The organism is Vibrio sp. E150_018 (genome assembly GCF_053544035.1).
This window is the reverse complement of sequence record NZ_JBHGNY010000017.1, coordinates 1-55698: the sequence shown is the minus strand read 5'-3', so window position 1 is coordinate 55698 and position 55698 is coordinate 1. Positions and strand designations below refer to the sequence as shown.

General features: G+C 38.5%; 48 protein-coding genes and 2 tRNA genes. 24 read left to right on the top strand and 26 right to left on the bottom strand.

The window, feature by feature from the left end; all coding sequences use genetic code 11:
- Positions 1–112: 112 nt before the first annotated feature.
- On the top strand, positions 113–283 hold the full coding sequence (locus tag ACE3G9_RS14275; RefSeq protein ID WP_449219501.1) for a hypothetical protein: 171 nt from the start codon (positions 113–115) through the stop codon (positions 281–283).
- 42 nt (positions 284–325) lie between these two features.
- Complete coding sequence (locus tag ACE3G9_RS14270) at positions 326–607, top strand: DUF134 domain-containing protein (RefSeq protein ID WP_417878656.1); 282 nt, start codon at positions 326–328, stop codon at positions 605–607.
- Positions 608–614: 7 nt separating this feature from the next.
- Here the strand turns inward: ACE3G9_RS14270 and nqrM are convergent, their stop codons facing one another.
- The 4 genes from nqrM to gap form a co-directional block, all read right to left on the bottom strand.
- Positions 615–821: a (Na+)-NQR maturation NqrM gene (gene nqrM, locus ACE3G9_RS14265; RefSeq protein ID WP_417878657.1), complete on the bottom strand. Its 207-nt coding sequence runs from the start codon at positions 819–821 to the stop codon at positions 615–617.
- Positions 822–823: 2 nt separating this feature from the next.
- Complete coding sequence (locus ACE3G9_RS14260) at positions 824–1339, bottom strand: NifB/NifX family molybdenum-iron cluster-binding protein (protein WP_449219500.1); 516 nt, start codon at positions 1337–1339, stop codon at positions 824–826.
- A 301-nt stretch (positions 1340–1640) separates the two neighbouring features.
- Positions 1641–2525 (bottom strand): D-hexose-6-phosphate mutarotase, encoded by an 885-nt coding sequence (locus ACE3G9_RS14255; protein ID WP_449219499.1) that lies wholly within the window; start codon positions 2523–2525, stop codon positions 1641–1643.
- 215 nt (positions 2526–2740) lie between these two features.
- Complete coding sequence (gap, locus tag ACE3G9_RS14250; protein WP_089122609.1) at positions 2741–3736, bottom strand: type I glyceraldehyde-3-phosphate dehydrogenase; 996 nt, start codon at positions 3734–3736, stop codon at positions 2741–2743.
- Positions 3737–4274: 538 nt separating this feature from the next.
- Between gap and msrB the strand changes: the two genes are divergently transcribed.
- Complete coding sequence (gene msrB, locus ACE3G9_RS14245; RefSeq protein ID WP_449219498.1) at positions 4275–4658, top strand: peptide-methionine (R)-S-oxide reductase MsrB; 384 nt, start codon at positions 4275–4277, stop codon at positions 4656–4658.
- A gap of 74 nt (positions 4659–4732) precedes the next feature.
- Positions 4733–5014, top strand: coding sequence for a YeaC family protein (locus tag ACE3G9_RS14240; protein ID WP_449219497.1), 282 nt, complete (start codon positions 4733–4735; stop codon positions 5012–5014).
- A 132-nt stretch (positions 5015–5146) separates the two neighbouring features.
- Here ACE3G9_RS14240 and ansA read toward each other — a convergent pair whose 3' ends face one another.
- On the bottom strand, positions 5147–6160 hold the full coding sequence (gene ansA / locus ACE3G9_RS14235) for an asparaginase (protein ID WP_449219496.1): 1014 nt from the start codon (positions 6158–6160) through the stop codon (positions 5147–5149).
- Positions 6161–6302: 142 nt separating this feature from the next.
- Positions 6303–7193 carry a LysR family transcriptional regulator gene (locus ACE3G9_RS14230; protein WP_449219495.1) on the bottom strand — a complete coding sequence of 297 codons (891 nt, stop codon included), beginning with the start codon at positions 7191–7193 and terminating at the stop codon, positions 6303–6305.
- A gap of 658 nt (positions 7194–7851) precedes the next feature.
- Between ACE3G9_RS14230 and ACE3G9_RS14225 the strand changes: the two genes are divergently transcribed.
- From ACE3G9_RS14225 to ACE3G9_RS14185, 9 genes are all read left to right on the top strand, one after another.
- On the top strand, positions 7852–8442 hold the full coding sequence (locus ACE3G9_RS14225) for a hypothetical protein (protein WP_449219494.1): 591 nt from the start codon (positions 7852–7854) through the stop codon (positions 8440–8442).
- A 70-nt stretch (positions 8443–8512) separates the two neighbouring features.
- A complete protein-coding gene (locus ACE3G9_RS14220; RefSeq protein ID WP_449219493.1) occupies positions 8513–8977 on the top strand; it encodes a hypothetical protein in 465 nt (154 codons plus the stop codon).
- Entirely contained in the window at positions 8974–11718 is a 2745-nt protein-coding gene (locus tag ACE3G9_RS14215; RefSeq protein ID WP_449219492.1) for a TcfC E-set like domain-containing protein, read from the top strand. The genes ACE3G9_RS14220 and ACE3G9_RS14215 overlap by 4 nt, the downstream gene beginning before the upstream one ends.
- On the top strand, positions 11715–12461 hold the full coding sequence (locus tag ACE3G9_RS14210) for a hypothetical protein (protein WP_449219491.1): 747 nt from the start codon (positions 11715–11717) through the stop codon (positions 12459–12461). The genes ACE3G9_RS14215 and ACE3G9_RS14210 overlap by 4 nt, the downstream gene beginning before the upstream one ends.
- Positions 12461–13516: a hypothetical protein gene (locus ACE3G9_RS14205; RefSeq protein WP_449219490.1), complete on the top strand. Its 1056-nt coding sequence runs from the start codon at positions 12461–12463 to the stop codon at positions 13514–13516. Before ACE3G9_RS14210 ends, ACE3G9_RS14205 begins: the two co-directional genes overlap by 1 nt.
- 24 nt (positions 13517–13540) lie before the next feature.
- Complete coding sequence (locus ACE3G9_RS14200) at positions 13541–16096, top strand: Ig-like domain-containing protein (RefSeq protein ID WP_449219489.1); 2556 nt, start codon at positions 13541–13543, stop codon at positions 16094–16096.
- Positions 16097–16161: 65 nt separating this feature from the next.
- A complete protein-coding gene (locus ACE3G9_RS14195; RefSeq protein ID WP_449219488.1) occupies positions 16162–17079 on the top strand; it encodes an OmpA family protein in 918 nt (305 codons plus the stop codon).
- Between the two features lie 208 nt (positions 17080–17287).
- Positions 17288–18013, top strand: a complete 726-nt coding sequence (locus ACE3G9_RS14190; protein ID WP_449219487.1) for an EAL domain-containing protein — start codon at positions 17288–17290, stop codon at positions 18011–18013.
- An 83-nt stretch (positions 18014–18096) separates the two neighbouring features.
- Complete coding sequence (locus ACE3G9_RS14185; protein WP_449219504.1) at positions 18097–19278, top strand: mechanosensitive ion channel family protein; 1182 nt, start codon at positions 18097–18099, stop codon at positions 19276–19278.
- Positions 19279–19351: 73 nt separating this feature from the next.
- Here ACE3G9_RS14185 and sppA read toward each other — a convergent pair whose 3' ends face one another.
- Complete coding sequence (sppA, locus tag ACE3G9_RS14180; RefSeq protein ID WP_449219486.1) at positions 19352–21211, bottom strand: signal peptide peptidase SppA; 1860 nt, start codon at positions 21209–21211, stop codon at positions 19352–19354.
- Between the two features lie 288 nt (positions 21212–21499).
- Between sppA and ACE3G9_RS14175 the strand changes: the two genes are divergently transcribed.
- From ACE3G9_RS14175 to ACE3G9_RS14155, 5 genes are all read left to right on the top strand, one after another.
- Entirely contained in the window at positions 21500–23503 is a 2004-nt protein-coding gene (locus tag ACE3G9_RS14175) for an FAD-dependent oxidoreductase (RefSeq protein WP_449219485.1), read from the top strand.
- Positions 23504–23738: 235 nt separating this feature from the next.
- Entirely contained in the window at positions 23739–24287 is a 549-nt protein-coding gene (locus ACE3G9_RS14170) for an NAD(P)H nitroreductase (protein ID WP_417878665.1), read from the top strand.
- A 100-nt stretch (positions 24288–24387) separates the two neighbouring features.
- On the top strand, positions 24388–26355 hold the full coding sequence (locus ACE3G9_RS14165) for a DNA topoisomerase III (protein ID WP_449219503.1): 1968 nt from the start codon (positions 24388–24390) through the stop codon (positions 26353–26355).
- 70 nt (positions 26356–26425) lie between these two features.
- Positions 26426–27406 carry a glycosyl transferase family protein gene (locus ACE3G9_RS14160; protein ID WP_449219484.1) on the top strand — a complete coding sequence of 327 codons (981 nt, stop codon included), beginning with the start codon at positions 26426–26428 and terminating at the stop codon, positions 27404–27406.
- A 107-nt stretch (positions 27407–27513) separates the two neighbouring features.
- The gene (locus tag ACE3G9_RS14155; protein WP_449219483.1) at positions 27514–28965 is read left to right on the top strand and encodes an MDR family MFS transporter; all 1452 of its coding nucleotides are present in this window, start codon (positions 27514–27516) and stop codon (positions 28963–28965) included.
- 140 nt (positions 28966–29105) lie between these two features.
- On the opposite strand, the gene ACE3G9_RS14150 is transcribed toward ACE3G9_RS14155, so the two are convergent.
- The 3 genes from ACE3G9_RS14150 to ACE3G9_RS14140 all read right to left on the bottom strand — a co-directional run bounded on the left by ACE3G9_RS14150 (position 29106) and on the right by ACE3G9_RS14140 (position 31416).
- Positions 29106–29196, bottom strand: a tRNA-Ser gene (locus ACE3G9_RS14150).
- Between the two features lie 146 nt (positions 29197–29342).
- Positions 29343–31160, bottom strand: coding sequence for a DUF3413 domain-containing protein (locus ACE3G9_RS14145; RefSeq protein ID WP_449219482.1), 1818 nt, complete (start codon positions 31158–31160; stop codon positions 29343–29345).
- Between the two features lie 40 nt (positions 31161–31200).
- Entirely contained in the window at positions 31201–31416 is a 216-nt protein-coding gene (locus ACE3G9_RS14140; RefSeq protein WP_027697369.1) for a YejL family protein, read from the bottom strand.
- A 171-nt stretch (positions 31417–31587) separates the two neighbouring features.
- Between ACE3G9_RS14140 and yejK the strand changes: the two genes are divergently transcribed.
- Positions 31588–32589 (top strand): nucleoid-associated protein YejK, encoded by a 1002-nt coding sequence (gene yejK, locus ACE3G9_RS14135; RefSeq protein WP_449219481.1) that lies wholly within the window; start codon positions 31588–31590, stop codon positions 32587–32589.
- A gap of 166 nt (positions 32590–32755) precedes the next feature.
- The gene (gene asd, locus ACE3G9_RS14130) at positions 32756–33871 is read left to right on the top strand and encodes an aspartate-semialdehyde dehydrogenase (protein WP_449219480.1); all 1116 of its coding nucleotides are present in this window, start codon (positions 32756–32758) and stop codon (positions 33869–33871) included.
- Positions 33872–34000: 129 nt separating this feature from the next.
- Here asd and ACE3G9_RS14125 read toward each other — a convergent pair whose 3' ends face one another.
- Positions 34001–34858: an ion transporter gene (locus tag ACE3G9_RS14125; RefSeq protein WP_449219479.1), complete on the bottom strand. Its 858-nt coding sequence runs from the start codon at positions 34856–34858 to the stop codon at positions 34001–34003.
- A gap of 19 nt (positions 34859–34877) precedes the next feature.
- Positions 34878–35519 (bottom strand): YchE family NAAT transporter, encoded by a 642-nt coding sequence (locus ACE3G9_RS14120; protein WP_449219478.1) that lies wholly within the window; start codon positions 35517–35519, stop codon positions 34878–34880.
- 521 nt (positions 35520–36040) lie between these two features.
- Here ACE3G9_RS14120 and adhE point away from each other — a divergent pair.
- Positions 36041–38710 carry a bifunctional acetaldehyde-CoA/alcohol dehydrogenase gene (gene adhE / locus ACE3G9_RS14115; protein ID WP_417878673.1) on the top strand — a complete coding sequence of 890 codons (2670 nt, stop codon included), beginning with the start codon at positions 36041–36043 and terminating at the stop codon, positions 38708–38710.
- Positions 38711–38812: 102 nt separating this feature from the next.
- Here the strand turns inward: adhE and ACE3G9_RS14110 are convergent, their stop codons facing one another.
- Entirely contained in the window at positions 38813–39481 is a 669-nt protein-coding gene (locus ACE3G9_RS14110; protein WP_417878674.1) for an SDR family oxidoreductase, read from the bottom strand.
- 326 nt (positions 39482–39807) lie between these two features.
- Positions 39808–40392: a superoxide dismutase [Fe] gene (gene sodB / locus ACE3G9_RS14105; protein ID WP_417878675.1), complete on the bottom strand. Its 585-nt coding sequence runs from the start codon at positions 40390–40392 to the stop codon at positions 39808–39810.
- 418 nt (positions 40393–40810) lie between these two features.
- Here sodB and ACE3G9_RS14100 point away from each other — a divergent pair, with 418 nt between their 5' ends.
- Together ACE3G9_RS14100 and ACE3G9_RS14095 are read left to right on the top strand one after the other, a co-directional pair.
- Positions 40811–41146: a Grx4 family monothiol glutaredoxin gene (locus ACE3G9_RS14100; RefSeq protein WP_417878676.1), complete on the top strand. Its 336-nt coding sequence runs from the start codon at positions 40811–40813 to the stop codon at positions 41144–41146.
- A 72-nt stretch (positions 41147–41218) separates the two neighbouring features.
- Entirely contained in the window at positions 41219–41884 is a 666-nt protein-coding gene (locus ACE3G9_RS14095; protein WP_449219502.1) for a DsbA family protein, read from the top strand.
- 243 nt (positions 41885–42127) lie between these two features.
- On the opposite strand, the gene ACE3G9_RS14090 is transcribed toward ACE3G9_RS14095, so the two are convergent.
- The 11 genes from ACE3G9_RS14090 to ACE3G9_RS14040 form a co-directional block, all read right to left on the bottom strand.
- On the bottom strand, positions 42128–43447 hold the full coding sequence (locus tag ACE3G9_RS14090) for a Na+/H+ antiporter family protein (protein WP_449219477.1): 1320 nt from the start codon (positions 43445–43447) through the stop codon (positions 42128–42130).
- 49 nt (positions 43448–43496) lie between these two features.
- A complete protein-coding gene (gene rnt / locus ACE3G9_RS14085; RefSeq protein ID WP_449219476.1) occupies positions 43497–44156 on the bottom strand; it encodes a ribonuclease T in 660 nt (219 codons plus the stop codon).
- A 227-nt stretch (positions 44157–44383) separates the two neighbouring features.
- A complete protein-coding gene (gene gloA, locus ACE3G9_RS14080; RefSeq protein WP_089139073.1) occupies positions 44384–44800 on the bottom strand; it encodes a lactoylglutathione lyase in 417 nt (138 codons plus the stop codon).
- A gap of 42 nt (positions 44801–44842) precedes the next feature.
- Entirely contained in the window at positions 44843–45484 is a 642-nt protein-coding gene (gene nth, locus ACE3G9_RS14075; RefSeq protein ID WP_449219475.1) for an endonuclease III, read from the bottom strand.
- 40 nt (positions 45485–45524) lie between these two features.
- The gene (locus ACE3G9_RS14070; protein ID WP_449219474.1) at positions 45525–46274 is read right to left on the bottom strand and encodes an electron transport complex subunit E; all 750 of its coding nucleotides are present in this window, start codon (positions 46272–46274) and stop codon (positions 45525–45527) included.
- Position 46275: 1 nt separating this feature from the next.
- The gene (rsxG, locus tag ACE3G9_RS14065) at positions 46276–46902 is read right to left on the bottom strand and encodes an electron transport complex subunit RsxG (protein ID WP_449219473.1); all 627 of its coding nucleotides are present in this window, start codon (positions 46900–46902) and stop codon (positions 46276–46278) included.
- A 7-nt stretch (positions 46903–46909) separates the two neighbouring features.
- Entirely contained in the window at positions 46910–47962 is a 1053-nt protein-coding gene (gene rsxD / locus ACE3G9_RS14060) for an electron transport complex subunit RsxD (RefSeq protein WP_449219472.1), read from the bottom strand.
- Positions 47962–50367 (bottom strand): electron transport complex subunit RsxC, encoded by a 2406-nt coding sequence (rsxC, locus tag ACE3G9_RS14055; protein WP_449219471.1) that lies wholly within the window; start codon positions 50365–50367, stop codon positions 47962–47964. Before rsxC ends, rsxD begins: the two co-directional genes overlap by 1 nt.
- A 10-nt stretch (positions 50368–50377) precedes the next feature.
- Complete coding sequence (gene rsxB, locus ACE3G9_RS14050; protein ID WP_449219470.1) at positions 50378–50977, bottom strand: electron transport complex subunit RsxB; 600 nt, start codon at positions 50975–50977, stop codon at positions 50378–50380.
- A gap of 3 nt (positions 50978–50980) precedes the next feature.
- Positions 50981–51559 (bottom strand): electron transport complex subunit RsxA, encoded by a 579-nt coding sequence (rsxA, locus tag ACE3G9_RS14045; protein ID WP_027697352.1) that lies wholly within the window; start codon positions 51557–51559, stop codon positions 50981–50983.
- 163 nt (positions 51560–51722) lie between these two features.
- Positions 51723–51798 (bottom strand) — tRNA-Asn (locus ACE3G9_RS14040).
- A 626-nt stretch (positions 51799–52424) separates the two neighbouring features.
- On the opposite strand from ACE3G9_RS14040, the gene uvrB reads away from it, so the two are divergent.
- Complete coding sequence (gene uvrB / locus ACE3G9_RS14035) at positions 52425–54455, top strand: excinuclease ABC subunit UvrB (protein ID WP_449219469.1); 2031 nt, start codon at positions 52425–52427, stop codon at positions 54453–54455.
- 163 nt (positions 54456–54618) lie between these two features.
- Here uvrB and yvcK read toward each other — a convergent pair whose 3' ends face one another.
- Positions 54619–55509: a uridine diphosphate-N-acetylglucosamine-binding protein YvcK gene (gene yvcK / locus ACE3G9_RS14030; RefSeq protein ID WP_449219468.1), complete on the bottom strand. Its 891-nt coding sequence runs from the start codon at positions 55507–55509 to the stop codon at positions 54619–54621.
- Positions 55510–55698: the final 189 nt, after the last annotated feature.

Below are 55698 nucleotides of genomic sequence, written 5' to 3'. Positions count from 1 at the left end.
AGTGGTATCGTTATTCATGCTAGCCTCCTAATTTAGTTCTTTAGTAAACTAATTATGGCTCTGGCTTCGCTAACCCACGAAACTGGAGGCTAGCACCTTCGTGGGAGTCATTATGTCTATAGCCTTGTACTTTTTCTGTGGGTACAATTTTGCCTATCACGCCTCCATCAGCCATAAGAGCAAATTCGAGGGTATGGTCATTATTGAAGAAAGGCTTGGAACAAACGGCACATTGTTGATGATTGTTTGGGATAGTGATGGACATAAATTACTACTCGTGTAAAAAAGGCGACAAGCCCAGGCCATAATTAAGGAGGAAACAAAAATGGCTAGACCAAAAAAAGAGCGAAACATTTGCCAAAGGGCACCATATGAGTGTTTTAAACCTAATGGTGTGCCAATTTCTCAACTCGATAAAGTTGAACTGTTAGATGAGGAATTCGAGGCGTTGCGTTTAGCTGACCTCGAAGATCTCAGTCAAGCTGCAGCAGCAGCTAGTATGGGTGTGTCTAGGCAGACGTTTGGTAATATCGTGAAATGTGCTAGAGCCAAAGTTGCGCAAAGCTTAGTACATGGTCAAGCACTCATGTTGAATCGGGAATCATAGACATAGCCTAAAAAGTAGAGTTTTTCGGTTCTTGAATTTGGTAAAGTACACGAGCATGATCATCACATATGTCTATGCAGTTACACTCTCTTTCTATATCGATCCTAGTAAGTCCACCACAACTGCCTTGTATGGTTTGACGATTTAGCATTACACCTACTGCCATTAGAGCTGTAACAGCCAAAAATATGGTAAAGCTGATTAAGTAGGTCATTGTTACTTCTCTGGCTGGTCCGTTGATTTGAATACTTTCGTTAAGTGTTTGAGCGCTTGTGGTGAAAGCTTATTATTCAAATCGCATTGTCCAGGAACTTTGTCTCCACTAAATACTTCTCGAAGATCAATTGTAGATGCGTGTGTCGAACTTTCTCTCGAGCAATTCGCTTTATTTTTCCTATGCGATTGGCGAGCAAATGCCATTTCAGTCACTGGCGTTAAGCGGCTAACGTCAAAGTCATCCAAACAGAATCCACGTGGTGCGCTCAAGACCTTTACATTGAGCTTAAACAGTGCACTTAGCATATTTGAGCCAATTGAACGAACAACAACGGCATCTACTCGATTATCTTCTATCACTTTACGCCATAAGTGTTTATGACCACAACACGGCGATGATTTAGGTAATTCAAAGATTCGTTTGGAATTAGTTTGGCTATTCCACAACATAATCCGAGGGGCCTTTGAAAAGTGATTAAAAAGAGAGGTTTCGCTGCATGGGATGGCAAATAACATAGTATTCTCTTTTACCTGACCATTTACACTAATATATAAATGATATTGGCATATGACAATAACCTTTTATGAAAAATAAGGATCCATAACCGAACTACTGTAGGAGCAACTTCATCAAGATGCGCCAAACTTGCACTGCCAAACGACATCAACGAGATATGCTCAATTAGTAAAAAATTACGCCAGTATGATATTGCTGGCGTTTATTATGATGTGGCTACCGATGTATTGTTGAGTAAAATAGATACAGCAAAAATCAACAGATTCTGGTTCTATTCATTTTAAGTTTTCAATTGCTAAATTAGTTCTTTAAGCCAATTTGAGTACTTAACTGATAGCTTTCACCTGGTTGTAGTGTGTAGCCATCTTCAAGTGTTTCAGCATATAAAGTTGACTCTACGCACACCATATTGGTATAAGCATCATCTTTCATATCTGCCATGCTTTGTGCAAGTTCCCACGGGTTCCAGATGACAGCAGCATTATCACCTTGGTTTTCTACACGGATAGTACGTTGATTTTGAGGATCTGAAATACACACTTGCTTGGTTGGATGGGTGTAAACACGGTCGACACCTGAAGAGATAGTAAGTATATCTCCACCTAAGCAAACTTTTCCATCTTGTAATTTATCGATGTAATGCTCACCCATACCAATGATTTGAGTGTCTAAAATATTGGCAATGTTGAAATAGCTGTGCAGCGCACCAGAAAATGTCCATGCATGATCATCGGTATTTTTAATATCCAGAGTGACTTTAAGTTGCTCTGATACTTCTACATTAAGAAAGGCGGTAAATTGATGAGGCCAAATCGCCAATGTTTCTTTAGAAGGGCAAAGACCGAGTTTTAATATTACGCCTTGTTCATTTTCACGATGATCAACCAGTTCCCATTCTGATGTGCGACAAAAACCATGTGCAGGTTTAGCAATGCGAGCAAACCATGGCCAACAAACAGGAATGCCGCCACGTAGAGGAGTTTTTCCATCAAAAACTGCATCTTCACTAGTCCAAATTAACTCTTCTGAATTCAGCGGTTTAAATGAAATAATATGACCACCAAATAAAGAAATTGCCGCTTCTGCTTTGGCATGTTGAATTCGGATGATTTTTGCTTGGTCTTTTTGGACTACAGTGACACAGTCAGAGAGAGTACTGATGATAGGTAAATGGGTTAGGTTCATGGAGTGGGTTCCTAGTTTCTGGTCCCTAGTCTCTAGGAAAAGAAGATTTCCTGAAGAAGGGAGTCATCAAAATCATAACTATAGTCAGTAAAACAAATAGCTTCAGTTAAAACCCAGGGACTAGGGACTAGCCACCCAGGAACTATCAACAAAAAAGGCGACACAATGGTCGCCTTTTATTTAGCTTATCTTCAAATGAAGATCTTGCTTAATGCTTACTTAGAGATGTGAGCGATTAAATCAAGAACTTTGTTTGAGTAGCCGATTTCGTTGTCGTACCAAGATACAACTTTAACGAATTTGTCGTTAAGTGCGATACCAGCAGCTGCATCGAATACAGAGGTGTTAGTTTCGCCGATGAAATCTTGAGAAACAACAGCATCTTCAGTGTAGCCAAGAACGCCAGCTAGTTCACCTTCAGAAGCGCGCTTCATTTCAGCACAGATTTCTTCGTAAGTTGCTGCGTTTGCTAGGTTAACAGTTAGGTCAACTACAGAAACGTTAGCTGTTGGTACACGGAAAGCCATACCAGTTAGTTTGCCTTGTACTTCAGGAAGTACAACACCTACTGCTTTAGCTGCACCAGTTGAAGATGGGATAATGTTTTGAGAAGCACCACGACCACCACGCCAGTCTTTCGCAGAAGGACCATCTACAGTTTTTTGAGTTGCTGTAGTTGCGTGAACAGTAGTCATAAGACCAGACTCAATGCCCCACTTGTCGTTAAGAACTTTAGCGATAGGCGCTAGGCAGTTAGTAGTACAAGATGCGTTAGAAACGATATCTTGACCAGCGTAAGTGTCGAAGTTTACGCCGTTAACGAACATTGGAGTTGCGTCTTTAGAAGGACCTGTAAGAACAACTTTCTTAGCACCAGCTGTGATGTGCTTACGTGCAGTCTCGTCAGTTAAGAAAAGACCAGTTGCTTCAGCTACAACGTCAACGTTGATTTCGTTCCACTTAAGATCTTCTGGGTTACGTTCAGCTGTAACACGTACAGTTTTACCGTTAACGATAAGGTTACCGTCTTTTACTTCAACAGTACCGTTGAAACGACCATGAGTTGAATCATACTTAAGCATGTATGCCATGTACTCTACGTCGATAAGGTCGTTGATACCAACAACTTCGATGTTGTCACGTTCAACAGAAGCACGGAAAACAAAACGTCCAATACGGCCAAAACCGTTAATACCTACTTTGATAGTCATTGTAGTTGCTCCACAACTTAATTTTAGATTAAAGATAACTGGTAGTAAAATTACAGAAACTAATCACATACTGCAAGGCATAATCGGTATTTACTTGTTTAAAATCAAAAAAAATAGTTACTTTCTTTCTGAATTATCCTAAGTCGATTAATTCATGCCCAGCATGTATGTTTCTGATTTCATTATACCAAACCCAATAAGTAAGAGATTAAATTAGCGTAGAGAAAAGCTTGATAACAAGGCATAAAATTTCTGTTAGCAGGTTACTACATACAAATTTTATAGCACAGTTAGCGAGCTTTTTAACAAGCTAAGATGATTAATTACTTGTTGGAATTGGTATGACTACCAATTTGGAAACATTGAGACTATGAACCATAGTTTCCTGTGATTCAAGTCACTATTTTAAACTGTGGGGAAGTATGTGCCACATCATGGGTCATTGGCAAGTTTTTGTTCAAAACAATCAATGGTAAAGTAGGGTAATAATTTTGCTTTAATAATGGTTGACTTTGCAGTGCATAATAATGAGGTCGTTGTGAAAAAGACGGATAAAGAATGGGAAACATCTCTAACAGAAGAACAATATAGAATCTGTCGTCTTGGGGGAACGGAAGCACCATACTCAGGTACATTGCTTCATAATAAAGAAACGGGTATTTATCAATGTACTTGTTGCCGAGCTGATTTATTTGCCTCAGATGATAAATTCGACTCTGGTTGTGGCTGGCCAAGTTTTGATAAACCGATCTCAAAAAACGTAATTAAATATTTAGAAGATCATAGTCATGGAATGATGCGAACTGAAATCCGTTGTGCGCAATGTGATAGTCATTTAGGACATGTATTTTTAGATGGTCCTCAAGAAACAACTGGTCAGCGTTTTTGTGTGAATTCGGTGTCGTTAGTTTTTAATCGTTAACACACATTTTTGCATTATTTAGCCTAAGCTGAGGCTATTTAATGTTGTCGCTATAATTCGAAAGGGATAAGAATATGAATGTAGAACAATTACTGAATGCGATGACACCGGAAGTGTTCGAGCGTTTAAACTATGCCATTGAAACGGGCCGTTGGTTAGATGGCTCGCCAATCACCAAAGAGCAACGCGATTCATGCATGCAAGCGGTGATGCTGTATCAGTCAAAGCATAACCATGATTCTCAGCATATGTCGGTTGCCGCGGGTGGAGATGTGACTTTCAAATCGAAAGCTGAACTTAAAAAGCAATTTTCAGAAGCGGAAGAGGATATTTTGCGAGTGAAGGTGGAGAATTAGAATATCATCCTAGTTCCTAGTTCCTAGTTCCTAGTTCCTAGTTCCTAGTTTCTAGGGAAAGCGCCACTTAATAATAGTGGTGCTTTTCTAGAGCGAAGCGTAACTAGGGACTCAAAACTAGTGACCTTTTATTTATAAACTCATCTCACCGCGCAATACTTGCTTCATCTGAGATTTAATTTCTTCGTAGCTTAGCTCTTTACTCAGTAGGTAGTGTAGTTTCGCTAGGGTTGCTTCATGCGTCATATCATAACCACTAATTACACCTGCTTCTGCTAAAGAGACACCGGTCGCGTAACCATCCATATTTACTTTACCAGTTAAACACTGAGTTAGGTTAACTACAATCACGCCACGCTCTGACGCTTCTTTTAAATGGCCAAGCATTTCTTTGTTTTGCGGGGCGTTACCCACACCGAAGGTCAGCAAGATCATTGCATTGACGGGTTGACGCAATGTGTTACGAATCACTTCATGCGAGATCCCAGGGTACATGGTAATCACGCCAATCGGTTGTGGTGTGATGGTATGAACTCGAAATTCACCTTTTGGTTTTTTATCAATTAAGTCTGGATTGCTGACTTGAATGTTGATCCCTGCTTCAAGTAGATGAGGCATATTAGGTGATGTGAAAGCATTGAAGCCATCAGCACGCGATTTAGTACTACGGTTACCGCGCATCAATTGGTTATTAAAAAATAAAGTCACTTCATTGATTGGGTAGTTTGCCGCAATGTGCAGGGCATTTAATAAGTTGGCCTGACCGTCTGAACGCAGCTCTGCTAATGGAATTTGAGAACCGGTGACAATGACTGGCTTGCCAAGGTTTTCAAACATGAAAGATAAAGCAGAAGCCGTGTAGGCCATGGTATCGGTGCCGTGCAGAATCACGAAACCGTCATACTTATCATAGTTGGCTTTAATGTCATTAGCGATATGCTGCCAGTCATTTGGCGTCATATCAGAAGAATCCATTAGTGGAGAATATTCATGTACCGTAAAAAGTGGCATCTCTTCGCGGTGGAACTCAGGCATTGCTTGCAACTGTTGAGTCATAAAACCATCGGCAGGAATGTAGCCATGAGAAGAACGTTTCATGCCGATCGTGCCGCCAGTGTAGGCGATGTAGATATGTTTTCTAGTCATAATTTAAATAGTCGATTGTAGGGAACAGAGGGTGGATTATAGCGATTTTTGACAATAAAAGTGTAGTATGAATAAAGAAAACCCCCTACTTGTTTGACAAAGTTAGGGGGTGTATCTAAAATTTTTCTATATGATAGTTAATTCATTTAATAATAGACATTTTATTTGCTTCTTCAATAAGCCAGGTTTTGAACAATATTTGACCGCTACTTTCAGTTTTTCTTTTTAATTTTGTTAACCAATAACCCCCTCTTTTTAAGTAAATGTTAAATGGTTGAAATAAAACACAATTATCTAAGTGTTCTTGAAACATAATAGGTGGAGCTAATGCTATACCGTAACCTTTTATGGCTGCCTCTATCATTGTTATAGAAGAATCAAAAGTTATGGTCTCTAATTCTGGGGCTTGGACTGATATATTTGCTTCTTTAAACCAAGCTGGCCATTCATCTATATTGTAAGATCGTAATAATTTTAATTTTAATAGATCTTGAGTGCTAGTAATATTATTCATATAACTTTGATTGCATAATACAGAAAAAGGAGCTTCAATGATTTTAAAGGAATCCATATTTGGCCAGTTCCCTTGGCCAAACTTAATTATATAATCTAAATTTTGAAAGCTAGGTTCAATAGTATTGTTATTTGTCGATATTTTTAACTTAATAAAAGGATGATTAATATTAAAATCGTCAATACGAGGCAATAACCAATTTAATGCAAAAGTACCAACGACACCAATTGATACTGTTTCTTTAAAGCTACCATGCTCTAAATGTTGTAATGCGTGAGCTATATTATTAAATGCATCCTTTAATACTGGATATAAAACTTTACCGTCTTCTGATAAAGTTAAACCTCTTGATTGACGTATAAATAAGCTTACATTTAGTTGAGCCTCAAGGTTTCTAACTAATTGGCTTACCGCTGCTTGTGTTACACATAACTCTGTAGCAGCTCCAGTAAAACTTAAATATTTAGCTGACACTAAAAATGCTCTAAGTGCATTAAGAGGTAAATGAGTGATTTTCATTGTTTCCCGTATGTAAATTTGATGTTACGTTGGTTAAAGATCTCGCGGATAATAATGTAATTAAAAAAAAATAAAACAAAAAAAATAAAAAAAAATATTTATTGTCTATTTCCCTTTGCTTTTCTCAATAGATCATAATTTAACCTTTTGATATTAAAGCCATGTTCTACTTTACTAGTAAGATTTTGATGAAATGAGTTATGCATATTTTCATTATAATTTATATTTTTTTATTAAATCTAAATTAGTACAAGAGAAAGTCAATATCTCAGGGTGATAGTTTTTCTATTGCCAGGATTAAGGTTTTGTTGATTGTCGTTTTTTGATATTTTTGTAATTATCGCTTAGCAAGAAACGTATGCTTACTTTCTGTATTTGGTTTAAGTGTAAGTCTTGAATTTAATCATTTTCTATTGATAAAAATAGAAAGTTTTTAAGTATGCATTTTTGTATCACTTTATGCTCCTTGTTTGAGTTGTGTATTAAATGAGGTTGCAAGATTTAGTCTTAGCTTGATGTCATTTCAGAGCTGAAGATGACAAGATTATTATTGATAACTGTTCCGATTACTTGGATTTTGTATCAAATGATAGTGTTGAGAGAAGAAGTGGTTAATCAATTTTTGTAAGTAAAAATAATGTAATTATATGGAGTTCAAATGAAAAAAACAGTTCTAACTTTAACGACTATTGCATCATTAGCATTTAGTAATTTGGCATTAAGTGCGACGGGTACGGGTGATATGGGTACAGCAAGTTTTCAGTGGTCAGGCACAGTGCCAGCTCCATCAACTAGTGAAGCTGGTTATTGGCTGGTTAGTTTTGACGGACAATCTTTGTTGTCGAACGTAAATACAAGCAATGGTGTTATGTCTTTAGAGAATAAGGCTGGTCTAATAAATTTAGTTGATTCATCAGTCTTTAATTTTAAAGTAGTGAAAGATAAAGAGTTATCTGATGGTTCTTTTGATCCATCAATTGATAACGAAGGGGTTGAATATAATGTCTCCCTTGCAAATCTAAAATCAGGTACAGGTGGTCTCGTGAGTGATGGTGACCAGAATGGGTATTTTACAGTTACAGCCAATGGTGATGTTATTTCTAATACAACAAGTAAAAAATACTCAAGTGGTATGCCAGCATCAATTAAGCTTGGAAAAGCTAGTGATAAAGTAAGTCTTGAAGGTGCTGATTCTAACCAAACTTGGCAAGTCATGGCACAAGTTGCGGTGTCTACTCAGTCATTATAAATACTTATAACATATATTGTTGATTTAATAAAAGTAAGGGGCTGGGAGCCCCTTACTTTAGGGCGCTTTAATGATTAAACTTATCTATTTTCAAGTTGCATTAATGTTTGCGTATGCTTCAGATGCTTTTGCTGTTCATAGTCATACTTTTTTTCCAAAGGTTACAATAGAAAGTAATATAACAGACTCAATTGAAATTAGAGTTAGAAATTCTCTATTTGTGACGAATTACTCTTCTAAAGAACGATCATTTGATCCTTTAAAGATTCCATTTGAAGTGATTTCTTTGAATGACCAGCCAATAGAATATAGGTTAAGTCTAGCCGAGTCTTCACACCAATGTGAAGTTTATGGTGCGTTTGATGTGGAAGTGAAGCTCAATAGTAATTCTTGGAGCAAAGAAGGAACTGTATTCAAAGGTATTTCGGATGAGCATTTTATGACAGTCAATTATCCTGAAATACCACAGGAACGATTTGTGTCTCAACAATGTTTTGGAACATTGAGGGTACAAGTTGAGGCGATGAGTTTATGAAAATAAAAATAATTACAATATTGACGCTATCAATTGTTGGGTGTAATCCTTCAGCATTTGCTAGTTATTTTCCTATGGAATTTGTTGACTTTTTTGAACAGCATGAAGATCGCATAGAAGTAGTTATAGAGGGCTCTCAACAAAGTAGCTATATTGTTGCTAACGTAAGTTATGATTTTTTTCAGTTAACAAATAATAAAGAATCTAATAAGGTGATTTTTGATTTTTTGGTGGGTGAAAAATTAAAAGAAAAATATATAGAAAATATTATTGATAAGCTAAATAAAGGTGTTAAAGCTAACCCAAATTGTCAAAGTGTACTTTCTTCTTGTATACCTGAAGATATTCCAGGGGAAGTAGAATTTGTTTTTGATTATGATACAAAATTATTACGTATATTTGTTTCAACAGATATGTTTATACCATTCACTGGAGAGGTGGAGTATTATAATCCAGTTAATTCTAGAGTATCATTAATTAACTGGTCTAATTTATATACATATGTTAACCAAAATAATCAAAGTTTAAATTGGAATAATGAAAGTTTGTTAGGCTTACCTAATGGGTATGTTTCGTTTGATTCGAAATTACAAAGTATGGATAGTAAAAGTAGTTTTGATATAGATAGATTGCTTTATAATTATGAATCAGAGGGTAGTCGAACTGTTTTAGGGTATAAAAATGATAGAAATATAAACCTAAATAGCACTGATTTTCTTATTAGTGGAGCAAACTACTCAGGGGTTTCTGCAATCATTGGTAGTAGTTATAATTTAATAAAGAATGAGTATTCCTCATTACAAAGATTATATTTCTTTTCTCCACAAGGAGGACAGTTAGAAGTATATAATAATGATCGACTTATTGTTACAAAAGTAGTGGATTCTGGTGAGAACTCTATAGGATACGATGAATTACCAATAGGAACATATACGGTTACGTTACGTTTGAAACAAGGATCAAATATTATTCTTGAAGAGAAACGTTCTGTAGTAAATAATTCATCATTCGCACTTCCACTCAGCGGTTGGGATTATCGATTAGAAGTTGGACAATTAGAAAATAAAAATAGAAATATTTATGGGTATTATAAATATAATGATTATTCGAATGATAGGAATTACATTAGCACACTAGTGACCCATAGAGCTACAGAATCTTGGTTAATTGGTTCTGGTTTTACTACTAATGGTGATAATATTGAGACTATATTAGGATCTCGTTTATCTTTTGATGAAAATATTAACATCCAGTACTCTTTAGGGCTTTTTAGTAATGGAGATGAGTATCAATTTGCACAATTAAATATAACTCCTATGTCATTTAATTTTAGAGAAATGAAGCATGATGATTTAAATAATATAGATGTTCTATCTCATAATTTATATGGTCTCAATAATTTTAAAGAATATGGTGCTGGCTTATCAGGTCGTTTTTTTAATGGACATGCTTATATTAATTATTTTAGATATGAGTATGAAGGAAATAATTTTAAATCCTTAAATGATAACGTTTCTATTACTTGGTCTCGTCCATTGTTTGGTGGGGATATTAGTGTGTCCGCATCTTATAATAAAAATCAATTTGATCAAGAGTCATATAATACTGGTATTTCTTGGAATTTCCATTGGGGAGATAATGTTTCGAGTCGTATTGGGATGAGTATTATGGATAACAAAAAAACCTATTCTTACACTGATGTTAGTTATTTGACTAATAATGATGGGTGGAGTAGCACATCACAAATAGGCATTAAGCGCTATGGTGAAAGTAATACTACGACCGAAGCAGCTTTGTCCTTACAAGGTAATACTGATATTGCAAAATATGATACTTATAGTTATATAAATTCAGAAGGGGAACGTTCAATTTCTGCAAATATCTCAGGCACACAAATGTTTTCATCTGATGGTGTTAGTGGAACCTTTCAAAAAGGACAAGCTTTTATAGAGCTGACCCCAAAGCTTATGAGCACAGAATCTTCAGAAATAGAATCTGTAGATTATATTGCGCTTAAGAACGGAAAATATTGGTATAGCGATGCCGTTGATATTAATGAGAAAAAAATGGTAAGTATTCCAGCATATTCTCTTATTAATTTTAAATTAGACGATGAGTCTATTAATGTTAATGCTCTTGATAATGATGAATACTTTGTTATGCCTGGAAATTATTATCATCTTAACAGTGAAATTATACCGCTTAAAAGTCAAATTTTTATTTTAAATGACATTAATGGTGATCCTATAAATACTGCACGATGTATAGGTAATGGGTGCAGGAATATCGAGGTTTTATCTACAGATGGGGTTTTTCGTATTAATTACTATCAAGATAAAGCTTTTAAGATAATTTCAGATAAAAGGGAATGTGTATATGATTCAGATTTAATCGGAAGCCGATATATATATGCATATTGCTTACCTGGTCTAAATAATGATGGCTTGTTAATTTATAAGCATGAAAGCTTAGATGTGAAAAAAATCGATCATAATAATGACTTGTTAATTTATATTGGTAAGTATGAAGTTACTACAGAAGCAGAAAAAATAATTGAAAAATTAAACCAAGCTGGCCTAGACTCTAAATCTATAAATATTGGGAAGGTTAGTTATGTTTATGTCCCATACAAAACCACTTATTCTATAGAACAACGTTCTCTATTAGATAATCTAGACGCCTATGTTATTACAGATGAAGTTGATATAGATAAAATATTTGCAGTGAGATTAATTAAATGAATAATAAAATTAAAATAATCATTTTTGGGTTGTGTTTTACATCTTTTAATTCACATTCTATTGGTATTGATTCAATGATAAAGTTTTCTGAAGAAAATAAGTCAGAATTCATTATAACTAGTGCTGAAGATTATCGTCAATTTATTCAAGTAGGTGTATCTGAAATAAACGTAGTAGATGGTGAAATAAAAAAAACAGAATATGTTAGGAGTAATATTGACAAATGGAGTTTACTGGTTCGTCCTGCAAGAACAATTATTGAGCCAAAACTTAATAAAACATTTAAAGTTGAGTATGATCTAAAAAACTTTGGTATGCCGATGACTGATAAGGTTTATCAATTATCTTTCATTCCAACTCCTTATTTTAGTGAAGGGGAACCGATTACACACTCGGTAAAGGTTGCGATGGGTTTTGCTCCAATTCTTATAGTTCCAGCAAAGGAAGATAAGCCATTAAGCTATAAAATTAAATATGAAAAAAACAATGTTTATATTGAAAATAATGGTAGAACTTATATAAGGGCGGTTTTAGATTCGTGTCCAAAAAATACTATTTCTGAAAATAAAGAACGATGTTCTAAGGTTTCATATATACTCTCTGGTCGCAAATTAAATATAGAACTTCATGATCAAATGGTAAATGCTAAAAAGATGAATATTGAGCTAAGTACTCATCATTTAGACTTTAAAGAAACATTAGACATGGTACAAAGTGAAGTTGTATCAAATAAGGGTATTTGATGAAGAACGCACAAATTTATAATGTTTTTACATGTTTTTTTATACTATTTAGTATATCTTATCATTCATACTTATATTCATCTGAAATAAATATTGATATTAAAGGTGATAGAATTGATAATTCAAGCCTTGAGAATAAGGCCAATGGGCAAGTACCATTGTATTGGGATATCCCAATAAATTTACCTTCAGCTGAATACGTTATCCCTGGTGGTATAGTAAATAATGATATAGTCGAATTATCCCTAACTAATAAATCGACAAGAGTCATTGTTCCTATATCAATCCAGGGGATGATGTATCGATTGGCAAACTATGTTGATTCCTCTGATGAATCCACTGGGACAGCAATAACTTCAGTGTATGGGAAAGATATTTTAGTTACTGGAAAGGGTAATGGTTCTCATGTTTTTAGATTAAATAAATTATCAAATCCAATTACACACTATAAAGTATACTTTTCTAAAATAGATGGGAAAGTATGGTATGATTCTTTTAATAAATCACATGCGAAGTCTGGGGTTTATAATGGAAATATAAATGTTACAGCTACTTATGATTATATAATTAATGGGGTGAGAGTACGTCAATTGTTACCTATTAATATTAATTTCACGGTAGATTACACTCCTCAATATATAAACTTAGTTGACGTTAACGGTCAAGATTCGATGGATATTAAGTATCACTTTCCTTTGAAAGTTAGCGGGGAAACAACATATATGATAACAGCAACAGGTTTTTTCCCAAATGGTCTATGGTTAGGTTTGTTACCTCCAAATAATGAATACTTTAGTTTGATTTCTAATAAAGGTGATAAAAAGGAAATTAAATATGATGCAACTTGTACGTCTGGATGTGTAGGTAATAATAAAATAATAGTTGATGGAGAGCCAATAATAAATACAACAACAAAACGTATTGTAATAGATTCTGAAAATCAAATAAGGGCAATGGCTAAAATAAAAGTAAGTTTTGAACCAGTTTCAGAAGAATATTTTAAAGGTTCAACTTATACTGGGCAATTCACATTATTATTTGAAGCACGAATTTGATGTTTATTAAATGAGAGACTTATAATGTTTAAGAAAAAAAGTATATTTAGATTATCTCCTATAATACTAATATTATCATTAATTGGGTGTGGAAAAGAAGGGGCAGAAAAAGAATCATCATCAACTATCGAAGAGTCTGCAGCACTTTTAGCTATGGATGGTTTTAGTGTTGTGGAACCACAAACGAAAACATATTTAGATCTAACCCCATTTCTTAGAGGAAATGATATTAAAATATCTTCTGTTTATCCTGATGTTGATAACTTAGATTGTGGTACTCCTAGTTTACAAGGTTTAGGTGTAACAGTAGATATACCTAACGGAGAGTTTTGTAAGTATTCATACCATGCACATCAAACTGGAAGTGCATCAGTGAAAGCTTCATTAAATGTATTAGCGACTAAAGCTGAAAAGCCTATGTTAGCACCAATCTCTTATGCAATGACATTGAGTGATGGCAACGATGAAAAATTAAACCTTCCAGTTTTGTTTGGGGAACAGTGGAAAAATAGTTATTATCTCAATGCTGATTCCGTGCAAGTTCAGGGTATGGGAGAAAATTTAGGAAAAGTCACAATTAATGATAATAATATAATATTTACTCCTCCTGAACTTTCTGGATGGAATCGAATTATATTTACAGTTCATGATGATGATAAACCAGATGAAGCAGTAATGGGATTGATTTATGTTACTATTTCTGAAGCAATAAATCACCCACCTAAAATAAGTGAAATTAATTATGATTTTCAACAAGAGGGTATTGATGCGATCATAGGTGAAAAGTTAGAAATTAATTTATCAAAATTAAAGAAACTTACAATTACAGATCCTGAAAATCAAGAGTGGCAATTAGTGTCTGTTCAAAGTTTCACTGCAACAGTTTTATCTAAACATCCTGAATCTACATCTAATAAAACATTTACTTTTTTAACGTCTAGTGTTGATGATCATTATGTTAGCTATATTATTGCCGATCACTATGGTGGTTATACATCAGGGTTGATGAAAATAAAAGCTTCAGCTAAAGGTGGAGATGCTGATTGGGAAGATATTTTTATTAATAAAGATATGTATATTGCACCATACACGTATTTAAAGGCAACCTCTAAAGGTTTTAATGTGGATGCAATATGGGACTCTGGGGTGAAAAATACTATTTCAGGTTACACTAAGGAATCGGCTGATTTATTTTGTCAAACATTAGGTGTTATACCTTCAAATGAAGATATCCAAGCGTTATTTTTATCTGGAAATTCTAAATTAGATAAATGGCCAAAAGATAAAGACTACTTAATAAAAAATTATGGAAGTTTTAAGTCTTTTAACCTTAACAATGGTGATTTGTCTGATTATGACGCCTCAAAAAAATACTATTCGACATGTCTAGTAAACAGAAATCTATCATTAAATATGTTAAAATATGTCATAGTAGCTAATGGTCAAGAACAAAAACTTGCAGAAGTAAATATACCAAACATTAATGATAGTTTTAATATTTTACACTTAGATGGTTCATTACGGGCTGAGGATGTAAATCTTGCTCAGAAAAATTTAGTAGGTACAAAAATAGATATTACAACAACTAGTTTTAAATCTGGTACATATAGATTTAGAATAGAAGATGCTAATGATAAGGAAAATATTTTAACTAGTTCGATTATTGATTATATAGGTAATGCATCAACTGGTCAGCTCTCTGAAGAATCCAGTTTAGTAATAAATAGAAATTATGCATTGGCAAATGGCAAGGATTTTAATCAGTTAACAGCGACACTTTTAGATTATAACCTAAATCCTGTACCAAATGCTTTACTCGAAGTATCAACAAATATAAATACTGATGATATTACTTTGGATTTATCATCTAAGAATAGTGTGACTGATCACAATGGTCAATTAATTATCTATTTAAAAAATAAGAATAAAGAAATAAACAAATTGTCTGTAGCAGTTGAATATAAGGGTAATGAATCAGGTACTTTACAGGTAGTTAAGAAAGATGTTCATTTTGTAGCACAGAATGGGTACCCATGTTCTGATGGCACAGGAAACTGCATACCTCTTAGGTACAGTACAGTGAAAGAGGGTGCGATTTATGCTGCACCACCTCATATAGAATGGGTTGAGAAACAAGGTTATAGTGAAATTCTTGAGTCTGCAGGTTATACTCAGTATAGAAAAGGATATTTCCGACAATTTAAGGGTAAAGCAACTTGTGAGTTTTACAATCTTGAAAAAATAGCTGGAAGAACTGATTGGGTACCAATAATGACGAATAAAACGCTACGTGATTATTTTATTTCTGACTTAAACGAATGGAAAAAATTTGATAATGATTTATGGGGTAAATACAATTATTCTGAACCTTCACTAACTCTAAGGCAGCACGATAGATGGCCAAGTCTTATAGATCATGGAATTTATTATCCTAGTATAGGCGGAACAAAAACCTCCAATGGTATAAATATCGATGCAATAGTTTATTCCTTGTTAAATCTACAAGGTGAGTTTAAGTATTCAACTAATAAACATTCAGTTTATGCTATGATTGGCGATACATGTATTTCTATTAAATAATTGAAATAATAAACGTATATTATTTCTCTTAAAAGGATATAAATTATTTTTGGGTGTAAGGCTAAATGAAACTAATTAAATTGATATATTCTATTATTTTCCTGTTTCCCTTTTGTGTGGAAGCATATGCTAATGGATTTATCGATGAAAAAATATGGGTTGGCACCAGTTTAGGTACTGGTTCAACAAATTTTCATGATGAAAGAGATAATTTTAGCCTGAGTGGAAAATTTGATTTCGGTTATGATATAAATCGGAACTTTGGTGCTTATACAAGTTATGACTTTATACAAGGTTATGATCATAACACTTTACATCTTGCTACTATTGGCGTACGTGGTAACTATCCAATCAGCAGTGATTTGAAAGTTGTTGGGAAATTTGGTGCTACATCTGCATTTGGCTACAATAAAAGCTCTGCATTCTTTTCTTCATACGGGACAAGTTTAGAATATGAAATATCGAGTTCCATATCGGCGAGAATTGGGTTTGATTTTTATGATATACCTTCATACCTAGAACATCCGATGGATACTTACCAGTTTACATGGGGGCTAAGTTATTATTTTGGTAAGCAAGAAAAACAAATATATACGCCAACAGAAATAATTAAAGAGGTACCAATAGAAGTTACTAAAATTGAAGAAAAGAAACAATTTTATGTTATCAGTGGTGTAATGTTCAAAGTAGGTTCGATTAAACCTGATTCTATATTATTATTAGATGACGTTGTGTTAACTTTAAAAGAATATGAATATTTAAATGTTCATATAATCGGTCACACTGATTCTACAGGTAGCGAGACTATCAATAAACAAATTTCTAAAGAACGTGCTAGATATATTTATGATAATTTAATAAAACAAGGTATTTCTCATAATAGAATTACTTTTGAAGGAAAAGGATCAAGTGAACCAGTTGCAATAAATAATAATGAAGAAGGTCGTTATAAGAATCGTAGAGTAGAGTTATATATTAACTAGAATAAAGTTAGACTTCACTATCCAGTGAAGTCTAACTTTTACTAAAAATAATATGGATATGATATATTTTTCAATATAGATAGTTTTTAACTTCTATCTAATTTTTTATGCATATAATTTTATATTTCTTTAAATAAATTTAATTAAAAAGAAGAGGTTTCGTATTGTTTACCCGCTTTAAATTTATAGGTTTATGCTAATGATAAATATGAGTGAGATGTTGGAAAATGGTGAGCTATATCCTTATTCCCAAACAATTGTTAATAAAAGTGGAGTGGTTGTTGGTTGTGAGATTTTAATGCGTTGGCATCATAATGAAAAAATCATTTATCCTGATGAGTTTATTTCTTTAGCTGAAAGCTCAAAATTGATTTTTCCGATGACTATTGAAATAATACGGAAAGTATATGATATTTGTCGTTTAAACCCATTTAAATTTCCTAATGGGTATAAGATTAGTATTAATATTTGCGCAACACATTTATTACCGCCTTACGCTACGGAGTTGTTAAAAATATGCTCTGAATTTTCAAGAAATGAAGAAACTAAGCATATACAACTTATCTTGGAAATTACTGAAACAGAATCTATAAATAAAACCTCAATGGTTCATGATCTTCTTAGTGATTTGCATGATTTAAATATTAAAGTTTTTCTAGATGATTTTGGGACAAAATATTCTAATTTAGAAAATATTCTTTATTTTAATGTAGATGGAATTAAAATAGATAAAATGTTTACTGACTCCATTTTTGCTAGTAAAAATGGCTTTTTTATTATCGATTCGATAATTTCATTAGCTAAAAGGTTGAATATTATTGTTGTTGTTGAAGGTGTGGAAAATAAAGAGCAGGCTGATTTCTTAATAAATAATGATGTGGATTACCTACAAGGATATTTTTATGGTAAACCGATTCTTTTTGGTGATTTTTAATTTTAAAGGATGTTTTTGTGTTTGATTATATTAATGACTGGTTTGTTAATAAAGGTTTTTATGAATTAAAATCTCTAGGTTTTATTGAAATATCTATTGTTATTGCAATCTGTTCTATAATGATTCATCTTTTTTTTCATCGTGGTATTTTAAGTTGGTTGAAGTTATTGTCTATAAGATCTGAATCTACTTGGATTTGTTCTTTTTTAAATGGAAAGTTATTTGGCCGTATAGTGTTTCTTATTCAAGGTGTTGTTATTGGTATTCAGTTTGATTTATGGTTAACACATCATGGTGCTTTATATGAGGTTTTATTATCTATAGTTAGATTATGGGTTGTCTTATTTTCTATGCTATCTATGTTTTCATTTTTAGATATTGTAGATAAGTTAATTGTAAATACTCAAGTTGGAAAAAACATACCAACCAGAGGTATAATACAAAGTATTAAAATTATAGTTTTTATTGTTTCAGCATTGTTTTTTTCTTCTATTGTATTTGGTAAGTCGCCACTTATTTTACTAAGTGGTTTAGGAGCTATGACAGCAGTATTGATGTTAGTATTTAAAGACCCTATTTTAGGTTTGGTTGCTGGGGTGCAATTATCTGCAAATAAAATGCTAAATGTAGGAGATTGGCTTGAAATGCCAAAGTATGGTGCAGATGGGGATGTTATTGATATTAGCTTAACTACGGTAAAGGTTCAGAATTGGGATAAAACTATTACCACGATTCCAACTTATGCATTGATTTCTGATTCATTTAAAAACTGGAAAGGAATGACTGATGCCGGAGGCAGAAGAATTAAACGTAGCTTTTATATCGATTCTACAAGTGTACATTTTATCAATGATTCAGAAATTAATGAATTTAAACAGATAAAATTATTGGAAAACTATCTACAATTTAAAATAGAAGAGATATCAAATTATAATAATAGCTCTGATTTTAATAATGTAAATATTCTAAATTTTAGAAACCTAACTAATATTGGTTGTTTTCGAGTATATTTGGAACGTTATCTTTCTGAACATAAAGAAATTAGACAAGATATGACATTGATGGTACGTCAATTACCGCCTACACATTATGGTATATCCATTGAAATTTATTGTTTTACCAATACTACAGCATGGTTAGAATACGAACGCATACAATCAGATATTTTTGATCATATATATGCTATTTTACCATCATTTTATTTAAGTATTTCTCAAGCACCTATTGGCAAAGATTTTCATTCTTGTATTTCTAATAGTAAATGATTAGCTCGTGAAAGTTAGAAATCATGTTCAACAATGTTTTTATTTTGAGCATGATTTCTATTTTATCTAAATATTATAACGAGTTACAATTAAGACAAAAAGCATAATAACCTTTAGGATCGTTTAAGCTATTTAGCAGATCAGCACTTTGCGCCATTTGCGCTGCCGCTGGTTTGAGTGAATCTGGCAGCCATTTGTTTAATGGGGTACCGATTGATGCATCCACTGAGCTAAACAGATCTTGCAATATTTGCTGTGTTGGCGTTAGTGGCTTATCTACCCACTTTAATTCATAGCTATCAATTTTCGCCAGTTTTGCCGCTTCATTGATCGCATCATCGAAATCACCAAGTTGGTCCACTAAACCATTTTTCATTGCATCTTGACCTGTCCATACTCGACCTTGAGCAATTTTATCGACATCGGCAATTTTAATACCGCGGTTCTTACCGACGAGTGAAATAAAGCGATGATAACCATGCTCAATTCCCATTTGCATGGCTTCAGAAGCGCCTTTCGATAGACCATTGGTTAGGCCAACACCAGAGAATGGACTCGTGCCGATACCATCTGTATTAACGCCAAGTTTACTTAAGCCTTTTTCAAAGGTAGTGATAATGCCAAAAATACCAATGGAACCGGTAAGGGTAGTCGGCTGGGCAATGATTTTATCTGCGCTCATTGAGATCCAGTAACCGCCAGAAGCGGCAAGACTGGACATAGAAACCACCACTGGTTTACCCGCTTGCTTTAACGCTTCTATTTCATTACGAATAATCTCAGAGGCAAAGGCACTACCACCTGGGCTGTCTACACGTAATACAACCGCTTTAATATTATCGTCTAGGCGAGCTTGTCGTAATAGGTGCGCCATGGAATCTCCACCAACACTGCCTTCAGGTTGGTCGCCATCTAGAATGGTGCCACTTGCGACCACGACTGCAACTTTATCTGCAGTTGTGACGATAGGCTGTGTAACTTTCTCTTTATAGCGATAATAACTAATACCGTTATAGCCATTTTTCTCTGTGCCACCGAATTTAGAACGCATAAATCTCATGGCTTGTTGGCGAGTCATCAATTGATCGACTAAGCCGACTTGTTTCGACAGTTTCGCTAAATCACCATCAACACTTTTCATCTTCGCCAAAAACTCATCCATGCTTGGAGTGATGGTTTTAGCATCGATTTTTCTATTGTGAGAAACATCATCAATATAAGCACCCCATAATTGGGTCAACCATGCGGTTGCTGATTCTTTGGCTGCCGGAGACATATCATTACGAATGAAAGGTTCTACCGCCGATTTGTAAGTTCCTACGCGGAAAACATGAGTGGTAACATCCAGTTTTTCTAATAGATCTTTATAATAAAGCGTATAAGCGCCATAGCCTTTAAGCAGAACCGCACCGTCTGGAGAAAGGAACACTTTATCGGCATAGCTTGCTAGGTAATATTGGCTTTGATTGTAAAAATCACCATAAGCATAAATAGGCTTACCAGTTGCTTTGAATTCACCAATTGCTTTAGCGATATACCTAAGCTTGGTGAGATTGGTTTCTGGCATTTGTTTTAGGTTCAACACTAAACCAGACACAGAATGGTCCGCAGCGGCAAAGCGAATGGTCGAAACGATATCGTAGAGTACATTCTCTTTTGGTAAATCTTTATCAAATAAAGTGTCCGATAATGAATCAAAAGGGTTAACGTAAGAACGTTGTTCGACAATCGGCCCTTCTAAATTGAGTACCAATGCTTCTTTTTTAGGCGTGTCTGCTTGCTCTGAAGTTGGATCTTGTTGTGGGAAAAAAGAGAAGTAGGCAAGAATCAAAACACCAATAAATAAAAGGTTGAGTAAGGCAACACGTAGGAAGGAGATAAACTTCCATAAGCCTTTAAAGAGCGCGGCAATAAAGCAAAATAGTTTCTTCATATTTCTGTCCGGTTAAACATGATCAATAACTTATCGGAGCAATGTACCATAAGCTGAACTAAGAGTGTTGTCTCATCATTTGTTAAACACAAGATTCATCTAAAATTTTTCTGAACATCTTCCGTTTTTTCGTAACCACATCTTAAAGTTACTTGAGGGAGACTTTAAAAAATAAGATGTGGAAAATTGAGCTAGGTTGCAAAAATGTAAACAGATGTTTGAATGCTAGTGTTAGAAGCTATACCGTGGTCGGACCATATAATAATAAATAGACTCATAGGTGAGATCATGTACCCACATTTATTAGCGCCACTCGACCTTGGATTTACTCAATTACGCAATCGTGTGTTAATGGGCTCAATGCATACAGGATTAGAAGAAGAGCGTGGTGAGCTAAAAAAACTTGCGGCCTTTTATGAGGAACGTGCAAAAGGTGGTGTGGGTTTAATTGTAACAGGTGGATTCTCGCCAAATTTAAGAGGGCGATTGGCACCATTTAGTGCTCAATTAAGTACGTCTTCTCATGCTAAAAAACACCGTGTTGTTACCGAAGCGGTTCATAAGCATGGCGGTAAAATCGCGCTACAAATTCTCCATGCTGGCCGTTATGCAATGCACCCATTCTCACAAAGTGCTACCGCTACTCGTGCGCCAATCTCCAAATTTACTCCGAGTAAAATGAGTGCCAGACAAATTCGCAATACCATTGATGACTTTTCCAATACGGCCTATTTGGCGCAAACCGCTGGCTATGATGGCGTCGAAATCATGGGGTCTGAGGGCTATTTGATCAATCAGTTCATTTGCCAGAGAACAAACCAACGAGGTGATGAATGGGGCGGCAGTTATCAAAACCGTATTCGTTTCGCTTTGGAAATTGTGAAATCTATTCGAGAAAAAATCGGTAGTGAATTCATTATCATCTTTCGGTTATCCATGCTGGATTTAGTTGAACAAGGCAGTACGTTTGATGAAGTCATAGAGCTTGCTAAGGCATTAGAACAAGCGGGCGTTACTTTAATTAATACCGGCATTGGCTGGCATGAAGCTCGTATACCAACCATTGCAACTCAGGTACCTCGTGCAGCATTTAGTTGGGTGACTGAAAAAGTTAAACCGCATTTATCGATTCCAGTGATCACTTGTAATCGTATTAATACCCCAGAAGTAGCAGAGAATATTTTATCTCAAGGACATGCTGATATGGTGTCGATGGCACGTCCTTTCTTAGCCGATCCAGACTTTGTGAATAAAGCTGCTGAGCAAAAATCCAAGCTGATTAATACCTGTATCGGTTGTAACCAAGCTTGTCTTGATAATATTTTCAAAGGAAAGACGGCGAGCTGTCTAGTTAACCCAAGAGCTTGCCATGAAACTGAAATGCCAATTATATCGACCGCAACCAAAAAGCGTGTCGCGGTTATTGGTGCAGGGCCTGCCGGTTTAGCATGTGCAACGATTGCTGCAGAACGTGGTCATCAAGTGGATTTATTTGAGAAAAATGATCGAATTGGTGGGCAGTTCCGTTTGGCGATGCAAATTCCCGGTAAAGAAGAGTTCCGTGAAACGATTCGCTATTTTGCCAACCGAATAGAAGAAACCGGAGTGAACTTAAAGCTCGATACAGAAGTTAATTTTGATGATATTTCAGACTACGATGAAGTGGTTATAGCTTCTGGCGTGAAACCAAGAGTGCTGGATTTAGAAGGGATGAAAGATAATCAAAAAGTTATCGATTACCAAACTTTGATCCGTGAAAAAACGGCACTAGGCGATAAGGTGGCGATTATTGGTGCTGGTGGTATTGGCGTGGATGTCGCGAGTATGATCACTGAGCCAGAGCAACATAGTATTAGCGATTGGTTGGATGATTGGGGGATTGATCAGAATCTCAAAATGGCAGGTGGTTTAATGCCATTACCAGAAAGCTTTAGTGATAAAAAAGTGTGGTTAATGCAACGTCGTCAAGGTCGTGTTGGCAAGGGGCCAGGGAAAACCACAGGTTGGATCCACCGTGCTACGTTGCAGAAACGCGGTGTTAACTTGATGGGGGGCGTTGCCTATCAAAAAGTCAGCGAACAGGGCTTGCACATTACGCTAAATGAAAAAGAAACCTTACTTGATGCAGATAATATTATTGTGTGCGCAGGACAAGTTTCGGTACGTCCATTTGAAGAAAAGTGGCAATCACTCAATGGTAAATTACATGTCATTGGTGGTGCAGACGTTGCCGGTGAATTAGATGCGGTACGTGCAATTCGTCAAGGGACGAAGGTTGCGATGTCATTATGACTTATCCCCTTCGTAATTGAAGTTACAGTTTTGTTGACGGCGTTCATTCGCCCCAATCACATAGACGAGCTATGCTCATGGGGTCTCATTCACTTGTCGCCTCACTGTAAGTCCAATTACTTTGGGTATGGTTATTCTGGCTACATGAATTGTTGAAATTGTAATGAGAATCATAGCCAAGTCATGACGATTTGATTATGATTCTCATTCTTTATATCAAGCCGTAGGGATAGTTATGCAAGCATTGGATTTATTATTAGAGCGCCGTTCAATTGCTAATCTCGTAGAACCTGCACCGGAAGGGAAAGCGTTAGAAAACATTATTAAAGCAGGGCTGAGAGCGCCGGATCATGGCAACCTGACACCTTGGCGTTTTGTGATTGCTCAAGGTGAAGGTTTACGTAAATTAGCCGATATTCTGGTTCATGCTGCTGAAGTGAATCAAAGCTCTGATGCGGTGATTGAAAAATTAAAGAAAGCACCATTTCGTGCCCCTATGGTGATCACTGTGATCGCGAAAGTGAAAGAGCATGAAAAAGTGCCAGCGTTAGAACAATATTTATCGGCAGGTTGCGCCGCACAAGCAATGCAAATGGCTGCAATTGCACAAGGCTTTCAAGGGTTTTGGCGCTCGGGCGAATGGATGTTCCACCAAGAAGTTCATCAAGCATTTGGTTTAGAAGGTGAGGATCAAATCGTTGGTTTTTTATACTTAGGTACGCCAGGTTGCTCTGCGATGAAAGTGCCAGAGCGCAACATTGGTGATTATGTTTCATACCTATAAACGCACCGTACGTTAAATACTGTATAAATTAACAGTTTTGGGTTGATTTTTAAGGGCGACATTCGATAATGTGGCCCTTTGTTTTTGGTGATACGGAAAAATTGTGCGTTTATTTATTGCGGAAAAACCAAGTCTAGGGCGAGCGATAGCCTCAGCGTTACCTAAACCTCATAAAAATGAGCAAGGTTATATTCGCTGCGGCAATGGTGATCTTGTCACTTGGTGTATTGGTCACCTGCTCGAACAAGTTGAGCCGGATGCTTACGATGACCGTTATAAAAAATGGAACCTTGCCGATTTACCGATAATTCCTGAACAGTGGCAGCTGCGTCCTCGTGCAGCGGCTAAAAAACAACTCTCGGTTATCAAACAACTCTTTAAGCAAAAGCCTGATTTAGTCAATGCGGGCGATCCGGATCGAGAAGGGCAATTACTGGTGGATGAAGTCATCGACTACCTCAAAGCCAGCAAAGCACAAAAACAAACCGCGCAACGCCTATTAGTTAATGATTTAAACTTGCCCGCGGTAAAACGCGCACTAACTCAAATGCGTTCTAACCAAGAATTCATTCCACTTTCCATTTCGGCTTTGGCTCGCTCTCGTGCTGATTGGCTATATGGCATGAATATGTCCCGCGCTTATACCTTACTTGGGCAAAAAGCTGGCTATCAAGGTGTATTATCGGTTGGTCGAGTACAAACGCCAGTCTTGGGTTTAGTGGTACGTCGAGATGAAGAAATAGAGAACTTTATTCCACGAGATTACTTCTCTCTACATGCTTTAATTCCATATCAAAATGGAGCAGATTCATTTGATATTCGCGCTAAGTGGAAGCCAAGTGAAGCGATTAAACCTTGGCAAGATGAAGAGGGTAGAGTGCTTAATCGTAAGTTGGTCGAAAATGTTGCTGAACGAATAAGAGATCAGCCAGCAACCGTCAAGAACTCTGAGCAAAAACAAACCAAACAAGCGCCACCTTTGCCTTATTCATTATCCGCATTGCAAATTGATGCCGCTCGTCGCTTTCAAATGAGTGCACAAGATGTATTGAATGTGTGTCAGTCTTTATATGAAAAGCACAAACTGATCACCTATCCACGTTCCGATAGCCGATACTTACCGAAAGAGCATTTTACCCAAGCTCCAGCGGTAACAAGTGCGATTAGTCAAAATGATAAGCAGTTGGTAAGTGCCGTCGATAATGCGGACTTAACCCTTAAATCTAAAGCATGGAATGACAGTAAAGTGGATGCTCACCACGCGATTATTCCGACGCCGAAAAAGATGTCGAGCAATGGCTTATCTGGGCATGAAGCGAAAATCTACCAGTTAATCGCAAGGCAATATTTAATGCAGTTTTATCTTGCCGCTGTCTACGCTGAATCAAAATTAGAGTTTGATATTGCTGGTGGTTTATTTATCGCAAAAGGTCGAGTGCTCGTCTCCGCTGGGTGGAAAAGCTTACTGCCTGCGGGGAAAGTGCTTCAAGTTGAAGAAGATGAGGCCGATCCAGTGCCTGCATTACAACAAGGTGAAATACTCACTTGTCGTGAAGGTGAGATAAAGGATCATAAAACCGAGCCGCCTCGTCATTTTACTGAATCAACATTATTACAAGCAATGACTGGGATAGCACGTTTTGTCGCCGATAAAAACTTAAAGAAAATACTGCGTGAAACGGATGGCCTAGGAACGGAAGCCACACGAGCTGGCATATTAGATACCTTATTTAAAAGGCAGTTGTTAGTACGTCAAGGACGAAATATTCTAAGTAGTGAAGCGGGTAGAGGGTTAGTTCATGCTTTGCCAATTGAATCGACTTATCCTGATATGACTGCCCATTGGGAGCACCAACTACAAGCGATGGCTGAAAAACAGCAACCTTATGTGCCTTTTATGCAAAATTTAGAGCAGCAGATCAGCACGATTATCAATAAAGTTCAAAACTCTGGCGTGCCATCTTCATTGCGAGATTTACCACAAGTCGAGCGGAAACCATTCAAAAAGCGTAGTTTTAGAAAATCCCCCACAAAGAAAGCGGCCGTGAAAAAGCCAAGCGGGAAGTAAAGCGTTCTGATATAACTATTGTTAATAATGATTGGTATTAAATGATTGAGCATAAGTAACAAGGATGGATATGAGTATTATTTTAGAATGCATTCGCACAGTTGGACGTGGAGAGCGCGGTCGAAAACCACTTTCAGAGCAACAAGCTTTTGATGTAATGGAGGCATATTTAGCCAGTAAGGAAACTGGCGATGATTCGGTAGGTGATGATCAAATGGCAATGCTATTGATGTTGATCCGTGTGCAGAATGAAACTAATGAAGAAATTGCTGGTTTTGTGAAAGCATTTCAATCACGCATGCCATCGTTAGACGCTGATATTGACTGGCCTTGTTATGCTGGTAAACGTAAAAACGAAGAAGGCACAGGCTTACCTTGGCATGGTTTAGCTGCAAAAATATTGTCGCTTAACGGTTATAAAGTATTACTACATGGTTACAAAGATGATGCAAGCGGCCGTGTGCATATTCAAGATTACTTATCTCAATTAGGCATTTCTCAGGCTGATGACCTTGAGCAAGCTCAATTCTTCCTACAACAAAATAATATTACCTATCTTTCATTAGATACCTTTGCACCGATTGCTAAATCCATGATGAGTTGGAAAAACCGTTATGGTTTACGTACACCAATTAATACCGTCGTTCGTGCGTTAAATCCGGGGGCTGCTCGTATTGGTGTAAGAGGAAGTTTTCATCCAGGCTTTCAACAATTGCATGCTGAAATCGATCAGAAAATTGATCGTAAAAGTTTATCGGTAGTCTCTTATAAAGGCCAAAATGGTGAATCTGAATATAACCCTAAGGTTAGTCAAACTGTATGGGTTAGTGATGAAAAGGGCGTGAGTGAACATTATTGGTCTGCTAATGTGAACAATGACTTACCGCTATTACAGAATAACCCGTTTGATGTGTCAGATAACAATATGCACCAACTAATGAGCAATGCTGTAGTGACTAGTATGGCAGCCGCGTTATTTGCAGAAAACAAAGACTATGCATCATCTTATGTGACTGCTTGCCGATTCTGGCAGTCATATTGTGAAAATTAACTGTTTGTTGTAAAGGTTTATCAGTTTATTCGGCATCGGCAATTAATTATCGAACAATCGTTGAATGCCTATTCAAACTTTAATGCAAAAGATCCTATTCAATACTTATGCCTAATCTTAATGCTGCAACTCAATTTTCGACTCAAGAAGTCAATAAAAAAGATTTCATTCGAATTTTTACTATCGTGTTTTTACCTATGTTTTTGGCCGCGATAGATCAAACTTTACTTGCCGCTGCAACTCCAGCCATCGCTCGTGATCTTGGTGGTATTCAAACCGCCTCTTGGATCGCGATAGGTTATCTATTAGCTGGTGCTTCCTCAGTACCTATTCATGGTTGGTTAGGCGATTTATATGGTCGACGCAATGTCCTTATTGCTGCCTTAATCATCTTTTCTATTGGTTCTGTTGTAGCGGCATTAGCGCCATCAATGGGAATACTCATTACTGGACGGGTGATCCAAGGTATAGGCGGTGGTGGTTTGATGAGCTTATCGCAAGCCTTAATTGGTGAATTAGTTCCCCCACGGCAACGGGCTAAATTCCAAGGCTATTTTGCTTCCATGTTTGCACTGGCAAGTGTGTCAGGTCCTGTAGTCGGTGGATTGGTGGTCAATTATCTCACTTGGCATTGGCTCTTTTGGGCAAACTTACCGATTGTGATATTTGCTATCTATAAATTATTGGCTTTAGAGTCACCAAAGTTAGTTAAATCAACACGTAAAGTCGATTGGTGGGGTTTATTACTGTTTCCAACCACAACAACTATTATCATTTACTGGTTATCCTCAGGAGGTCATGAGTTTGCTTGGCAGTCAGTGACCAGTATTCAGTTATTAATTTCAATGGCAATTCTGTCTGTAGTATTTACCTTCCAACAATCTAGAACGCAAGATTCATTTTTACCATTGGCCTTATTAGCTCGTAGAGAAATTCATATTCCATTATTGTCATCATTCTTATTCGCGGCGTGTATGTTCGCTTTAGTTTTCTTTTTGCCAATTTATTTACAATTAGGATTAGGGGCGAATGCGGCTATGTCAGGGCTATTATTATTGCCATTAACAGCTGGTATTATCACAGGTTCCTACATTACAGGCAAAACCATCGCAAAAACTGGTGTTCCAAAGTGGATGCCAGTTATTGGGATGTCGATAACCACGTGTGGATTCTTATTGTTAGGTTTTTTAGAGCCCTCAAAATATATGACAGGCATATTTGGATTAATTTGTGGTTTAGGTCTAGGGACAGTGATGCCATCGACACAAGTGTTGATTCAAACAGTAGGTGGAAAGCCAAACTTAGGGCGTGTTACCGCAATGGCAAGTTTATGTCGCTCATTAGGCGCATCAGTGGGGACCGCTTTATTTGGTACATTAATTTACTCGTTAATCCCAGGCTTTACGGCAGATAGCACTATTACCGATTTAATGGCAGGCCCAAAAGATATTATTATTGAAGCGTTCCAAACGGGCTATTTAGTCGCTGCTGTAATTGCATTTATTACAGCAATGAATGCTGCAAGAGCACCGAAAATCCATTTAGATGATTATTCGTAAGTGGGTTAACTGTCTAAGAGGTAAACAGCAGATGTTAAAAAGCCTGACTCCGGTAGAATACCGAAACCAGGCCTTAGAAGCCGCATAACAGAAATGTCCAACTTTAAGGGGTCACTTCAAAGTAGCGGGCTTTCTTAATGTGGCGGAGGGATAGGGATTTGAACCCTAGAAGAGCTATTAACCCTTGCCGGTTTTCAAGACCGGTGCTTTCGACCACTCAGCCATCTCTCCGAATTGCGATAAATAATATATACAGCTTAAATTTTTGTAAACCCTTAATTTTAATTATTTGTCTGGTTTTTAAGCAAATAAGCAGGGTTAAAATTTAAATATAAAAAAGGAAGCCGAAGCTCCCTTAATTTGTGTTGTTTTAGTGATTAGTCACTTTGACGATAGAAGCGTTTTAGCTCTGAAAGTCCTTGTAATACGATGGAAAGTTTAGGTTTTGCATTGTTATTACGTTGGTAGTTTTTATCGTATACCTTGTAGTTACCAAACTCATCAACCACCGTAGTTGTCTCATTAGTGATTAAAGCAATATTATCTCTATCACCAGCTAGGATCCATGGACGAGATGAGGCATTAAATAAATTTTTGCCACTACCGTAGTCATACGGATTAGAGGATGACTGGAAAAGATCTTGCATTATAGTCGCGGAGAAATCTAAGTGGCTGGTTTTATGTTGATACAGTTCAGGAGCTTTACCCGGCCAATGAATCACCATAGGTACTTGTAACTGGTAACGGCTAAAGTTGCTGTTTGAGCCCCAGCTATTGTTTTTGGTCTCATTAAACTCAGTACCATGATTTGACGTGATTACCACGATGGTATTGTTTAGCAATTTCTTGCTTTCTAACTGAGTGAGAATCTTATTCACTTTCTTGTCAGCAGAAAACGAGGCTGATTTATATTGTGCAATTAACTTTTCAAAAGGAGCTTTTGAGTCAGTTTTAAATCGAGGTAAAACATTTGGAGTATCTTCAAATTGTTCTACTTCTGAAAGCTCAATATAACTGAACCAAGGTTGATTTGGTGATTGGTTTATCCATTGAGTCCATTCTGAAACTGCACTCTGATCTGGGCTGTTCTGGCTTTGCTCATAATTTGCAGTATCAATAGGTGCAAAAATTTCATCATAAAATGCTGTGTCACTAAATCGTTGACTGCCAAATGCCACCATAGAGTAGTCGCGATCATTCATAGTTGAAATGAATAAAGGCGGAGTGTCTTGTGATTTTATGCTAGCAGAATAACTGCTTGGTAAACCATAGAATAATCCAAATACACCATAGGTGTTATTGCTTGCACTGTAATGGTTAATAAAGTTCTGATTGTTTTTCGCAAACTGATATGTCATCGGCATGACTTCTTTTGTCAGCATATCACTGCGTAAGTTATCAACCATGATCATCAAGACATTGTACTTTTTACCACGACCATCAAATTTAAGTGGTTCAAGAGGGTAGTTAACCACTTCACTTGCTTCACCATTTTGCTCTAGGCGTTCAAGATATTCATCTTTATCCAATAAGCCATGCTTTTCCATGAAAGATTTTGCTGTCATTGGATAAGACAATGGGAAGTTGGCTTTTTGGCTAGTAATTGGATTATAGAAAAAGGCATCAGCCCAGATATAAACCAAGTGACTACTTACAAAACATAAGAAGAAAACAATGGTTGCAGGTTTGCCAATACGCTTGCGCGATAATTGACGTTGCTTTTTCCAAATCCACTCTGAAATGGCTATTTGTAGCAGGAAAATAACGGGTACTGCTGCAAAGAGATATTGCCACTCTGCATTGAATGAGGTTTTTTCTTTGCTAAGTAATAATTCCCAGACGACGGGATTTAAATGTAGATGTAGTCGTTCATAAGCTTGAGTATCTAACAAAAGTAAAGTCAAGCAGATGGTTGAAAAACATACACTTAATAAACGTAATAACTTTCGAGAAGGTATAATGAAGGTGAGCGGAAATAAAATAAGAATATAAAGGGCGAACACTAGAAAGCTAAAGTGGCCTACCCAAGATACAATGAGGTAGGCTTGCCCAAGTAAAGTCTCCGGCCAAGGTGATTGAGCGACAAAGCTCGTACCAATTAGCATGGCCAAGATGATATTAAAGAAGGCGAACCAGTGTCCCCAGCTTACCAGTCGAGAGACGCGCTCTCCGTATGAATTTTCGCTATCAACCATTTAAAATATCGTTCTAACTCAATTTGGTTTAAGAATACATTTAATCATCAATTGATGATAAAAGAGCTTGAGAAAATTTATCTGCAATGAGTTTACGTTGAGATTTTGGCACATTTGAGTTCAATATGTTAGTAACCATATTACCCGCAATCATTAAGCTTAAATCAGGATTTGCATCATGCTTTTTTAATACGGCAGCAATTTCTGCCAGAATTTGTTCGATTTTTTGGTCGCTGTACTTAGAGTTAATAGGCATAACGTTTTTAAATAACTTCCTAGATTGAGTTAATGATAGTGCTTAATTGCTCTGTGTTATTACTAATTAACATATTGTTTCAGAGAATTTTTAAGTCACTTGGGTATATAAAGCGGCTTATGATAACCTAGTCTTCCTCACAACTGAAACATCAACTGAAACTAATTTACCATGAGCTTAGATATTTCCAACGTTATACTGCATAAATTGACCAAAAATAATCAAGATGAACTTGTTGTTAGCTTACGTGACTCTGCACTGCCTAGTGATGAAGTGACGGAACAATTGGTTGCAGAATTACACCGTACTTTCAGTGCCAAAGCAGGAAAAGGCTTTGGTATTTATAAAGAAGAAAGTGAATTTCAAACTTGGATGAAGCAATTGCGTCAAGGTGAATTGAATTTTTATGACTTTTCACAACAATCGGCTGAACGATTAAAATCAGAATTATCTAAATATCCTTTTGCAGAAGAAGGTGTGTTGGTTTTGGCTGAATACCAATCTTTAGCGACTGACTACTTATTCATTGCTTTATTGCCATCGAATCAAAGTCTAAAAGTCAATGAGGCGTTGGATATCAGCGGAACCGATTATCTCGACATTAATAAAATGGATATTGCGGTGCGTATTGACTTATCTCGTTATGAAACCGATCCAGATTCTAATCGCTATTTAAGCTACATCAAAGGTCGTGTTGGTCGTAAAGTGGCAGATTTCTTCTTAGATTTCTTACAAGCAGAAGTTGGCTTAGATACTAAAAAGCAAAACCAAGTATTGATGCAAGCGGTTGACGATTATTGTGTTGATGCGCAGCTTAATAAAGAAGAAACCATTGCATGCCGCAAACAGGTGCATGATTTTTGTAACGAACAATTAAAGTCTGGTGATGAAGTTACCATTCAAGAATTATCGGGTGAGTTAAGCGGTGCAGGACATCATGATAATTTTGCTGAGTTTACCCAAAAGCAAGGTTATGAATTAGAAGATAGTTTTCCGGTTGATCGCTCAACTATTCGTAAGCTTGCCAAGTACGTTGGGGCTGGCGGCGGCTTGTCGATTAACTTTGATAGCATGTTATTAGGTGAGAGGGTCTTTTATGATCCGGAAACCGATACATTGACTATCAAAGGGATCCCGCCAAATTTGAAAGATCAATTAATGCGTCATTCATAAGCGTTAGCCTATCCATTGTCTTTGAATATAACCAAGTTACTTAGGTATAGATTCTAAATCGCATTTGAAGATTGACGGCAGCAATGAGATAGTAAAGGAAGAATAATGATTGGTGGTCGGTATTGACCACCTGTTTATAATTTTAATTCATGGAGAGGATGAAAGAATGAGAGTAGGTTTAGTTGGATGGCGTGGCATGGTTGGTTCTGTATTGATGCAGCGCATGGTGGAGGAGAAGGACTTTGACCTCATTGAACCAGTATTTTACAGCACTTCACAAGTGGGTATTCCCGCTCCCAACCTAGGTAAAGATGCAGGTATGCTACAAGATGCCTTCGATCTTGAAAGTCTAAAGCAGCTTGATGCGATCATTACTTGTCAGGGTGGCTCATATACTGAAAAAGTTTACCCAGCACTTCGTCAAGCAGGTTGGAAAGGCTATTGGATTGACGCTGCTTCAACATTGCGTATGAAAGATGATGCCATCATTACTTTAGATCCAGTTAACCTGAAGCAAATTCAACAAGGAATCCATTCTGGTACCAATACATTCGTAGGTGGTAACTGTACGGTTAGTCTTATGCTGATGGGCCTTGGTGGTCTATATGAAAAAGGCATGATTGAATGGATGAGCGCGATGACTTACCAAGCTGCTTCTGGTTCTGGTGCGAAAAATATGCGTGAATTAATTGCCCAAATGGGGGTGATTAATCAGTCTGTGAGCGCTGAAATGGCCGATCCTGCAAGTTCAATTCTCGATATTGACCGTAAAGTAGCGGAAACAATTCGCTCAAGTGACTACCCAACCAGTGAGTTTGGTTCACCATTAGCGGGTTCACTGATCCCTTGGATTGATGTGAAGCGTGATAATGGTCAGAGTAAAGAAGAATGGAAAGGTACGGTAGAAACTAACAAAATTTTAGGTCTTGATGGTACTAACGCGGTTCCAATCGATGGTACTTGTGTTCGAATTGGTGCGATGCGTTGTCACTCACAAGCACTAACGATTAAATTAAAGCAAAATGTGCCAATGGATGAAATTGAAGAGATCATCGCAACTCATAATGATTGGGTCAAAGTGATCCCTAATGATCGTGATATTACGACTCAAGAGCTTTCTCCAGCTAAAGTAACTGGTACACTTTCTGTACCAGTAGGTCGCTTACGTAAGATGGCAATGGGTGACACTTTCCTTAATGCGTTTACGGTTGGTGATCAGCTATTGTGGGGTGCCGCCGAGCCGCTACGTCGTACTTTGCGAATTATTCTAGAAAACCGCTAAGCAGGTTTCTATAAAATAAAGCTTATAGCTAATACTGAAAAGTCCGTATTATTTTTTAATGCGGACTTTTTTATAGGTATACAATATAGCTTTATTAAATGACCACGCTTATCGAATGACAATGTGTTCTTAAGTCGGTTCATCTGATTTCGGAACTGGCACGACACGTTTATCTGGCTCAGCTAATTCACTGCCGCAATGTTTACAATAAAGTGCATCGGTTTCATGACCATCTTTGGTACAGTTTGGACATAATACTAGGGTCCGGTGAGCTTTCATTTCTTGATTGAGTTCGGCGGTAATGATTCCTGTGGGAACCGCCAAAATAGAATAACCTAGTAGCATTGTTAGTGCGGCAATACCTTGTCCTAGCGGCGTCTTCGGAACCACATCTCCATAACCTACCGTCGTAATCGTGATAATGGCCCAGTAAATTCCACGAGGAATGCTAGTAAAGCCATTTTCAGGTCCTTCGATAACATACATGAGTGCGCCAAAAATCGTTACTAATATTGCTACGGCACTAAAAAATATCAAAATCTTACGTTGAGACATTGCCAGCGTACGAACGAGTAAGTTTGAATCTTGTAAAAAGCGTACTAGCTTGAGAATTCTGAAGATTCGCATGACACGTAATAGGCGAATAATTCCGATGAAGCTTGCTGATGGAAAGAAAAAAGCAAGGTAAGTTGGAAGTATTGCGAGCAAATCTATGATGCCATAAAAGCTTTTGGCATAGGCTTTAGGTTTGGGTGAGCAATATAAGCGCAATAGATATTCAATGGTAAATAAGCCAGTAAAAAAATATTCCAGAATATTGAATTCTTGTGGCCATTTTGTGGCAAAGATAGGGACGGAATCTAAAATTAACACTGAGAGTGAACTAATTATTGCCACTATCAGTAATATATCAAAACGTCGCCCTGCTGGAGTGTGCGTGCCAAAAATGATGACATAAAGCTTATGCTTAAACGTCTCTTCGCTCATAAATAGATTCCTTTATTTCTTAGTCCATTAAACCAGGGAAGAGGTTTCGTATGCCATTTGCAATAAATTCGACACCTAAAGCCGCTAATATTAAACCCATAATACGAGTGATAACGTTAATTCCTGTTTGCCCTAAAAATCGAACAATTAATGGTGCAGAACGAAATAATAGCCATGAGCAAAAACAGAAAGCGGCAATGGTCGTAATAATTCCAGCGGTTTCAATCAGAGTGGGGTAGCGAGATCCATAGACAATCGTTGAACTGATTGCACCGGGACCGGCCATAAGAGGCATTGCTAGAGGAACGACACCAATTTGTTCTCGGCTTATGGATTCTGTGAGCTCTTGTTTATTTTGTTTATCTTCACCAAGTTTACCGCTCATCATGGAAAAGGCGATACTCATAAGCAGTAGGCCACCTGCAATACGGAATGAATCAAGAGAAATAGTAAACATATCAAGTAGGAGCTGCCCACAGAGTAACGAGACGACTAATATGGCACCTACAGCAATATTGGCTGTTTTAGCCGTTTTACTTTTTTCTTCTGGAGACATATGGCCAGTCAGTGAAACAAAGATTGGCATGATTCCAATCGGGTTGACGGCGGCAACGAGTCCAAGAAAAAATTGTAAATAGATGGCAAATTCAATGGAAGCCATAGTGTGATCTCAGATAATAAATAAAAGATGAGTATACCTATGAGCACTGGATCTTTCGAGGCTAAATCACTTGGCTATATAGGTAAAGTGGCACTTTAATTGAATTAAGCTAAGTTAATTGTTGGTTAGCTCTAAAGTATTACTTTCTTTGTGAGACTGCGTATACTTGCTGTAGCACAATACTTACGTAGTTGTTTTGTTGATGAGTGACTGAAATAAATTTATGGATATTATGGTTTTTGGATGCGTTTAAAACACTATCTTGGATATTTTTTACTTAATGAAATAATTTAATTTACTTTTAAAACAATGTCTTATTTGATTTTTCTTTGTTGTTCTACTGCTTTGGTGGTATTTAGGCTTCAGGAACTGATCTACATCAATATTTTTAATATTTGAAAGCATATACTCAGTTTTGAAAGCGATTTATTAAGAAGGTTTTCCTTGATGGTTCATAGGTTACTGAGCAAACAAACCGCCTTACTAAATAGTTTTTAATTTTAAATCTTAGGAGATTCATTATGCCTGTAACTAATTTAGCTGAGCTAGACGCACTTGTTGAACGTGTTCAAGCTGCGCAAAAAGAGTTTGCGACTTATTCTCAAGAGCAAGTCGATAAGATCTTTCGCGCGGCATCTCTAGCGGCTAACCAAGCACGTATTCCTTTAGCGCAGCAAGCGGTAGCGGAATCTGGCATGGGTATTATTGAAGATAAGGTTATCAAAAACCACTTCGCTTCAGAGTTTATCTACAACAAATACCGTGATGAAAAAACATGTGGCATCCTTGAAGAAGGGACTGACACGATTACTATCGCTGAACCTGTCGGCATTATCTGCGGTATTGTTCCAACGACCAACCCAACATCAACTGCGATTTTCAAATCTCTTATTTCTTTGAAAACTCGTAACGGTATTATCTTTTCTCCACACCCACGTGCGAAAAACTCAACCAACGATGCTGCAAAACTGGTACTAGAAGCTGCTGTTGCTGCGGGGGCTCCTAAAGACATCATCGGCTGGATTGATCAACCTTCAGTTGAATTATCTAACGCATTGATGAAGCATGATGGTATCAACCTTATCCTTGCAACGGGTGGTCCTGGTATGGTTAAAGCCGCATACTCTTCAGGTAAGCCAGCTATCGGTGTGGGTGCAGGTAATGTACCTGTCGTTATCGATGAAACGGCTGATATCAAGCGTGCTGTTGCTTCTGTTCTTATGTCTAAAACATTCGATAACGGTGTAGTTTGTGCATCAGAGCAAGCGGTAATCGTTATGGATGAAGTATACGAAGAAGTGAAAGAGCGTTTTGCTTCTCACAAAGGTTACGTTTTATCAAAAGCTGAAGCAGATAAAGTGCGTAAAGTTCTGTTAATCAACGGCAACCTAAACGCTGATATCGTAGGTCAACCTGCGGTTAAAATTGCTGAGTTAGCGGGTGTTAAAGTTCCTGCAGATACGAAAGTATTAATCGGTGAAGGTGGCGTTGTAAGCCATGATGACGAGTTTGCTCACGAGAAACTATCTCCAACACTAGGTATGTTCCGCGCATCTTCTTTTGAAAATGCAGTAGAGCAAGCGGTAACTATGGTTGAAATCGGCGGTATCGGTCATACCTCTGGTCTTTATACTAACCAAGATACTAACGCTGATCGTATCAAATACTTCGGCGACAAACTAAAAACAGCTCGTATTCTTGTGAATATCCCAACGACTCACGGTGGTATCGGTGACTTGTACAACTTCAACGTTGCACCATCGTTAACTCTAGGTTGTGGTTCATGGGGGGGTAACTCTATCTCTGAAAACGTAGGTCCTAAACACTTAATCAACAAGAAAACGGTTGCTAAGCGAGCTGAAAATATGTTGTGGCATAAACTTCCAAAATCAATCTACTTCCGTCGTGGCAGTCTACCTGTTGCATTGACTGACCTAGAAGGCAAAAAACGTGCATTCTTAGTCACTGACCGTTTCCTTTTCAACAACGGTTATGCAGATGAAATCGTAAACTTATTGAAATCTCAAGGTATGGAAGTTCAAACTTTCTTCGACGTAGAAGCGGATCCAACGCTATCTGTTGTTGAAAAAGGTGCAGCACAAATGCAAAGCTACCAACCAGATGTAATCATTGCTCTAGGCGGTGGTTCACCGATGGATGCAGCGAAAATCATGTGGGTGATGTACGAGCACCCAGAAACGCACTTTGAAGAACTATCAATGCGCTTCATGGATATCCGTAAACGTATCTACAAATTCCCGAAAATGGGCGAAAAAGCTGAATTAGTATGTGTAACAACAACTTCTGGTACCGGTTCTGAAGTAACACCATTCGCGGTTGTGACTGATGACCGTACTGGCGCGAAATACCCATTAGCGGATTACGAGTTAACACCGAACATGGCTATCGTTGATGCGAACCTTGTTATGAACATGCCTAAGTCTCTAACAGCATTTGGGGGTTATGATGCAATTACTCACGCACTAGAAGCTTACGTTTCAGTTCTTGCTAATGAGTACTCAGATGGCCATGCTCTACAAGCGCTTAAGATGCTAAAAGAGTACCTACCATCTAGCTACCAAAATGGTGCAGCTGACCCAATCGCTCGTGAGAAAGTACATAACGCAGCCACTATCGCGGGTATGTCATTTGCGAACGCATTCTTAGGTGTATGTCACTCAATTGCACACAAAATTGGTGCAGAGTTCCACATCCCACACGGTCTTGCTAATGCATTAATGATTTCTAACGTTATCCGTTTTAACGCTAACGATAACCCAACTAAACAGACTGCGTTCTCTCAATACGACCGTCCAAAAGCACGTCGTCGTTATGCTGAAGTCGCTGACCACCTGGGTCTAAGCCAACAAGGTGACCGCACTGCACAGAAAATTGAGCGTCTATTAACTTGGTTGGATGAAATGAAGAAAGACTTGGATATCCCAATGTCTATTCAAGCGGCTGGTGTTAACGAAGCTGATTTCCTTGCGAAACTCGATAACTTAGCAGTAGATGCGTTTGATGACCAATGTACTGGTGCTAACCCACGTTACCCTCTAATTTCTGAACTTAAAGAAGTTCTGAAAGCAGCGTACTACGGTACTGCTTATATTGAAGGTGAAACGTTCGAAGGCACAACCGTTATCAAAAAAACTGAAGAACCAGTAAAAAAATCAGCTAAGAAAAAATAACCTTAACCTGAAATAATGAAAGCCCTGCTTATTGATGTAAGCAGGGTTTTTTTACGTTTTGAAGTTGTGGAATGATTGACTAAATTGAGCGTTCTAGTTTGATTAATATGAATCTAAAATACGACCATTAAAGTACTCATTTTCCACAATGTACTCCGTGTTTCTGATTAACTCATCATGACTCTTTGCCCAGTCACGATGTTTAGTGTGTCGTTCAGCGCAGCTTGGTAATATTCCTCCCACCCGAATATTAAAGGGCATTAATTCTTTAGCCCAATTCTGAGTAAATTCGGAGATTAAAGAAGAAGGTTGAGAAAGACTGCCTTGCTCTTGACTTGATAGTGATAAGTTAACAATCACCCCACGTTTTTGATTATGCCGCATTTGTCTGGCAGCCAATTTACTGAAGCAAAGCATAGTTGTCGCCAGTTTCGAATACTGACGGCTGTAGTTGTCGATCTGTTCGTCCTTGATGAGAGAGGGGGATGGTAGGCTTGGGTATAGGTTAATTAAGACATCAATACCTTTGTCAAATTGTTGGTTGATAGAAGAAAACAAAGGTTGGACACTTTCAAAGCTTTCATCATCGAGAAGATATTGGAATACATTGGAAGAGTACGGTTGACAATGATGTAAAGCTTGATTTAGCGATGCTTCGTTGTTATCAACGAGAATGACGTTAGCATTTAGAGAAAGAAAGTGTTGAGCTAAATTTTGACCTAAATGAGAGCCTGCTGATGTGATTACCACAACGGAGTTTTGTATGTTCATATAGCACCTCATTGGTATCAAATAAAAAATACCTAATGCCCTTAAACACAAAGCCATGAATGGCGTTACCTATTACCTCCAAGGTGTCTATGGGCCTTAGATAGTAATAATGGTAGTAAAACGTGTAAAGATCCTGTGAATAACATCAAAGAACAGAAATGAAATAATGAAAACTACTAATGTATAAGGGAAAGCGGTGTGAATAAATATTTTTTATTTTCTGTGTATAACCCCACCAAATTATTAAATAAGAAGGCCAGAACATAAAAAAAGACCAGCCGAAGCCAGTCTTTTTAATATCAAATGATTTCTCGACGGAGCGGGAATTATTTGATTAGGTTTTCTTCTACGAAAGACCAGTTAACTAGTGCCCAGAAACCATTCATGTAATCTGGACGAACGTTACGGTAATCGATGTAGTATGCGTGTTCCCACAGATCAACAGTAAGAAGTGGAGTAACGCCTTCTTCTGTTAGTGGAGTTGCTGCATTAGACGTGTTGATGATGTCTAGAGAACCATCTGCTTTTTTCACTAACCAAGTCCAAGAAGAACCGAAGTTGTTGATTGCAGAATCAGTGAATTTTGCTTTGAACTCATCGAATGAGCCAAATTGTTGTTTGATTGCTTCTGCAACAGCACCTGTTGGTTCGCCGCCAGCGTTTGGAGCTAGACAGTGCCAGTAGAAAGTGTGGTTCCAGATTTGTGCTGCGTTGTTAAAGATGCCACCTGTTGAAGTCTTAATGATTTCTTCAAGAGACTTACCTTCAAACTCAGTACCAGGGATTAGGCCATTAAGCTTAACCACGTATGTATTGTGGTGTTTGCCGTGGTGGTAATCTAAAGTTTCTGCTGAGATGTGTGGTTCTAGTGCATCTTTTTCGTAAGGCAGGGCTGGTAATTCAAATGCCATTGCTCAAATCTCCATGTGTTAGAAAGGGAGTTTCTTATGTTCTAAATAGAACAGGTTCCGATTTTTTGTAATCATACTAACTGATGATGCCATTTCCATGACAATGAAACATCAATCGTCTTGTTTAAACAATGAAATGATTAAGTGACAATTGTTAAGCATCAGTTTGAGCCATTAACGACTAAGCTCAGTTTAGCAAGTTTTTACTTTATTAAAAGACTTGGACCTAAAATTTTCTTATGCATCACTTATTTGTACACGAATGGTAAGGTGGTGAATATCCTTAATGGTATAACAATACGGTGCACAAATTCGTCAATTAGAATACCCTTACAAATAATGCCTTTTTATTCTGTTATAGTTACAAGTAGAATGGACTAACAACTTAAAGCGATGCTTAAATCCTAGAGAGGAAGCGATGGAAACTATCGATAAAATTAAACAACAGATTTCTGAAAACACAATTTTGTTATACATGAAAGGTTCACCGAAACTACCAAGCTGTGGTTTCTCTTCTCAAGCTTCACAAGCTTTGATGTCATGCGGTGAGAAGTTTGCTTATGTAGATATTTTACAAAACCCAGACATCCGCGCTGAGTTGCCAAAATACGCTCAATGGCCAACATTTCCACAATTGTGGGTTGAAGGTGAGCTAATTGGTGGTTGTGATATTATCATCGAGATGTTCCAAAAAGGTGAATTGCAAACCTTGATCAAAGAAGCGGCAGCGCGTGCGCCGGCAAGTGAAGAATAAAATTATTTTTTACTGAAAGAAAAAGAGCCAATTGCGGCTCTTTTTTTATATCTGAAAAAGAGAGAATTAATGATGAAAGGGATTTTGTATTACATTCACGATCCTATGTGCAGTTGGTGCTGGGGCTACAAACCAACATGGGATAAATTAAAATCAGCGTTATCTGAAGATATCCAAGTGGAATATTTGCTTGGTGGGCTTGCTCCAGATAATCATGAGCCCATGTCACAAGAGATGCGAGTAATGTTGCAGCAAACGTGGAAGCGAATTGAAAGCCAACTCGGGACTCAATTTAATTATGATTATTGGACACTAGCTAAGCCCGTTAGGACAACGTATCCCGCTTGTCGTGCTGTGATTGCCGCCCAACAGCAGGGAGCCGGAGAGGCGATGAATCAGGCCATCCAACAGGCTTATTATTTGCGAGCGATGACGCCGCATACCGAGTCAACACACGCTCAATTAGCCGAGGAACTTAATCTTGATGTTGAGCGATTTATTCAGGATTGCAAAAGCACTGACGTAGAGCAGGAATTTAAGCGTCAACGTGAGTTTTGTCAGTTGCTAGGCGTTCATTCTTTCCCAAGTTTAGTGTTACAACTTGGCGAAAAATATTACGTAGTGAAATTGGATTATGCTTCGGAACTTACCAGCTTGAAAGATATCGAGCAGCGTATTAAGTGGGCGAATAGTATTGAGACCACGAAACGTTGGGTTGGATTAAAACCGAAAGACTAAGAGTATTTAGCTCCAGCTACAAAAAAGCGCATGTTTCGATTAAACGAAGCATGCGCTTTTTATTTAACTTGAGGTAATGATTATACCAATCGTACTAATTATCTGATCATTCTTGCTTGCTAAAAGGCTTGATAACTTCGTTGGAAATTTTGACTGTAGAATAACTACTTATCGAAAATTTTCGCCTTGTTCTCAAGCCTTTTTCCTACGCAATTTCTGACCAGCTAATTAGTGTGACTGGTATTACAGAACCATTGCCGCAATCCAACCAAACATGATAAGCGGTAGGTTGTAGTGTAGGAATGTTGGGATTACTGAGTCTTTAATGTGATCGTGCTGTCCGTCTGCATTTAAGCCGGATGTTGGACCTAAGGTTGAATCTGACGCTGGAGAACCGGCATCACCCAACGCAGCTGCAGTACCAACCAGTGCAATGGTTGCCGCTGGCGAGAAACCAAATGAAATCGCAAGAGGAACATAGATGGTTGCGATGATTGGAATAGTTGAGAAAGATGAACCAATACCCATAGTGATCAATAGGCCAACAATTAGCATCATTAGCGCGGCTAAAGCTTGGTGACCATTCATGCTCGTTTGTAAGAAGGTCACTAGCGTTTCAACACCACCCGTCGCTTTCATTACACTTGCAAAGCCGTTGGCAGAAATCATGATAAAACCAATCATCGCCATCATTTGTACGCCACGAGTGAAGCTATCTTGGCTAGTTTGGAATGGCTTACCGAATGATAAAATGATGAAACCGACTAGTGCACCTACAATCATTGAACCTGAATATAGTTGAGCAGATAAAGTCGCAATGATACTTATGGCAGCAACAATTACCGCTTTTTTATCAATGCCATTTTGTTTTACTTCAGTGGCTTCATTTTGTTTCTCAGTATAAGTCCGCGGCTTACGGTAACTGATGAAAACACTCACTAATAAACCAAAGATCATGCCACAAGCCGGAATAATCATCGCAGCAGGAATTTGAGCGGCAGTAGCACTTGTTAGCCCATTGTTTTGTAGCGCTGGCAATAAGATATCATTTAAGAAGATACCACCAAAACCGATAGGCATGGTCATGTATGGAGTCACTAAACCAAAGGTTAATATACACGCAACCATACGACGGTCGATGTTCATCTTATTGAAAGCCGATAATAGTGGCGGAACAATAATTGGAATGAAGGCAATATGAACCGGGATAACGTTTTGGGAGAAAATCGCCATGATGAATAGTGCGCCGAAGATGGCATATTTCACCATGCTTGAGGCCTTTTCATTTTCTTTACCATGAACGCGTTTAATCACTGCATTAGACAAAATGTCAGTAATGCCAGTTTGAGAGAGTGCCACCGCAAATGCACCTAATAAAGCATAACTTAAAGCGATTTCTGCACCGTCACCTAAACCTGATTGAAAGGCTGAGATGGTTTGATCAAGTGACATGTTAGCAAGTAAGCCACCGGTAATGGCACTTAAGGTTAGAGCTATCACGACATTGACTCGGAAAACGGATAGCGCAAGCATTAAGCACACGGAAATAACGACAGGATTCATTGTAATTCTCTTTGTAAAATTTATGTTGTGTATTAAATGTGTACCGATCTTAGTCGGTATCGTTATTATTTTCTGCAGGGAGTGGCCAGCCACCTAAGGCTTTCCATTTGTTAACGATGTTGCAAAATAATTTAGCGGTAATTTGAGTATCATATAGAGCAGAGTGCGCAGCTTGATTATCAAATTCAAAACCGGCAGCGCGGCAAGCTTTCGCTAGTACAGTTTGGCCGTAGGCTAGGCCACTTAATGCCGCAGTATCAAATGTGGCAAAAGGGTGAAATGGAATACGTTTTAGTTTGCTACGCTCCGCTGCTGCCATGACAAAACTCAAATCAAAATTCGCATTATGAGCCACCATAATCGCTCTGCTGCAATCGGCTGCTTTTTGTTCTTTACGGATTAATTTGAAAATTTCTTTGAGAGCTTCCGATTCTGTGACGGCACCTCTTAATGGACTGTATGGGTCACGAATGCCGGTAAACTCTAAGGCTTCTTTTTCAAGATTAGCGCCTTCAAATGGCTCAACATTGAATTGAATGGTGGAGGCTGGATATAAATCGCCGTTTTCGTCCATGGCCAAGGTTACAGCACAGATTTCGAGTAATGCATCAGTTTTAGCATTAAAACCTGCGGTCTCTACATCGATAACGACGGGGAAATAGCCACGAAATCGTTGTTTTAGTGTCAAGGCTTCATTTTTGTCAGTCATATACTTTCAGGTCTATGAATTTAGGCGCGTATTATTGCAGATTAGAATTTGAACTTCACTCTCTAATGTTGCTTGTCAGTAAGAAAATATGAGATTTTATTTAGAATAAATGATTTTTTATTGCGACTACAAAAGAGTGGGTATTGCTTGATTAATGAAGTTTATAGGATAAAAAAGAACCCGATTGTCGGGCTCTTCTATGTTGTTCGGGAGAGTGAGAGGGGGAATTACCCTTCTAAGCCTGCTGACATTTGGCTGCGTTGGATAAGTTCAATCATGTAACCATCTGGATCTTTAACAAACGCGATATGCGTGCTGCCGCCTTTTACTGGGCCCGGCTCACGAGTAACCGTACCACCAGCGGCTTTAATTGCATCACATGCGGTGTAGATATCATCAAAACCAATCGCAATGTGACCGTAGCCAGTGCCTAGATCGTATTCAGAAGTATCCCAGTTATAGGTCAGTTCGATCACTGCACCTTGAGATTCGTCACCGTAGCCCACGAAAGCGAGAGTATATTTATATTCCGCGTTTTCATTTTTACGTATTAGCTGCATACCAAGAACTTTGGTGTAGAACTCGATTGAACGATCAAGATCGCCAACACGAACCATAGTATGCAAAACTCTTCCATTCGACATTGTGTGCTCCTTATTAGAATGTAAAGTAATCAAACGGTATGATTACTCTTCAGGATAAACTTTTTCTTTGAACTCGCAGAGATCTTCAATCAAGCAACTACCACAGCGTGGCTTACGTGCAATACAGGTATAACGACCATGCAGAATTAGCCAGTGGTGAACATCGAGTTTAAACTCTCTAGGTACAACTTTTAATAACTTGGCTTCAACGTCATCAACCGTTTTACCTACGGCGAATTTTGTTCTATTCGATACGCGATAAATATGAGTATCGACAGCAATGGTTGGCCAACCAAAAGCGGTATTGAGTACCACATTAGCGGTTTTTCGACCTACGCCTGGCAATGCCTCTAATGCCGTACGATCTTCCGGTACTTGGCTGTTATGCTTCTCAATTAAGATTTTACAAGTCTTAATGGTGTTCTCTGCTTTTGAATTAAACAGACCAATCGTCTTGATGTATTTTTTTAATCCATCAACGCCTAGTGCCAGAATAGCTTCAGGTGTATTGGCAACTGGATACAATTTATCAGTGGCTTTATTGACGCTGACATCAGTAGCTTGAGCGGAAAGAAGTACCGCGATCAATAACTCAAATGGCGTTGACCAATTCAGCTCAGTTTGAGGATTGGGATTATTTTCTCGTAGCCTTTCAAGGATCAGTCGGCGTTTTTCATTATTCATTGTTTTTTACCAATCAGTCGATCGTAATAGTTTATATTCGTTAGGCGTTAGTCACTCTAGCTCGCTCAATCGTTGGCTTTTCTTTTGCTGGTTTTCGTTTATCCACTTGCTTATCAATTACTTGTTTTAACGCAATTAGGAAACCAACACCGATAAATGCACCTGGTGGCAATAAAGCAAGTAAGAAACTACTATCAATATGAAAAACTTCGACGCGTAAATATGCGGCCCAAGTACCTAGTAAGAGGTCTGCACCATCAAACAGAGTACCTTGTCCAATCACTTCACGTAGCGTACCCAAAACCGTCAGGGCTACAAGCATACCAAGACCCATCCAAAAACCATCTAAGGCGGCTTTTTTCGGGGCATTTTTTGATGCGTAGGCTTCTGCGCGACCAATGATCACACAGTTAGTGACGATAAGAGGAATGAAAATACCAAGTGACAGATAGAGACTGTAAGCATAAGCACTCATCAATAGCTGAACACAAGTTACGACAGAAGCAATGATCATCACAAAGATGGGAATTCGAACTTCTTTTGGCACGTAGTTACGTACTAACGAGACAATCGTATTAGTTGAAATCAGTACCAGCATCGTCGCCAGCCCCAAGCCAAGTGCGTTGGTGATGGTCGATGACACTGCCAGTAATGGACATAAGCCCAAAAGCTGAACAAGGGCAGGGTTATTATCCCATAAGCCATTTTTCATTAACTGCTTATTCTCAGGATCAGACACTTGGGTAGCTGAATCTAATGATGTATCAAGCGTTGCGCTATCTTCAGACATTTTATCCCTCACAGTTTAATGGTTGGTTGAGAATGCTTTGTTTATTTTCTTTAAAGTACACCACGGTTTTCTTCACCGCTTTTACGACTGCTCTAGGGGTAATGGTAGCACCTGTAAATTGATCAAATTGACCACCATCTTTACGTACCGTCCACTCAGAGTCGTTACTTTGGCTGACTGTTTTGTGGTCAAAGCTAAAAATCCAGTCAGTTTTACGGGTTTCTATTTTATCGCCTAAGCCTGGAGTTTCTTTATGATCTAATACCCGAGTACTTGTGATTATACCTTGCATATCCAAACCAACGATAATTTTAATCGCACCATTATAGCCATCAGGCGCATAAGTCTCGATGGCAATCGCCGTCGGTTGACCAGCTTTGGTTGCTAGGTAAGCCGGTAGTGGTTTAGTGGTGACGGTACTTTGTGATGGTAGCAACATACATGATGCGAATAGTTGATTGTCGTGCATGCTTTGCGGGATTACTTGGTTGAGCGTTTTTTGCAACTCTTGTTGTTGTTGTGTGACAATTGTATCGTGTGTGATCCAATTGGTGATCGCAACCAAAGAGGTAGAAGCAATTGCAAAGATTGCCAAAATGCCGCCATTTTTTTTCATTGCATTTAGCATAACGATATTACCTTATATGCCCATAAGTACGTGGTTTGGTGTAGTAATCAATTAATGGAACCATCATATTGGCTAATAGAACAGCAAAGGCAACACCATCAGGGAAACCACCCCAGCTGCGAATTAAGAACACTACAATACCGATAAATGCACCGTAAATGATTCTACCCTTAGTTGTGGTAGAAGCAGTGACAGGATCGGTAGCAATAAAGAAAGCACCAATCATGGTTGCGCCAGAAAGTAGGTGCAAAATAGGGGAGGCAGTTGTACCTGGAGCAAATAGTGAAGCAATCGTGCTTACTACTAATAGACTAACTAAGACTGCCAGAGGAATTTGCCATTGAACAATACGCAACCTGACTAACATCAGTCCACCTAATAAAAATGCAATATTGACCCATTGCCATCCGACACCGGCTAAGCCCGCAAAAGTAGGCTGTTGCATGATTTCACTTGCAGTGTGCCCAGTATGAAGTGAGGTTTTGAAAGTATCTAGAGGTGTTGCCATTGTGACACCGTCAATACCTGCACGAACTTGCTGCAAAGATAATCCATCAAGATTGAAGCCAGTAAAAAAGAGTCTTAAGCAATCATCAAAATGTAAATGAACATGTGCTAATGATTCTGGGCTTACCCAACTTGTCATTTGAACAGGAAACGAGATAAGCAATACCACATAAGCGACCATTGCAGGGTTGAATAGGTTTTGCCCTAAACCACCATAGAGATGTTTACCAATGACAATGGCAAAAAAGATACCAATAGTAAGGATCCACCACGGTGACAGCGGAGGAATGGCTACCGCGATCAACATGCCGGTGACCAGAGCACTATTATCTCTTAAGCTCAGAATAGGTGGACGTTTACGTATTAATATAATGGTGGCTTCAAATAGCCAAGCCAATAAAATAGCAAAAACTATTTGGATCAATACGCCGTAGCCAAAGACATAGGTTTGTACCGCAATACCGGGCAATAAACATAAGGCGACCCACATCATAATATTTGATGTGGTGCGTTTAACACGGACGTGTGGAGAACTCGCTATAAAGAACGACACTATTTTTTCTCCTGAGATGATTTGTCGATAAATACTGGAATATCCAATAGATCTAAGGTAATTCCAGAGTCTGGTTTATCTTTTGATGAAGAATCATCCGTTGATTCACTATTTTGTGAGTCATCATTGGATATGATTTCTTGTTGGGGTTTGTCTTGTTGTTGTGCAGCTTTACGAGCTTTAGCGCGAGCAATCGCAGCCGCCACAGCTGCTTTCTTCGGATCGCTTGCTTCTGCCGGAGTCGTATCCGATTCAGTCGTTGGCTTGTCAGTGTTTGTTTGTTCAGGCGCTATTTCATCAGCACCTTGTTGTGCAGCTTTACGAGCTTTGGCGCGAGCAATCGCAGCCGCCACAGCTGCTTTCTTCGGATCGCTAGCTTCTGCCGGAGTAGTATCTGATTCAGTTGTTGGTTTTTCAGTGTTTGTTTGCTCAGGCGCTATTTCATCGGCATCTTGTTGTGCAGCTTTACGAGCTTTGGTGCGAGCAATCGCAGCCGCCACAGCCGCTTTCTTCGGGTCGCTAGCTTCTGCCGAAGTAATATCCGATTCAGTGTTTGTTTGTTCAAGCGCTATTTCATCAGCACCTTGTTGTGCAGCTTTACGAGCTTTAGCACGTGCAATTGCGGCGGCGACCGCTGCATTTTTCGGTGTTGATTCTTGAGTTGTAGCGTCGTTTGAAGCTGGCTCTTCTGATTGCTGCTGAGCTTTCTTCTCACGTGCTAGACGTTTTCGTTCTTCTCGCAGTTTGATCATTTCTGAATTATCAGGTTCAGTTTGACCTGCTTTTACTGCTGCAGCTTGTTTGGCTTTAGCTCGTGCGATTGCTGCTGCTACTGCGGGTTTCACTTCTTTCTCTGCTGGTTGTTCCGCTTCTGCTTGTTTAGCTTTAACACGAGCAATCGCGGCCGCGACCGCATCATCACCACTAGTTTTTTTCATTTCGCTGCGGCGTTTTTCTGCGGCCTGTTTAAAGCGTTGTTCACGTTCTTGCTTATCACGTTCTAAGCGTTTTTGGCGCTCTTCAAAGCGCTGCTTAGCCCGTTCAGCTTCTTTAGCTTCTTGATTACGGGTCCAAATTTCTGATTTCGCTTGGCGGTAATATTGTACTAGTGGAATATCACTTGGACAGACATAGGCACAAGCGCCACATTCGATACAATCGGAGAGATGGTATTCTTCACACTTTTCATAATCTTGCGCTTTGGCATACCACTGTAATTGTTGTGGTAGTAAGGACGCCGGGCAAGCTTCCGCACAAGCGGTACAACGAATACAGGCTAGCTCTTGGCCAGTTGGGGCAATCTCTTTACGTTTCGGTGCTAAAATACAGTTGGTGATTTTAGTAATCGGTACGTCAGCGTGTGGCAGAGTAAAGCCCATTAAAGACCCCCCCATAATCAAACGAGGGTGTTTTTTCTCGGCCTTGTAACCAAATTGACGTAGTAGCGAGGATATTGGTGTACCGAGGCGCGCTAAAACATTGCCTTTTTGAGCAAAGGAATCACCGGTTAAAGTAACGACGCGTTCAATTAATGGTTCACCATCAATAATCGCTCGCTTAATAGCAAAAGCCGTACCTACGTTTTGCATCAACACACCAATCGCTGCGGAGTGTTCTTTACTTGGTACTTCGCGACCAGTCAGTACTTTTATTAACTGTTTCGAGCCGCCGGATGGGTATTTAGTTGGTATAACACGAATGATGAGGTCAACATCTTTTGCTGCTTCTTCTAAAGCGGCAATGGCTTCTTTTTTGTTATCTTCAATACCAATAATTGTCACTTCAGGCTGCAGAATATGCTGAATAACCTGAACACCTTGAATAACTTCTTGGGCATAATCTTGCATTAAACGATCATCGGCCGTGATATAAGGTTCACATTCTGCAGCATTAATGATGAGTATTTTGGTTTTGGCTAAACCCGTATGTAATTTACGCGCGGTAGGGAAGCCTGCCCCACCCATTCCTGAAATGCCAGATTGGCGAATCTTCTCAATTAATACTTCAGCGTCTCTTTCTAAATAATTGGAGACGGGATTTTTTTTACACCATGTGTCATTGCCATCTGGTTTGAGCACAATACAAAGATCAGAAAGTCCAGAAGGGTGGGCGATGGTACGTTTTTCAATCGCAGTGACCGTACCTGAACTTGGCGCATGCACCGGTACCATAAACGCTAAGTTAGCTTGAGTTAATCGCTGACCTTTTAAAACCTTATCACCGACATTGACACAAATATCACCCGGTCTCCCGATATGCTGTTTCAGAGGCAATACAAATTCTTCAGGTAATTCCGCATGAACAATAGGCGATGTTGACGATTGGACTTTATTTTCAGGCGGGTGAATACCACCGGGAAAATCCCAAATCATACCGTGACGAATCTGTTCAATTAACGACAACATACTTTTTCCTTTAACTCACGGTTTGTTCTTTAGAGTCAGCAGAGGCTGATGATGGTTCAAGATCGGTCACGACAGGGATAAGTTCAAGCTGCCACTTCCAAGTATCTGGTGTTGTTTCAATTGGGATCATTTCAATACAGTCAGTCGGACAAGGTGCGACACACAGATCACAGCCAGTACATTCGCTTTTAATGACGGTGTGTAGCGCTTTTGTACCACCCACAATGGCATCAACAGGGCAGGCTTGGATGCATTTAGTGCAGCCAATGCACATATCTTCATGAATAAAGGCGACAGTTTTAACTGCATCTTCCACGTCATTTGAATCAGTTGGAACGTCCACTCCCATCAAGTCGGCTAATTTCTCAATGCCAGCTTGTCCACCCGGAGGACATTTCGTGATTTCATCACCGTTAGCAATTGCTTCAGCGTATGGACGACAACCGGGGTAGCCACATTGACCACATTGGGTCTGCGGCAAAATATTATCAATTTGGTCAACAATAGGATCGGCTTCAACCTTAAAACGAATCGAAGCAAACCCTAAAATTACGCCGAAAATAGCGGCGAGGGCGGCAATAGCAGCAACCGCAATCAAGATGGTAGTCATGGATTATTTCACCAAACCTGTGAAGCCCATAAAGGCCAGAGACATTAATCCTGCGGTAATCATGGCAATAGAAGCACCTTTAAATGGCGCAGGAACATCCGCTGCGGCAATACGCTCACGCATCGAAGCAAATAAAATCAAAACAAGCGAGAAGCCAACTGCAGCACCGAAACCATAAATAATGGATTCAATAAAGTTATGGTTTTCATTGATATTAAGAAGTGCCACCCCTAATACCGCACAGTTAGTGGTAATCAGAGGTAAAAATATCCCAAGAAGACGATATAAAGTTGGGCTAGTTTTGTGTACCACCATTTCAGTGAACTGCACCACGAAAGCGATCACTAAGATAAAACTCATGGTTTGTAGATATTCGATTCCTAGTGGTCGTAAAATATAAGTTTGCACTAAGTATGAACAGACAGATGCTAAGGTTAAAACGAAAGTCGTCGCAAGGCCCATACCAATTGCGGTTTCAAGCTTTTTAGATACCCCCATAAAAGGGCAAATACCGAGAAATTTAACCAGAACAAAGTTGTTGACTAGAACAGTGCCAACAAGTAACAGTAGATAGTCTGTCATATCGTCTCTTTGGGTTAATAATGATCCCAACATTATCGTCATTTGTGACGTTAATAACAACCTACAGGAAATAGGTATTTGAAGGTATTAAGTAATTAATGATGGAATACGTGAAAAATGAACGAAAAAAAGCCGCACTTTAACAATGCGGCTTTTTAGTATTTGGCTCCCTGTGCTGGACTTGAACCAGCGACATACGGATTAACAGTCCGCCGTTCTACCAACTGAACTAACAGGGAAAAGTTATGGGCAGGATTTTAGCTATGGTGAAACAGACTGTCAACGCCAAAAAGCGACAAAAAAGTGAAAAATAATCCGCTTTTTCTCTTTACTTTTTTGTAAGCCTCGCCAGATAAGGCGGTTGTGTAGTTATCCACTAAATTTGTGGATAAGTGTGTTGATGAAGATTGGGCAAGTTTTTATGCTTAATAATTAAAGGTTAGAAAATACGAATTAAATGAGATAATGAATTGTTTTTAAATGGTTTTATATTTTTTTTGTTGAGATGTGTTTGTGGGTAAATAATAAAAAAATTAATGAAAATGTAAAATCAACTGTTTTTTGGGGAAAACCCGTGGATGAAAAGTAGGTGAAATATTAGATGATATTTTTGGCGGGATGAGAATACTACCAAACTGTAATAGGGTAAGCTAGAGTAAAAATGACTTTTTTTTATACTCTTCGTATTTGAAGCTGCAGTTTTGTTACCAGCGCTCACTGCAACTCCAATTACTTTGTGTATAGGCCATAATTTAGTGAATAAAACTGCCACATAACCTACCGCGATTTAAAGCACTAATAATAGGCTTGTGGTAAGGTCAATCAATCGAATAAACCGCGAGAATTCTCCATTTAAGAGGCAAGTATGAGTAAGTTGTATCAACTGGTTTCCGATTATCAGCCAGCCGGCGATCAGCCAGAAGCGATTGCAAAGTTATCTGAAGGTTTGGAAGTAGGCTTAGCCCATCAAACATTATTAGGGGTAACTGGCTCAGGTAAAACATTTACCTTGGCTAATGTGATCGCTAAAGCGCAGCGTCCGACGATTTTACTTGCTCCAAATAAAACGCTTGCCGCGCAATTGTATGGTGAAATGAAAAGCTTCTTTCCTAATAATGCGGTTGAATATTTTGTCTCTTATTATGACTATTATCAGCCGGAAGCGTATGTGCCGACCACAGATACTTTTATTGAAAAGGATTCTTCGGTTAACGCTCATATCGAGCAAATGCGTTTATCTGCCACTAAATCTTTAATTGAACGTAAAGATGCGATTATTGTTGCCTCTGTGTCGGCAATTTACGGCTTAGGTGATCCGGATTCTTATTTAAAGATGATGCTGCACATTCGTCGTGGTGATATTTTAGAGCAACGTGATATTATTCGTCGTTTAGCTGAGCTGCAATACAGTCGAAACGACATGGTCTTTGAGCGAGGGAATTTCCGAGTTCGGGGGGAAGTAATAGACGTATTCCCAGCTGATTCTGAACATGATGCCATCCGTTTGGAAATGTTTGATGAAGAAGTAGAATGCATCAGTGTTTTTGATCCGCTAACGGGCGCAATTAAACAACGAGATATTGCTCGTGCTACCATTTATCCTAAGACCCACTACGTCACACCACGTGAACGCATTCTTGAAGCAATTGAAGAGATCAAAGAAGAGTTGGTTGAAAGACAAAAGGTACTACGAGAAAACAATAAACTATTAGAAGATCAGCGTATTACGCAACGTACGCAGTTTGATATCGAAATGATGAATGAATTGGGTTTCTGCTCTGGCATCGAAAACTACTCACGCTATTTAAGTGGGCGCAAAGAGGGTGAACCACCACCGACTCTCTTTGATTACTTACCTCATGATGGCCTGCTTATTATCGATGAATCTCACGTGACAGTGCCGCAAATTGGCGCGATGTATAAAGGTGACCGTTCGCGTAAGGAAACTTTAGTCGAGTTTGGTTTCCGTTTACCTTCGGCGTTAGATAACCGACCGTTGCGTTTCGAGGAATTTGAATCGCTCGCGCCTCAGACCATTTATGTTTCAGCAACCCCAAGTGCGTATGAGTTAGATAAATCCGGTGGTGATGTGGCTGAGCAGGTCGTGCGTCCAACTGGGTTACTCGATCCTGAAATTGAAGTTCGTCCGGTTGCCACGCAAGTTGATGACTTATTATCGGAGATTCGCTTACGCGTTGCGGTAAATGAGCGTGTGCTTGTGACTACTTTAACCAAGCGCATGGCGGAAGATTTGACTGAATATCTTACCGAACATGATGTCAAAGTCCGTTATCTGCATTCAGATATTGATACGGTTGAACGTGTTGAAATTATTCGAGACCTACGTTTAGGTGAATTTGATGTGTTAGTGGGTATTAACTTACTTCGAGAAGGTTTGGATATGCCTGAAGTATCTTTGGTGGCAATTCTAGATGCTGACAAAGAAGGCTTCTTACGTTCAGAGCGCTCATTGATTCAGACGATTGGTCGAGCGGCACGTAATGTTCAAGGTAAAGCGATTTTATATGGTGACAGCATCACCAAATCGATGCGTAAAGCGATAGACGAAACGGAACGTCGCCGTGCTAAACAGCAGCAATATAATGAAGAGATGGGGACGACTCCTCAAGCGCTGAAGAAAAGCATTCAAGACATTATGGAACTGGGTCATGTTGGTACACGTAAAGGTAAGAAAGACAGTAATGTGATTTCACTATCAAAAGTCGCAGAGCAAGCGGCTGAATACCAAGCGTTAACCCCACAACAGCTTGAAAAACAAATAAGTCAATTGGAAAGCGAAATGTACCAACACGCACAAAACCTAGAGTTTGAACAAGCGGCACAAAAACGAGATGAAATTGAGAAGTTACGTGCGCAGTTTATTGTGAATAGCTGAGAAGGGTTGCGAGTTTCTAGTCCCTAGTTTCTAGAAAAAGCCCCAGTAATAGGCATCAAGGGGCTTTAGAACTTTGGTGGTTATTTCCACAGAGTTATCGGCTTTTCTCGTACTGTTTACCCTAGGAACTAGGAACTAGGAACTCGTACCTAGGGTCTTCCATTTATTGCAAAATAATCTTCTCAATTTCTTGTTGGAGCTTTTTACGATCATGACGCCATTCATGGTTAGGTGAGGCGAGGTTAACTTCGATACATTGATAATTTTGGTCAACGCTTTCAGAAAAATTTTCACCAAGTAGTACATCAACTTTACGACCATCACAAGCACGCTGACACCATTTTAGTTTTTCTTCTAGGTTCATCATTCCAGCTGGACCAAATTCATTATCAAGGTTATCAACAAAAACCAATTTGGCTTGGGTGTTTTGAGCGATGGCTTTGCCGATATCCGGTAATAATAAAGGCGGCATAATGCTGGTTAAGAAACTGCCTGGGCCTAAGATAATGCAATCTGCCGATGAAATGGCATCGATGCCTTCTGCGGTTGCTGGCACTTCAGGCTCTACATATAAACGCTGTAGAGGTTCTGACATATCATCGACATTGGTTTCACCGCGTACCCATTTGCCGGTTTTTGACAATGCAGTCAGATCGGCAGGGTGCTCGGACATAGGGACAATATTGACTTCAACCTTCAACATGTCACAAATTAGGTGAATGGCATCCAGTGGACGAATCGAGAGGTTATCGAGCGCGGTGAGCATTAAATTGCCTAGGTTATGGCCGTTCAATTCACCGGCACCACGAAAACGGTATTCAAACATCATTGAGCTAATATTCGGTTCGGTAATCAACTGATTGATGCAGTTTCGGGTATCTCCCCAAGCAATCCCACCTTGGCATTGGCGAATGCGTCCGGTCGAACCACCGTTGTCAGTGGTGGCCACAATACCGGTGGCGTTAGGGCCAAAATCTTTTAGTGCTGCCAGCATGCGGCCTAGGCCATGACCACCACCAATTGCGACGACTTTTTTGGTTTTATGAAAGGACATAATTTATATTCTCTGCTGAATTAACCTTAGAGATCAGGCTAAATAACAATTCTTTGATTTCAATTAACTAACCTGAGCTGCGGATAAGAAATGAACTAAATGCCCAAGTCGCGATCAGATCGTTTATCTAGAACTATCAATCGCAAGGACTTGGGCATGATTAATTTAGAAGCTATTTACACTGATGTC

Bases quoted from the DNA above. Each gene is read 5' to 3' on its own strand.
- ACE3G9_RS14275 (WP_449219501.1), top strand. From the start codon at position 113: ATGTCTATAGCCTTGTACTTTTTCTGTGGGTACAATTTTGCCTATCAC.
- ACE3G9_RS14270 (WP_417878656.1), top strand. From the start codon at position 326: ATGGCTAGACCAAAAAAAGAGCGAAACATTTGCCAAAGGGCACCATAT.
- nqrM (WP_417878657.1), bottom strand. From the start codon at position 821: ATGACCTACTTAATCAGCTTTACCATATTTTTGGCTGTTACAGCTCTA.
- ACE3G9_RS14260 (WP_449219500.1), bottom strand. From the start codon at position 1,339: ATGTTATTTGCCATCCCATGCAGCGAAACCTCTCTTTTTAATCACTTT.
- ACE3G9_RS14255 (WP_449219499.1), bottom strand. From the start codon at position 2,525: ATGAACCTAACCCATTTACCTATCATCAGTACTCTCTCTGACTGTGTC.
- gap (WP_089122609.1), bottom strand. From the start codon at position 3,736: ATGACTATCAAAGTAGGTATTAACGGTTTTGGCCGTATTGGACGTTTT.
- ACE3G9_RS14240 (WP_449219497.1), top strand. From the start codon at position 4,733: ATGAATGTAGAACAATTACTGAATGCGATGACACCGGAAGTGTTCGAG.
- ansA (WP_449219496.1), bottom strand. From the start codon at position 6,160: ATGACTAGAAAACATATCTACATCGCCTACACTGGCGGCACGATCGGC.
- ACE3G9_RS14230 (WP_449219495.1), bottom strand. From the start codon at position 7,193: ATGAAAATCACTCATTTACCTCTTAATGCACTTAGAGCATTTTTAGTG.
- ACE3G9_RS14225 (WP_449219494.1), top strand. From the start codon at position 7,852: ATGAAAAAAACAGTTCTAACTTTAACGACTATTGCATCATTAGCATTT.
- ACE3G9_RS14220 (WP_449219493.1), top strand. From the start codon at position 8,513: ATGATTAAACTTATCTATTTTCAAGTTGCATTAATGTTTGCGTATGCT.
- ACE3G9_RS14215 (WP_449219492.1), top strand. From the start codon at position 8,974: ATGAAAATAAAAATAATTACAATATTGACGCTATCAATTGTTGGGTGT.
- ACE3G9_RS14210 (WP_449219491.1), top strand. From the start codon at position 11,715: ATGAATAATAAAATTAAAATAATCATTTTTGGGTTGTGTTTTACATCT.
- ACE3G9_RS14205 (WP_449219490.1), top strand. From the start codon at position 12,461: ATGAAGAACGCACAAATTTATAATGTTTTTACATGTTTTTTTATACTA.
- ACE3G9_RS14200 (WP_449219489.1), top strand. From the start codon at position 13,541: ATGTTTAAGAAAAAAAGTATATTTAGATTATCTCCTATAATACTAATA.
- ACE3G9_RS14195 (WP_449219488.1), top strand. From the start codon at position 16,162: ATGAAACTAATTAAATTGATATATTCTATTATTTTCCTGTTTCCCTTT.
- ACE3G9_RS14190 (WP_449219487.1), top strand. From the start codon at position 17,288: ATGAGTGAGATGTTGGAAAATGGTGAGCTATATCCTTATTCCCAAACA.
- sppA (WP_449219486.1), bottom strand. From the start codon at position 21,211: ATGAAGAAACTATTTTGCTTTATTGCCGCGCTCTTTAAAGGCTTATGG.
- ACE3G9_RS14175 (WP_449219485.1), top strand. From the start codon at position 21,500: ATGTACCCACATTTATTAGCGCCACTCGACCTTGGATTTACTCAATTA.
- ACE3G9_RS14170 (WP_417878665.1), top strand. From the start codon at position 23,739: ATGCAAGCATTGGATTTATTATTAGAGCGCCGTTCAATTGCTAATCTC.
- ACE3G9_RS14160 (WP_449219484.1), top strand. From the start codon at position 26,426: ATGAGTATTATTTTAGAATGCATTCGCACAGTTGGACGTGGAGAGCGC.
- ACE3G9_RS14155 (WP_449219483.1), top strand. From the start codon at position 27,514: ATGCCTAATCTTAATGCTGCAACTCAATTTTCGACTCAAGAAGTCAAT.
- ACE3G9_RS14145 (WP_449219482.1), bottom strand. From the start codon at position 31,160: ATGGTTGATAGCGAAAATTCATACGGAGAGCGCGTCTCTCGACTGGTA.
- ACE3G9_RS14140 (WP_027697369.1), bottom strand. From the start codon at position 31,416: ATGCCTATTAACTCTAAGTACAGCGACCAAAAAATCGAACAAATTCTG.
- yejK (WP_449219481.1), top strand. From the start codon at position 31,588: ATGAGCTTAGATATTTCCAACGTTATACTGCATAAATTGACCAAAAAT.
- asd (WP_449219480.1), top strand. From the start codon at position 32,756: ATGAGAGTAGGTTTAGTTGGATGGCGTGGCATGGTTGGTTCTGTATTG.
- ACE3G9_RS14125 (WP_449219479.1), bottom strand. From the start codon at position 34,858: ATGAGCGAAGAGACGTTTAAGCATAAGCTTTATGTCATCATTTTTGGC.
- ACE3G9_RS14120 (WP_449219478.1), bottom strand. From the start codon at position 35,519: ATGGCTTCCATTGAATTTGCCATCTATTTACAATTTTTTCTTGGACTC.
- adhE (WP_417878673.1), top strand. From the start codon at position 36,041: ATGCCTGTAACTAATTTAGCTGAGCTAGACGCACTTGTTGAACGTGTT.
- ACE3G9_RS14110 (WP_417878674.1), bottom strand. From the start codon at position 39,481: ATGAACATACAAAACTCCGTTGTGGTAATCACATCAGCAGGCTCTCAT.
- sodB (WP_417878675.1), bottom strand. From the start codon at position 40,392: ATGGCATTTGAATTACCAGCCCTGCCTTACGAAAAAGATGCACTAGAA.
- ACE3G9_RS14100 (WP_417878676.1), top strand. From the start codon at position 40,811: ATGGAAACTATCGATAAAATTAAACAACAGATTTCTGAAAACACAATT.
- ACE3G9_RS14095 (WP_449219502.1), top strand. From the start codon at position 41,219: ATGAAAGGGATTTTGTATTACATTCACGATCCTATGTGCAGTTGGTGC.
- ACE3G9_RS14090 (WP_449219477.1), bottom strand. From the start codon at position 43,447: ATGAATCCTGTCGTTATTTCCGTGTGCTTAATGCTTGCGCTATCCGTT.
- rnt (WP_449219476.1), bottom strand. From the start codon at position 44,156: ATGACTGACAAAAATGAAGCCTTGACACTAAAACAACGATTTCGTGGC.
- gloA (WP_089139073.1), bottom strand. From the start codon at position 44,800: ATGTCGAATGGAAGAGTTTTGCATACTATGGTTCGTGTTGGCGATCTT.
- nth (WP_449219475.1), bottom strand. From the start codon at position 45,484: ATGAATAATGAAAAACGCCGACTGATCCTTGAAAGGCTACGAGAAAAT.
- ACE3G9_RS14070 (WP_449219474.1), bottom strand. From the start codon at position 46,274: ATGTCTGAAGATAGCGCAACGCTTGATACATCATTAGATTCAGCTACC.
- rsxG (WP_449219473.1), bottom strand. From the start codon at position 46,902: ATGCTAAATGCAATGAAAAAAAATGGCGGCATTTTGGCAATCTTTGCA.
- rsxC (WP_449219471.1), bottom strand. From the start codon at position 50,367: ATGTTGTCGTTAATTGAACAGATTCGTCACGGTATGATTTGGGATTTT.
- rsxB (WP_449219470.1), bottom strand. From the start codon at position 50,977: ATGACTACCATCTTGATTGCGGTTGCTGCTATTGCCGCCCTCGCCGCT.
- rsxA (WP_027697352.1), bottom strand. From the start codon at position 51,559: ATGACAGACTATCTACTGTTACTTGTTGGCACTGTTCTAGTCAACAAC.
- uvrB (WP_449219469.1), top strand. From the start codon at position 52,425: ATGAGTAAGTTGTATCAACTGGTTTCCGATTATCAGCCAGCCGGCGAT.
- yvcK (WP_449219468.1), bottom strand. From the start codon at position 55,509: ATGTCCTTTCATAAAACCAAAAAAGTCGTCGCAATTGGTGGTGGTCAT.